Source organism: Atlanticothrix silvestris CENA357, from assembly GCF_016056295.1.
Classification (GTDB): domain Bacteria; phylum Cyanobacteriota; class Cyanobacteriia; order Cyanobacteriales; family Nostocaceae; genus Atlanticothrix; species Atlanticothrix silvestris.
This window is the reverse complement of the sequence record NZ_JAECZB010000007.1, coordinates 80718-127517: the sequence shown is the minus strand read 5'-3', so window position 1 is coordinate 127517 and position 46800 is coordinate 80718. Positions and strand designations below refer to the sequence as shown.

33 protein-coding genes and 2 pseudogenes are annotated in these 46800 nt (G+C 40.7%); 21 read left to right on the top strand and 14 right to left on the bottom strand.

The annotated features are described in order from the left end of the window. Window positions 1-139 precede the first annotated feature (139 nt). On the top strand, window positions 140-841 hold the full coding sequence (locus I8751_RS05670; RefSeq protein WP_214438204.1) for a hypothetical protein: 702 nt from the start codon (window positions 140-142) through the stop codon (window positions 839-841). Between the two features lie 322 nt (window positions 842-1163). Then, window positions 1164-4952 (top strand): CHAT domain-containing protein, encoded by a 3789-nt coding sequence (locus I8751_RS05665; RefSeq protein ID WP_214438189.1) that lies wholly within the window; start codon window positions 1164-1166, stop codon window positions 4950-4952. A 177-nt stretch (window positions 4953-5129) separates the two neighbouring features. Here the strand turns inward: I8751_RS05665 and I8751_RS30345 are convergent. Continuing rightward, window positions 5130-5418: pseudogene (locus tag I8751_RS30345) on the bottom strand (IS982 family transposase); the annotation flags it as partial. Window positions 5419-5506: 88 nt separating this feature from the next. After that, window positions 5507-8257, bottom strand: coding sequence for a cation-translocating P-type ATPase (locus I8751_RS05655; RefSeq protein ID WP_214438188.1), 2751 nt, complete (start codon window positions 8255-8257; stop codon window positions 5507-5509). A 129-nt stretch (window positions 8258-8386) separates the two neighbouring features. Here I8751_RS05655 and I8751_RS05650 point away from each other — a divergent pair, with 129 nt between their 5' ends. Continuing rightward, window positions 8387-9514, top strand: a complete 1128-nt coding sequence (locus tag I8751_RS05650) for an ATP-binding protein (RefSeq protein ID WP_214438187.1) — start codon at window positions 8387-8389, stop codon at window positions 9512-9514. Between the two features lie 158 nt (window positions 9515-9672). Here I8751_RS05650 and I8751_RS05645 read toward each other — a convergent pair whose 3' ends face one another. The 4 genes and pseudogenes from I8751_RS05645 to I8751_RS05630 form a co-directional block, all read right to left on the bottom strand. Further along, window positions 9673-10008: a hypothetical protein gene (locus tag I8751_RS05645; RefSeq protein ID WP_214438186.1), complete on the bottom strand. Its 336-nt coding sequence runs from the start codon at window positions 10006-10008 to the stop codon at window positions 9673-9675. A gap of 515 nt (window positions 10009-10523) precedes the next feature. Further along, a complete protein-coding gene (locus I8751_RS05640) occupies window positions 10524-10754 on the bottom strand; it encodes a DUF4089 domain-containing protein (RefSeq protein WP_214438185.1) in 231 nt (76 codons plus the stop codon). Window positions 10755-10783: 29 nt separating this feature from the next. Further along, window positions 10784-11130, bottom strand: a pseudogene (locus I8751_RS05635) (DUF952 domain-containing protein). Window positions 11131-11219: 89 nt separating this feature from the next. Further along, window positions 11220-11876 carry a DUF3386 domain-containing protein gene (locus I8751_RS05630; RefSeq protein ID WP_214438184.1) on the bottom strand — a complete coding sequence of 219 codons (657 nt, stop codon included), beginning with the start codon at window positions 11874-11876 and terminating at the stop codon, window positions 11220-11222. A 102-nt stretch (window positions 11877-11978) separates the two neighbouring features. Between I8751_RS05630 and I8751_RS05625 the strand changes: the two genes are divergently transcribed. Then, the gene (locus I8751_RS05625) at window positions 11979-12662 is read left to right on the top strand and encodes a LuxR C-terminal-related transcriptional regulator (RefSeq protein WP_214438183.1); all 684 of its coding nucleotides are present in this window, start codon (window positions 11979-11981) and stop codon (window positions 12660-12662) included. Here the strand turns inward: I8751_RS05625 and I8751_RS05620 are convergent. Further along, a complete protein-coding gene (locus I8751_RS05620; protein WP_214438182.1) occupies window positions 12659-13357 on the bottom strand; it encodes a DJ-1/PfpI family protein in 699 nt (232 codons plus the stop codon). The two genes, I8751_RS05625 and I8751_RS05620, sit on opposite strands and share 4 nt — an antisense overlap. Before the next feature lie 88 nt (window positions 13358-13445). On the opposite strand from I8751_RS05620, the gene I8751_RS05615 reads away from it, so the two are divergent. Continuing rightward, on the top strand, window positions 13446-14165 hold the full coding sequence (locus I8751_RS05615) for a LuxR C-terminal-related transcriptional regulator (protein WP_214438181.1): 720 nt from the start codon (window positions 13446-13448) through the stop codon (window positions 14163-14165). Window positions 14166-14212: 47 nt separating this feature from the next. On the opposite strand, the gene I8751_RS05610 is transcribed toward I8751_RS05615, so the two are convergent. After that, entirely contained in the window at window positions 14213-15028 is an 816-nt protein-coding gene (locus I8751_RS05610) for a DUF4351 domain-containing protein (protein ID WP_214438180.1), read from the bottom strand. Window positions 15029-15157: 129 nt separating this feature from the next. On the opposite strand from I8751_RS05610, the gene tilS reads away from it, so the two are divergent. Continuing rightward, a complete protein-coding gene (tilS, locus tag I8751_RS05605; protein WP_214438179.1) occupies window positions 15158-16141 on the top strand; it encodes a tRNA lysidine(34) synthetase TilS in 984 nt (327 codons plus the stop codon). A 142-nt stretch (window positions 16142-16283) separates the two neighbouring features. On the opposite strand, the gene hmpF is transcribed toward tilS, so the two are convergent. After that, window positions 16284-18044 (bottom strand): pilus motility taxis protein HmpF, encoded by a 1761-nt coding sequence (gene hmpF, locus I8751_RS05600; protein ID WP_214438178.1) that lies wholly within the window; start codon window positions 18042-18044, stop codon window positions 16284-16286. A 387-nt stretch (window positions 18045-18431) separates the two neighbouring features. Here hmpF and I8751_RS05595 point away from each other — a divergent pair, with 387 nt between their 5' ends. The 5 genes from I8751_RS05595 (at window position 18432) to I8751_RS05575 (ending at window position 28914) form a co-directional block, all read left to right on the top strand. Continuing rightward, window positions 18432-19655 carry a response regulator gene (locus I8751_RS05595; RefSeq protein ID WP_214438177.1) on the top strand — a complete coding sequence of 408 codons (1224 nt, stop codon included), beginning with the start codon at window positions 18432-18434 and terminating at the stop codon, window positions 19653-19655. A gap of 173 nt (window positions 19656-19828) precedes the next feature. Further along, the gene (locus I8751_RS05590) at window positions 19829-20194 is read left to right on the top strand and encodes a response regulator transcription factor (RefSeq protein ID WP_214438176.1); all 366 of its coding nucleotides are present in this window, start codon (window positions 19829-19831) and stop codon (window positions 20192-20194) included. Between the two features lie 13 nt (window positions 20195-20207). Beyond that, entirely contained in the window at window positions 20208-20738 is a 531-nt protein-coding gene (locus I8751_RS05585; RefSeq protein WP_214438175.1) for a chemotaxis protein CheW, read from the top strand. Window positions 20739-20754: 16 nt separating this feature from the next. Next, entirely contained in the window at window positions 20755-23721 is a 2967-nt protein-coding gene (locus I8751_RS05580; protein WP_214438174.1) for a methyl-accepting chemotaxis protein, read from the top strand. A 105-nt stretch (window positions 23722-23826) separates the two neighbouring features. Then, entirely contained in the window at window positions 23827-28914 is a 5088-nt protein-coding gene (locus tag I8751_RS05575; RefSeq protein ID WP_214438203.1) for a response regulator, read from the top strand. 22 nt (window positions 28915-28936) lie between these two features. Here I8751_RS05575 and I8751_RS05570 read toward each other — a convergent pair whose 3' ends face one another. Beyond that, on the bottom strand, window positions 28937-29746 hold the full coding sequence (locus I8751_RS05570; RefSeq protein WP_214438173.1) for a class I SAM-dependent methyltransferase: 810 nt from the start codon (window positions 29744-29746) through the stop codon (window positions 28937-28939). Between the two features lie 210 nt (window positions 29747-29956). Here I8751_RS05570 and I8751_RS05565 point away from each other — a divergent pair, with 210 nt between their 5' ends. The 6 genes from I8751_RS05565 to I8751_RS05540 all read left to right on the top strand — a co-directional run bounded on the left by I8751_RS05565 (window position 29957) and on the right by I8751_RS05540 (window position 39176). Beyond that, window positions 29957-32005: a prolyl oligopeptidase family serine peptidase gene (locus I8751_RS05565; protein ID WP_214438172.1), complete on the top strand. Its 2049-nt coding sequence runs from the start codon at window positions 29957-29959 to the stop codon at window positions 32003-32005. A gap of 119 nt (window positions 32006-32124) precedes the next feature. After that, entirely contained in the window at window positions 32125-32601 is a 477-nt protein-coding gene (locus tag I8751_RS05560; RefSeq protein ID WP_214438171.1) for a Uma2 family endonuclease, read from the top strand. A gap of 263 nt (window positions 32602-32864) precedes the next feature. Continuing rightward, entirely contained in the window at window positions 32865-35618 is a 2754-nt protein-coding gene (locus I8751_RS05555) for a M16 family metallopeptidase (RefSeq protein ID WP_225893974.1), read from the top strand. A 238-nt stretch (window positions 35619-35856) separates the two neighbouring features. Continuing rightward, window positions 35857-36456 (top strand): cytochrome b/b6 domain-containing protein, encoded by a 600-nt coding sequence (locus tag I8751_RS05550; protein WP_214438169.1) that lies wholly within the window; start codon window positions 35857-35859, stop codon window positions 36454-36456. Between the two features lie 54 nt (window positions 36457-36510). After that, window positions 36511-37944: a bifunctional orotidine-5'-phosphate decarboxylase/orotate phosphoribosyltransferase gene (locus tag I8751_RS05545; RefSeq protein WP_214438168.1), complete on the top strand. Its 1434-nt coding sequence runs from the start codon at window positions 36511-36513 to the stop codon at window positions 37942-37944. A 125-nt stretch (window positions 37945-38069) separates the two neighbouring features. Continuing rightward, window positions 38070-39176 carry an AI-2E family transporter gene (locus I8751_RS05540; RefSeq protein ID WP_214438167.1) on the top strand — a complete coding sequence of 369 codons (1107 nt, stop codon included), beginning with the start codon at window positions 38070-38072 and terminating at the stop codon, window positions 39174-39176. A gap of 16 nt (window positions 39177-39192) precedes the next feature. On the opposite strand, the gene I8751_RS05535 is transcribed toward I8751_RS05540, so the two are convergent. The 4 genes from I8751_RS05535 to I8751_RS05520 form a co-directional block, all read right to left on the bottom strand. Beyond that, the gene (locus tag I8751_RS05535; protein WP_214438166.1) at window positions 39193-39774 is read right to left on the bottom strand and encodes a DUF4174 domain-containing protein; all 582 of its coding nucleotides are present in this window, start codon (window positions 39772-39774) and stop codon (window positions 39193-39195) included. Between the two features lie 104 nt (window positions 39775-39878). Beyond that, on the bottom strand, window positions 39879-40937 hold the full coding sequence (locus I8751_RS05530) for a DMT family transporter (protein ID WP_214438165.1): 1059 nt from the start codon (window positions 40935-40937) through the stop codon (window positions 39879-39881). A gap of 251 nt (window positions 40938-41188) precedes the next feature. Further along, window positions 41189-41470, bottom strand: a complete 282-nt coding sequence (locus tag I8751_RS05525) for a peptidase (RefSeq protein WP_214438164.1) — start codon at window positions 41468-41470, stop codon at window positions 41189-41191. A gap of 279 nt (window positions 41471-41749) precedes the next feature. Next, entirely contained in the window at window positions 41750-42070 is a 321-nt protein-coding gene (locus tag I8751_RS05520; RefSeq protein ID WP_214438163.1) for a YkvA family protein, read from the bottom strand. A 302-nt stretch (window positions 42071-42372) separates the two neighbouring features. Here I8751_RS05520 and I8751_RS05515 point away from each other — a divergent pair, with 302 nt between their 5' ends. From I8751_RS05515 to I8751_RS05500, 4 genes are all read left to right on the top strand, one after another. Beyond that, window positions 42373-44574 (top strand): ATP-binding protein, encoded by a 2202-nt coding sequence (locus I8751_RS05515; RefSeq protein WP_214438162.1) that lies wholly within the window; start codon window positions 42373-42375, stop codon window positions 44572-44574. Window positions 44575-44702: 128 nt separating this feature from the next. After that, window positions 44703-45452, top strand: a complete 750-nt coding sequence (locus tag I8751_RS05510) for a MotA/TolQ/ExbB proton channel family protein (protein ID WP_214438161.1) — start codon at window positions 44703-44705, stop codon at window positions 45450-45452. A gap of 21 nt (window positions 45453-45473) precedes the next feature. Continuing rightward, a complete protein-coding gene (locus I8751_RS05505; protein ID WP_214438160.1) occupies window positions 45474-46118 on the top strand; it encodes an ExbD/TolR family protein in 645 nt (214 codons plus the stop codon). Window positions 46119-46322: 204 nt separating this feature from the next. Beyond that, the gene (locus tag I8751_RS05500) at window positions 46323-46688 is read left to right on the top strand and encodes a phage holin family protein (RefSeq protein WP_214438159.1); all 366 of its coding nucleotides are present in this window, start codon (window positions 46323-46325) and stop codon (window positions 46686-46688) included. Window positions 46689-46800: the final 112 nt, after the last annotated feature.

Below are 46800 nucleotides of genomic sequence, written 5' to 3'. Positions count from 1 at the left end.
GACAGCCTTTCCCCTTTCCCCTTCTTCCCAATGCCCCATGCCCAATAACTAGTAATGTACATTTTATTGACTAGAGTGAAATGATGGTACAGTGCGATCGCTACAATCTTAGGGTAAGCAATACTCAATGGTGCAGCAAATGCTCAGGCGGTTAGTTCAGTGGTTTAAGAGATTTTTCCAACGCTTGTTTGGTGGGCAACAGACTTCCTCCAAAATAGAGGATAATGTGCCAAAAGAACCAGCGCCACCTCTAACCGACACAGATCTGGAGTTTCTATTCACCGAACTTCTAGAGGGAGTACATCAGGCACGAGGGCAAGCTTGGGCGCAAAAGTGGCTGCATAACATTGAACATCGCGTCTCTACTGAACGCTGGATAGAATGGTTACGACGCTTTGGTGAAAGATTAATAGCATCACCTACACCCAATAATGAATTAGCTGCTCGATTAGTGCAGCTGGGTGAGTTGGGCATCGGAGAAGTTGGAAATGCGGCCTACGATATTGGGATGCAGGTATTGAGACGCAATCAAAGCGAACCAATATGGGAATATGAGGGGCCAGATGCTGTCAGTGAAACCTTCCTACCCCAAGACAACTACTTGTTACAAGATGAAGTAGACGAACAAGACAATATTCCGGCTATAGAAGAATCCCTCCCAACAGAAGGAGAATACCAAACAGTCAGCCTGGAACAATTGTTTGTAATGTTGCAGCAAGATGAAAACTTACGCCAGCAAGTTGCTCAACAGCTAGCAATAGAGACTGACGATCCACAAATTATTGTCCAGGAGTTGATTAATCAATATGCCGCCAATGAATCGACTACAGATCAAGGGTAAGCTATTGGGAATGGGGCATTGGGAAGAAGGGGAAAGGGGCATGGGGAATGGGAAAATTAAGAGGAATTGGGGCAGGGTGCAGGGTGCAGAGGAGAAAGTTTTGGGTTTGTGTGATAATCCTTCTCCCTTTCTCCCTGCTCCTTGTCTCCCTGCCTCTTTCTGCTCCCCTGCTCCCCTAGCCCCTAGCCCCTAGTCATAAAGTTTTGTATATTTTTTATAAACCTATGACCAAAAACACAGCTAAACTCAGTTGTTTTTACGTAATTACAGATTTTTTTAACACAACGATCGCTACAATCTAGGAGAAATAAAATCCAAGAGTATGGCAGATCTCACGCAGCTATTGCAGTGGCTTAAAACGTTTTTAAACAGCCCCGTTGGTAGTCAGCAGACTCGTGTTATCAAGACTGCGAGGGGACATAAAGTTGTAGAATCACCACCTCAACTCACGAATGCGGATCTGGAACTTTTGTTTAATGAACTGTTGGAAGGTGTATATCAAGGACGAGAACAACAGTGGGCAATAAAGTATCTAGAACGAATGGAAGAACGCATTAGCGTTGAGCGTTGGATAGATTGGCTGCTGATTTTTGGCGAAAAATTGCTCACATCACCCGCACCAAATCATCAGTTAGCAACGCGGATGGTGCAGTTAGGTGAACTTGGTGTCGGTACAATTGGAGAACTTTCCTATGACATTGGCATACAGCTATTGACACGTAATTTAAGCGAATGGTACGAGGACAATCAGGAGCCAGAAGCCGAAACTACAACTTCCGAAACGTCCGAAAGCCTAATAAACTCTCCAGGACAGGAGTTGATACGTAATTTAGGCGAACTGTTGTGGGAGTCTGATGAGCTAGAAACTGAAACCGCGCCAGCATCCCAAATTGCTGGTGATGAAGATGCGAATGAGCAATCAAGAAGGTTTCGCTTAGAGTATAAAAGTGAAGAAGTTGAAACCGCAGCAGCAGTAACACATGAGCAAATAGGCTCGCGGATTTGGGAATATCAACAGGAAGAAGTTGTTGAAGCCACAACCTTATTACCTCAGGAAAACTCAGAAAATCTGATTCCAAAATATACACCAAAAGAAGCCGAAACCCCAAAAGTACTACCCTTGCTTGTTCCTGCTGAAGAAGATGTGATTGCTAATTTAAGCGAACTTTCATTAGACTGTGTAGTCAAAACCCCAGCCCATATCGTTTCAGAAGAGAGAGTTTGGGATCAGTCTCTCACGAATTTAGAGCCAGAAGTAGCCGACACCCTGGATGAATTATTAGTAAGGTTGGATCAAAGTACTAATTTAGCCCAACAGCTAGCTTCCAATCTGGCAACTTTCACAAGCCAAAGTCCAGTTATTACAACCAATCAGTCAAATCCCTTAACCCAAGCACAAGCATGGTTTTACCAAGGTCTTCAGCAAGCCAAAACGGGTGATTTATTAGGGGCGATCGCTTCTTATAACCAAGCTATAGAATTGAAACCCGACTCTTGTAAATATTGGTTTAACAGAGGTTTAACTTTATTTCATTTAAAACATTTTGCTGAGGCGATCGCTTCTTATAACCAAGCTATAGAATTGAAACCCGACTACTACAAAGCTTGGCATAACCGCGGTGGAACCTTAGGCGAATTAGGACAATTTGAGGAAGCAATCGCTTCTTTTGAACAAGCCATAGAAATTCAGCCTAATTACCCAGATGCTTGGTCTAGCAAGGGTTTAGCACTACTGAAGTTAGGGCAACTGTGGGAAGCAATCGCATCTTATGATCAAGCTGTGCGTTTGGAACCCCAAGACCCAGAAAACTGGTATTTTCGAGGTATAGCACTAGCTGTCAGTGAACAACATGAAGAAGCGATCGCATCTTATGACGAAGCTTTAGAACTTGAACCGGGTTTTCATGAAGTCTGGATTGACCGGGGTGTAGTCCTGTTTAATTTAAAACGTTGGTCAGAAGCGATCGCTTCTTGGGACAAAGCCCTCTTAAGTCAACCTAACTTCTACTTAGCTTGGTACAACCGGGGTGTAGCGTTAGATAACCTAGTACGCCGCGAGGAAGCGATTGATTCTTATCGCCAAGCCATAGTGATTAAACCAGACTTTCACTTAGCTTGGTACAACCAAGCAGTAGCACTGTTTTATTTAGAACAATTTGCTGAAGCGATCGCCTCTTACGACAACGCCTTACAAATCAAACTCGACTATTGGGAAGCTTGGATTGGTCGAGGTACAGCAGTTGGTCATTTAGTCAATAGCGACACGCTATCAAGTTTGTCAACTAGCATAGTAACAGCAAACCCCACCCTCAAGTCTGGTGGCTATGAAGGTAAAATAGCCAGTTATGAGGAAGGGTTGAAACATGTCCCTCCGGATACTTACCCTGAAGGTTGGGGGAGATTACATTTAGCGATCGGTAATGCACATTACGATCTAGGCAAGAAATATCCTACAGCCCGTAATTATTGGCATAATGCTGTAACTGAATATAATCAGGCGCTATTAACCCTCACGAGTGAAGATTTTCCCCAATTACATCTGGAAGTTTTACAATCTCTAATCAAAGCACTTTTGGGTTTAGGAGAAACAGCACAAGCACAACAATTACAGCAACACAGCATAAATCTACTACAACAATTGCTCAATGAACCTACTCGCCCTGATGAAAGTAAAAAGCAGCTGGCTCTCAAATTTGCCGGACTTTGGCAATTAGCAGTTGATGTACATGTAGATTATGGTGATTTGGTGGAAGCCTGGGAAATGGCAGAAAAAATCAAAAATTCTTGCTTAACCTGGCTGTTGTTCGATTGGAATGAAGAAATTTATTCACCTAGTTATGAATCAGTTCAACAACTGCTTAATCCCACCACAGCAATTATTTACTGGCATATTAGCCCGGTAGCTCTACATACTTTCATTATTAAAGACGAAGCGCCATCACCTATCCTGGTCTTTACACCCATACAAGATGTAGGAAAAATATCTTTAGAAGAAACCACTGCATTCCACCATGAATTGCCTTTAACAGAAGCCGCAAGACGCTTAATTGAATTTGAAAATTGGCTAGAAGATTGGAATCAAACACACCGGGAATATAGTAGCCAAGTCCCATCTCAACAAAGCAAAAGCAATCATTCATGGCGTTCAGAAATGGAGTCGAGGCTGTTAAAACTGAAAAATATTCTCCAAATTTCCACAATTGAACAAGAACTTGAAGATATCACCCAACTAATTCTCATTCCCCACCGTGACTTGCACAGATTGCCTCTTCATGCACTGTTTTATCCCTATCAAGAAGATTTACTGAGTGTAGCATCTAATTTTACTATTAATTATTTGCCTAGTATTCAAGTAGGTCTGACTTTAAAAACTAAAAATGTACAGCAGTCAATATCTCAAAAATTGCTCAGTATTGAACATCCTAATAGTACAGGTTATGCCACATTAAAATTTGCCCAACTAGAATCTGAAATTGTCAGTCAGATGTTTAATAATCCTCAACGCATCCAGGGAGCAAAAGCTACTAAAAACATTGTTGAAAATGCCTTATTTAATAGTAATAATATATTGCATTTTACGGGACATGTTGTTAACAATAATAGTGAGCCTAAAAAATCAGAATTAGCTTTAGCAGGTGAAGATAAACTGACTCTAGAAGAGATCTGTCAAAGAACTTTATCTAGCTACAATTTGGTAACTCTCTCTGCTTGTGAAACTACAAATATTAACAAATACAATACTACTACCGAGTATATAAGTTTAGTCAATGGTTTTCTCTGTAGAAAAGTTCCCTATGTAGTAAGTACTCTTTGGACTGTAGAATCATCTGCGAGCGCCTTGGTGATGATAGAGTTTTATCGCAAGCTACAGGAAGATAAATCACCAACCGCTGCATTAGCTGAAGCAACGACATGGCTAAAAGAACTAACCGCAGTAGAATTAACAAAATGGTATGAAGACTTACTCAATAATTTGCAATCTGAAGAGTTAAGAGTTAGGGCTTATTTAGCAACACATCTATATAGAAGTAGTAAAATGACACCAGATAAAAAGCTTTATCATCATCCTTATTACTGGGCGGCATTCACTATTGCAGGTAAGATGAATTGAACTACCCCACTTTAACAGAGTCTAAGCGTGGAGCTTATGGACTTAATGGCGATACTTTAAAATCCCTAACTTCTTTAAAAAGGAATATGCAAATTATCCAGTTTTAAAATTTTAACAAAGCTTTCGCAGGTCTTTTTGGCAAGCATTACAGGCAGAAGTTTTAGGCTCAAAATCAATACAAGCGATCGCTTGCACAGATGGCATCCATTCAACGAATCGTTGGTAGCTTGGAAGACCTGGAAATGCACATTCCCATTGTTTCTCTACATGTTCTAAATAAAAACGCTTGAAATTTCGGTAATGCTTTTGGTGAAACGCAATTAAAATTGTCATAACGCTTAAAGCACAAGCTCTTTGCTCGAACTCGCTTGATTCCTCCATGTTTTAGTCGGCTTTTGTGCCATTTAGCTTCAAATTTCTCGCAGAAATCGTCTACGTGGCAGAATAATGCTTCTAAACTAAATATAGGGCAGGTGCTGAATTTAACGCTATTTTCAGCTTACTACCTGCCCTTTCCCTTATCCCGAACTCACGTTATCTTAGTTTTATAATCATTAATTTGGTGGGTCTAAACGGTTCACAACTGTAGCCCACAAAATCATCGGTGAACCTACGCCTAAACAGAACAACCACTGTTGCAAAGTCAACGGTGCTGTTTCAAATACTTCATTAATCAATGGCACATGAGCAAAGACAATTTGTAATAGAATTGCTCCGACAATTCCAAAACCGATGGCGGGAATATCAACATTCTCTTTCATTGTGCCGTCCATCTTGGCAATCAGATTTGGGATCAATTGGCTAATACTCAACAGATAAAATATCCGTCCGGCAATTAGAGCGTTAATCGACATTGTTCGAGCTAAATCTATATTGCCTGTTGTTTGGCGGATGTATTCAAACACCCCGAAGATTACAATCCAGTTAAATAGAGAAATTGCTAAAATTCGCTGTATCCGACTGCCTGATAATAAAGGTTCGTTGGGATGACGTGGTGGTTGTTGCATCACCTTTTGGCTTTTAGGTTCAAATGCCAAAGGTACTGTCATGGTGATAGAGTTCAACATATTGAGCCAGAGAACTTGTAGAGATAAAATCGGCAAATCTCTAGCCAATAATGTACTAATTAAAATCGTCATTGATTCTCCACCGTTTACAGGCAGAATAAAGCAAATCGCTTTGATGATATTTTTATAAACGGCTCGTCCTTCTTCTACAGCCGCTTCAATGGAGGCAAAATTATCATCGGTGAGTAGCATATCTGAAGCTTCTTTAGCTACTTCCGTACCTGCGCCACCCATTGCTATCCCAATGTCTGCTTGTTTTAAGGCTGGTGCATCGTTGACACCATCCCCAGTCATGGCGACAACTTCGCCTTTGGATTGTAAAGCTTCGACTAGACGCAGTTTTTGCTCTGGTGCGACACGGGCAAAGACTACGCCTTCTTCGGCAACTTGAGCGAGTTCTGTTTTATCCATTTGGGCGAGTTCTGCACCTGTAAAAGCTAGAACTGAGCCATTTTTGTTAATTCCCATTCTCTGGGCGATCGCCTGCGCTGTGACAGCGTGATCTCCTGTGATCATCTTTACCTGAATTCCGGCTGATTGACAGGCTTGCACCGCTTTAATTGCACTCTCACGCGGCGGATCAATCATTCCTTGCAATCCCAAAAAGATTAACCCATCAGCAATATGTGGATGATCTACTGTATTTTGCTCATCTGTTACAGGCTTTTCCGCTAGGGCTAAGACTCGCAAGCCCTGACGCGCCATGATATTGACTTCCCGTTCAATGTTGGCTCGTGATAAGGTTTCTACACAATCTAAGGGGTGCGGTTGTCCTTCGCTGTTCAGCATCAAGTTACAGCGTTGCAAAATTGCCTCTACTGAACCCTTGACATAAATAGTTTTACCTCTGGGTGTGTCATGCAAAGTCGCCATGTACTGATAATCAGACTCAAAAGGAATACTATCGATTCTGGGCATTTGCTTGTCGAAAGTAGGCTGACTAAAACCAGCTTTATTCGCTGACGCAATCAAAGCACCTTCTGTAGGATCTCCCATCACCACCCACCTGCTGTTTTTAGTTTCCAGGTGAGAATCATTGCAGAGTAATCCGGCAATTAAACATTCTTGTAAACCTCTGTCGCTCTTTATATCGACTGGGTGTTCATCTCTAAGAATTTCCCCATCAGGAGCATAACCTATACCTGTAACCGTATATTGATGTCCCCCGGCATAGATGGCTTGGACTGTCATTTGGTTTTCTGTCAAAGTCCCAGTTTTATCGGAACAAATGACGGTTGCACTACCTAATGTCTCGACAGCTGGCAATTTCCGAATGATGGCATTTCGTCGCGCCATCCGGGAAACACCTATAGCCAACGTCACAGTCACAACTGCTGGTAAACCTTCTGGGATAGCGCTGACTATGAGCGTCACGGCGGCTTCGAGAGCTTCGTTCACACTTCTAGAGTTCAATCCGACAACGAAGCACAAAACAGATAGCCCTAACACCATATACAGCCAATTCTGGCTAAATTTATTAAATTTGCGCGTTAATGGCGTAGTAATATCTGTATGCTGCTCCATTAATTGGGAAATTCGCCCTGTTTCGGTGGTGTTACCAGTGGCTACAACAATCCCAGTGCCTTGTCCGAAAGTCACAAAGCCCCCGGCATAGGCCATGTTTTTCCGTTCTGCTAAAGGTGTGTCAGGCTGGAGAATTCGTATATTTTTTTCTATCGCTACCGACTCACCCGTGAGAGCAGATTCATCAATTTGCAAGTTGCGGACTTGAATTAAGCGTAAGTCTGCGGGTACTTTGTCACCGGAAGTTAACAGTACTACATCTCCAGGTACTAATTCTCGTGAAGGTACACGTACTTTCTCCCCATCCCGCAAGACTGTGGCTTCGGTGGTAATGGCTTTAGCTAAGGCAGAAATCGCACTCTCGGCTTTTGACTCTTGAATAAATCCAATAATGGCATTAGTTGTAGTCACGCCCCAAATTACCCCGGCGTTCACAAAGCTACCAGTGACGGCTTTAACTAAACCTGCACATAACAAAATAATCAGTAGTGGTTGGTTAAATTGCAACAGAAACTTTAACCACCAAGGCTGGCTTTTCTTAGCAGTGAGTTCGTTTGCACCCACCTCAGTTAATAACTGTGTTGCTCTAGTGCTACTTAAACCTGTTTCTTGATCAGTTTTTAGCCGCGCGATCGCCTCCCCAATTTCCAAGGAATGCCAAACTTCCGGCTGTCTATCTCTTGGTGCAGCAACGGTAGATACAGCTTGAACCATAATTATTTAGTTTCCTTAAATAAGTGTTAAAACAACAATAGCACTAATCATTAGTGCTTAACTAATTAAAAAACTAATAAAAATCAATAATTACTATAATCACCCTCAATGGTTGCCCAAAAATCGAGTATGCTTGCGATTAGAGTGAGGATTAAACCCGAAGGCGAAAAAGTTGTGAGTCTGGATTTGTCTACTCCATTGCAATTGATTGGGCGATCGGCAGAGTTTCAGCGTATTGTCGAAGTCTTGTCAGAAGATGGTGATTTATTAATTACCGGTGTACCTGGTAGTGGCAGGCGTACCCTAGTTAAGGGAGGAGCGCAAGAAGTTGGAGCAGTTGTACTGGAGATAGATTGTATCCGCGCCACAGATGGGGAAAGGTTTCTACAACTGTTAACAGAAGCTATTAGCCAAAACTGGGAACTAGTCAAAATTCAAAATTGGGTAAATCAATATGCCAGTGATTTTTTTATCTTCGATGTAGAAAAAAAACTGAAGCTGTCACGTTCTCTCAGCCAAAAGCAGCTATGGCAGGCATTTGAATTGTTGTTAGCATTGCCACAAATCATTGCTGTAGATTTACACAAGCGGCTAGTGCTGATTTTGCATAGTTTCCCTCATATCCGTTCTTGGGATCGCAATAGTTTATGGGAAGCGACATTCAGGCGCAAAATCAATCAGGACACTCATGTTAACTATGTCTTGATTGCAACTATCGCTGAAACAAGCCACCACTCAGATGAAAATAATTATCCTTTAGAAACTGTGCAATTGCCCCCTTTAGCTAGAGACATCTTAGCCGTGTGGGCTAGGGAAATGCTACACGTACAGAGACTAACATTTGATTCTCGTTCCAAAGCACTAACATTTTTTCTAGATGCTGTACAAGGACATATTGGTGATGCAATGGCTCTCATCCGTCGTTTGCAAACTTCATGTCTGCCTGATAGTTTCATTAGTGAACAAGATGTCACAGAGGCAATTGAGGGATTACTCAAAGATTTGTCGATGACTTACGAATCCTTGCTGATGCTTCTACCAGCCAATCAAGTGCATCTTTTGGAATGTTTAGCGTTAGATCCGACAGAAAAACCACAAAGTAAAGACTATATTCAAAAACATGGTCTTTCTAGAGGTGGTAGTTTACAAGGTGCGCTGACTGGTTTACAGCATAAAGGTTTAATTTACGGTGCAGAACAAGCTTATAAGTTGGCGATGCCACTACTAGCTTTGTGGTTGCGGCAGAGATTGAATTAAATTTTATGGAAAGGCGTGCGATCGCAGTTTTATATCTGACTAAGCTGATATTACTGTAAGATGCAGCGGCGATCGCAGCTTTTAAGCCGGATGAGTTATGATTTTCCTAGAACTTTCTTCCAGCAATAAAGCTAAATATTTTTAACATGTTAGCGTGTTCAAGCGTTATTAGAAAGACGCAAACTACTCAATTGGCGTTTTCGCCAAATAACTGCTACCAAATTAGTTAGCGAACAACTTATTGCGAGACACAACAAAATATAAGTGGGAGCCATCACTACACCAATCGCAAACCAAGTATATACGTGTAGTACCATCGCAAAAGCAAAAATGCTGGCAATCCCTGCCGCCTGCCATATTTGATGTGTCGGGCGATTTAGTGCTGTGAGGATGATTGTCAATGATGTAGTAATCAAGTTTGCCGGCACGAGAAATGCACAAATACTTAAGCAGTTGCCACGGGAGAACTCAGCTAAAGTGTTTAAATCAAGCATTAATTTGTTGGGATAATAACGGCATATAAAAGTAACAAAATATATTTTTATTTATCTAAACTGAGCTTAGCATACCTCTGAAGTAATCACTTGATTAATGTAACATAATTTAAAGTGGATCACTAATTTCTAAGCTTACTAATAGTTAATCCTAATCAACAGTATCAAACTTTTATTTAATCTAAATCTCTGTCAAAAATTTTAAATTATAGTGAAGCAGATTTAATTTTTATTACAAAACATCTATGTATTAACGGGTATAAATTAATAACTTCATTACATATAAGTGTATGATTATGATAAAAAAATTTGGGCTTTGCTTAATCAAAGTAGGAATAACGCGATCGCCTCAAGCCTGTGAGGGCAAAACCCTCGCAGTGCTACGGAACCGTACCTGAGATAATATATAACTAATCGAATAGATAGTTTTAGTGTGTTTAGGCAAATAACAAACTATAACTCTCTCATCAATGACTAAACTACTCTGAAGAAACTGCACTAATAATTGATACTTGTCAAATATTAGTGCAGTTCTCAGCAGGGGTCGCCTTGTTGCTACATAAAGCTTTATTTGGCGTTGCATCAATATTTTCTGGTAGAGGAAAAGAATTTACCAGATTGGCGATCGCTTTTATTCTCTCAAAATTTGCCACCACACTATCTCGATACTCATCTTTTAACTGCAAATCCAACAACAACGCCATTTGATCAACATACTCACCCACATTAAATTCTTGATTTTCCATCTCTACTCCTCTGCGCCTTCGGCGGTTAATTATCTTAAACCTATAACTTCTGGCGGCAACTTAAATAAACCATCTTCCCCAGCTTCAAAGTCAATAACTTTATACACAGAATCAATATTCAACTCACCATAAATGTGAGGAAATAGTTCATTTTCCTCGATACCTTCATAACGAATTTCAGGTTTAACTTTATCAGAATCAATGCAAAGTAGTACCAATCCTTTTTGATTAAAAAAAATGTAATTTGCAACTTTGATTATTTGTGTTGCTTTTGAACAGTGGATAAAGCCTTCACTATCCAGCGTATCACCGCGATAGCTACCGATGATGTTGGCTTCCATTGTTGGCGTTGGGTGATGTGGAAGATAGTATTCATGAATTGAAAGATAGATTTCATCAAAAATAAAAGCGATCGCCTCCTGAGTTTCAAGAGCGATCGCTTTTATTTATATTCCAGAATGGAGCTTAAGCAGCAACAGGTTCCAATAATTTAATATTCGAGAAAACAAACTCCTGAGTTGAGAGTTGTCCTGCTGTTTCAGTCCGAATTTCCCGGCGATTCAAAATGAAATAATCGCCAATCTTTTCGTACTCATCGGTAAATTCGCTTCTACCACCTTTTTGTTCCCCAGTTTTGGGGTCATGATATACAGAGTCATAAGTGTGGGACAAATAGCCTTCGCCAGTGTCATGACTGCTGAAAGTGTTGATTGTCACAAAAGTACCATGAATTAGACGGTGAACATGGCAAACTTCGTTATTACGAACTTTGTATTTATCACCCTCAGACTTACCACCAACTAAAATTTCGACTGCACCAGTCTCGTCAGTATCCCCATAGCTAAATGTATTTGTGCTGTGAGTGTCTTCAAAAGAGCGACGGACGCGGTGAATAGCAATTTCCCACGCTTGACCATGAATTGCTTTCTTCGCTTCCTCGTCATCTACATCCAACACTTCTGCTTTGAGATTAGCGTTGACGACAACTTTACCTGTAACTACTTGATCGTCATGCTTAAAAGTAATATCTGCGGCATAACCGGGGAAATTCTGATCCCAAGTGTAGCGGTTTTCATAAGCAGCTCGGAAAAGTTCCTGAGCAGAGAGTTTTGTAACTGTCATGTGCTTCTCCTAGCGTTACCAGTTAGATTAGCGTTTTATCTTTGCTGGTATTAGCATAGAAGTAATTGCTGAGTCTCGCATAGACCCCAACTGGGTACACTTATGCCTAATTCTCTCCACGCCGTATTTCAAGCGATCGCCAACGTCCGCAATGAGCAAGAACTACAACTAGCTTTAGCAGATAAAATTGGTGAACATTTTGGCGTGCAACATTGGGGCATCTATCTCATAGATGAACAGCCAACAGCTGAAATTAATAATCAAGCTATTCCAGCAGTATGCATGGAAAGCAATCCCATCGGGCGCTACGTAGTCGAACGTCACGCCCCCGCCCATGAACAATCGATTTTATCCCCAGGAGATTGGAAACATTTTTGCTCACGCCATGACCACGAACATGTGATGACTGGCCCTATTGTTTGTGATGGTCGGCTTGTCGGGACGCTAAACTTAGCTCGCGATCGCGGGACTGCGGCTTTTGATGGCGATGACCTCGCTGACTTGAGCGCCTTATGCATTCACCTGTCAGCCAGAATGGCAACATTACGAGCCAAACCACCAAAAATATCCAATTCTCTGTTACCAAGCCCTCTAACACCCCGTGAGTTAGAAATTGCCGAATTGGTGGCGCAGGGTTTAACAAATGCGGAAGTTGGTGAACAACTTTGGATTACCCAAAATTCTGTCAAGCAAGCCCTCAAAAGAATGTTTCGCAAACTGGGAGTTTCAGCTCGCACCGAGATGGTAGCAAAGCTGCATTTGATATCTTCTGAACAGATCAATTAAATACCTAGCAACTTAGCTGTTTGCTGGGTCTGAACAAAAGATGCTGCAATCAGCTGTTCGCCCAATTTCCTTACCTGTGCCACTAAAACTTCTCCAGCATTTTCTGGAGAACCAACGTTAAAAGGTGGTGCAGGATTATACTCTAACAATAACTGAATCAACTTAGCTGTTTCTTGCCCGCACAGATGAGCAGCAACTACCAATCCAAAATCAATACCGGCAGTTACACCACCGCCTGTAATGCGATCGCGGTCAACTACTACTCTTTCAGTTCCGACCTCAACCCCCAGCATGGCTAACTGGTCACGAAATGCCCAATGGCAGGCAGCGCGGTAGCCTTGTAGTAAGCCAGCCGCTGCCAAAATCAAAGAGCCAGTACAAACAGAAGTAATATATTTTGCAGTTTTACCCTGTTGCTGGAGAAATTTCAGCACCTCAGCATCCCGCATCATCTCTACCTGTCCCACAGCACCACCAGAAACGCACAAAACATCAAGTGATGGACAATCATCAAAAGTGGTTGTAGGCAATATTGTCATGCCTTCATTACTAGTAACTGGCTGCAAAGACTTCCACAACAAGTGGACACAAGTATTAGGCATCAAGGCAAATACCTGATGAGGCCCAGTGATATCAAGTTGAGTCATGCCAGGGAAAATAACTAGGCCGATGTGATATTTAGCTGGATTTGTCATTGCTAACTTCTTTTAATAATAGTTATGAAATATGGTAGAAGTGAGTATTAAAACTGCCTAGTCCTCAATCGAGTACATTTTCAATTCAATGGCTAATTCTCTTCATGAGCTATTCCAAGCTTTAGCCTCTGCTCGCGATCAACGCGAACTCAGACTGCGCTTTATGGATAGGGTGGGTGAGCATTTTAGTGTCCAACGTTGGGGAATCTATCTTTTCAATGAGCGATCGCGTTACGTAGCAATCGATATTCACGGTGTACCCAATGCTGATACTTTTGTAGAACTTTATGAAAAAGTCGGTCGAACTGTTGATCCAGTTCTGCGCTACGTAGTTGAGCATCATGCTCCAGCACATGAGGAAATGGTGCTACCTCCAGGAGGGTGGAAGCAATGCGAACTTTATCAGAATTGTTGTGCATACTATGACCACGAACACATTATGACTGGGCCAATAGTTGGCGGTGGTAGCCTCGTCGGCGCAGTTTATTTTGCTCGTGTGGGTGAAACTCCAGCATTCCATCATCAGGATATTGCTAATCTCAGCGCTGTTTGTACTCATCTATCAGCTTGTTTAGCTACATTGGGCATACAACAAATCAAAATAAATTCCTCTGTAAATAATCACCTCACAGCAAGGGAAATTCAAATTGCTGAATTAGTAGCACAGGGATTAACTAATGCTAAAATCGGTGCGACTTTATGGATTACAGAAAATTCGGTCAAGCAAGCTTTGAAACGGATATTTCGCAAGCTGGAAGTTACAAATCGTGCTGAAATGGTGGCACATATAAGAGATCTTTTAGATTGACAAATACATTACTAAAATCCTCATATTCTAGGCATTGCTGGGAATAATTAATGTTGGTTTAACCAAGCTTCGAGTTCAGCCACTTCTGAAAAATCTAACAAAGCTTCTGCCAAAGTTTCTAGCTGTTCAATCGATAATCCTTTTACTCTTTCAATTAACAATGGATTAATTTCACGAAAACGTCGATTTAGCTGACGTATAATTAGGCGTTGTTCTCCTTGTTTATTTCCCTGTTCCAGAATATCTTGGTAAATTACCGACTCTTTCATGATATCCTCCCTTAAAAATTGGCGTATCAAACCCTTGTCAAATTTTAAGCCTGCTAATATCTCGGTACACCCTGCAATATTTTGTCGTATATTTATATCTGAAATTCTAGCTATTCTGTTACCAACTTGCGACAGTAAAGTTGCTGGAGAGTTAGTTTGAGTAAGTGGTGCTAATGGTAACAGTGCTGGATTATGGAGAAATAAGCTAGAATCCTCTTCCCATAAGCGCACAACTCGGTAACGGTGAGTTGTGATTTCATCAATATACTCTTGAATAAAAGCAATTTCGTCACTTGTTTCCTGCAAAAATATTACTACCTGTGTAATCGGGAATTTATCCTTGCGCCTCAATCTGACGGAGTAATCCAGCATTCGGAAGGGTAGGGGAGGTTTTGAGATGGTACGAGTCTGAAACTCAATGTGTAAAATCCTCTCTTGAGTTTGCAAAAAGGTGACAGAATCTGCACGGATTGGTTCTAAAGAAAGCTCAGTTTTCAGTATTTTCGCTTCTGTGGTTTCAGATGTTAATAACCAACGAGCAAATTCTAGTGGATATTCTTCTGCTAACAGTTTACAAATATTGTCCGTGTTCAATTTTTACACCCTGACATGATGCTATTTTTGTAACTGAGCAAATACTTTATCATCATTGGCAACTGCGATCGCTCGTTAGTTTAGGATAGCAATTAACTAATAACTAAGAATCTCCCCCTATCCCCCGCAATGGTATGGACTCCCCTACATGCACAGATACATCGCACCATCCGATCGCGCCGCTTATTTGAGCGTGATCAGCACCTATTAGTTGCTGTTTCCGGTGGGCAAGATTCTCTATGTTTAATCAAATTACTGTTAGATTTACAACCAAAATGGGGATGGCATTTAGGTATTGCTCACTGCGATCATCGCTGGCGTACAGACTCTGAAGCTAATGCTCATCATGTAAAAAATTTAGCTCTAAGTTTGGGTATACCTTTTTATTTACAAACCGCGAATGAACCTTTAAACAGTGAAGCAAAGGCACGTAATTGGCGATATCAAGCTTTAAGTGCGATCACCTTAGCAAATAATTATCAATATATAGTTACAGGACACACAGCCAGCGATCGCGCCGAAACTCTGCTTTACAATTTAATGCGTGGTACTGGTGCTGATGGTTTGCAGGCTTTAACTTGGCAACGTCCATTAAAAGCGGACATGATGCTAGTGCGTCCACTTTTAGAAGTCACTCGCCAACAAACACAGCAGTTTTGCCAAGATTTTCATTTACCAATTTGGGAAGATTCCACCAATCAAGATGTGAAATACGCTCGTAATCGCATTCGTCAAGAGTTAATACCTTATTTGCAAGCCAATTTTAACCCTAATGTCGAATCAGCCTTAGCCCAAACAGCAGAACTCCTGCAAGCAGAAGTGGAATATTTAGAACAAGCTGCACAGCAGTTACGCGAAGCCGCGACGGAACAAGGGGAAAATGATCTTATTAGGTTAAATCGGCGGATATTACAGATAGCACCATTAGCATTGCAACGTCGCGTTATGCGTCAGGTATTACTACAAATACTTACTGATGCACCTAATTTTGAACATATTGAAAAATTAACAGCTTTAATTAACGCGCCTAACCGTTCACAAACTGATCCATTTCCTGGCGGTGCGATCGCTCAAGTACAAGAAAACTGGATTTACATCAACCATAAAAGCTGAAGTAGAAAGCGTTTTTCATCCTTCATACCTCATATAGCGGTTTTTATATGGATGAAATGCACCACTTTAGCCCCTAATCCCTAGCTCCTAGTCCCTTTTTCCACCAGACTGTACTGCACACAACCGAGAAGCGTTATCTTTTCTAAGATGCTAACAACTCTGGTTGAGACATCAAATTCTGGAGATTTTGACGCATCTCGTTAATAGTGTGGAGTTGATAATCGCCCGTTTCTTGAACTTGAGCTAAAGCTTCCCCAATATTTTGCAACTTTTGCCGCAACCCATCTAAGCAATCTTGAATAGGTTGTAGCGCTTCTTGATAAAGATTCACCTTACCCCAGCTTTCAGCCGTTGCAGTTCGCAAAGACAGCAAGTTTTCTTCCATCGTTTTTAATTCTTGCTGCTTTTCCTGTTGTTCATGGGTTTGATTATCAATCATGCCTTGGTCTAACTCAATAGCAGAACGCATTTGCTCAATTTCACGTTCTAGCTTTTGTAGTTCTTGGGACTGTTGTTGCCTTTGGGTATCAACTTGCAGAAGAATCGGCCCAAAATCAATATTGTTATCTTCTTGTGTATCAGGAACAGCCTGTCCTTGACGTTTTAATAAGATATTTTGGTGTTGCTTGACAAGTTTCTGCCGCTGTAGCAAATTACGACGTTGACCCACCAAAGTTTCGTTGAGCATTTGGTAGAGGTCTTTTTCATCTGTCAGTTCCATCTCTAAATTAATTTGATCTTTGTCAGGAGCTTGACGGATTTTATTTTGCAATTCTTCTATAGTTTCTTGCTTATATTTCAGTTCTTGCTCTTGGTCATGAACAAAACTAGAGTCTATTTCCAACTTATTAATTAAATCTTGTATGGTCTTTTGTAGTTCTTCTATGGGCATTCTCTCCAAAGCTTCCACATCTATTTTCTGATTCAAAACCATACCACCAGAACTTGCAGCGAAAGAGCGAATTTGTTGATATAAATCTTCCTGATATTGCAAATGTGTTTTCACTATTTGAGCATAATCTTGCTTGGTGGCAAGAGCTGCCGTATTCACTTTTAATTGGACTGTTTGCTGTTCTAAAAAATTGTGTGCCTGTTGCCATGCATTTTGGCGATCGCTCAAAGTTTGTAAAAGGCGGTCAACTTCTTCTTGCTGCTGATTTGCTAAAGTTTTTTGTTGCTCCAATTGTTGCCAATGTGGGTTGAGAGTAGCTTGCTGGTTTTCGACTAATTCAAATGCTAAACGCAGGTGTTCTCTGACTATTTCTGTGGGAGCAACGCGATTAGATAAGCGATCAAGTAACTCACTCATCACCCGACTTTGCTCTTCATCCAAAACTGTTCCTTGTTGGCAATCAGCTTGATGTTCTTCAAGACGGCGCTGCTCTCCCCGTAAATGTTCCCAAGCTCCTTCTAGTTCCTGACGATTACGTTCAATTTCTGCTTGTAACTGTTCAATTTGTTCACGAGATGTCTCAACTTCCTGCTTTTGCGACTCTAGCTGTTGAAACTCGTCCTCCATTTGTTGCAACTGTTCCAACCGTGCTTCCATGTCCATTTCACGGCGATTCATCTCTTGGGCCTGAAATGTCAGCGACTCCTTCCACTGGTCAATCTCATCTTCTTTGAGCTTAAATTTTTCTAATTGGCGAGAAAAATTTTGCAAAATGTTAACTAATGGTCGTCCTGCCTCTTGAATCCGCTGTACTTGACGATTCGGATTTAGTTCAACCAGTACCAATGCACCATCATTTAATTTACTAGCTTCCTCAGCGGCAATTACTTCTTCCGACACAGTACTCCAATTCTGGTCGGTTCGCTGACAAGCTAGCAGTTTTAGTTCGGTTTTGGAACTACCACCCAGTAAGCCGCCTTTCTGCTTTTGTACTTCTGCTAAATACAGCACACCGTTCGTCCTCTTGTGTACTCAATGTCTGTGATTTTAGATATACCTTAGATAATTCTGCTAACCTGTCTTAATTTCACCTGAATTTAGGAAAACAAGACAGACAAAACTATTTATAGACGCTAGTTGTCACGCCTTGATATTTATAGAAGCGATTGAATCGCGTCTTTATATTTTCTACTGATGACAGTAATGATGACTTCCGTGGTATCACTAGCTTTGTCAAAAGCTATTACGAAAATTTACAGATTATATCTGAATGTATCCCCTGATGAGAATTAGTTGTAAAGGAAATAAGATTTTGGGTACCCCATACCTCATTACCCTGCTAAGAACATGAAAAAATTGACGGTCAAAATTAACTTACGAGGAGTGTTTTAGAGCTAAATGCAGGGAAATTTAAATGAAATTGATATTCGCAGTATCCTGCAACTGATTGAATTGGGGCAGCGAACTGGACAACTTTTGGTGGAAGCCTGCTTTCACAACAGTGACCAACCGACAAAAGACAAGGCAATTAGACATCGCCATCACAGGAACTGTCAACAACATTCTTGGTTTGTTTTTTTCCTCAATGGTCAAATTATCTATTGCCAAGAAGGTAATAGTAATTTGTTGCGGATTAGCGATTACTTACGAAATAACCGAGTTGAAATGCAACTTGATGAAAAGCGATTTGCTTCCTTGGGTTTAGATAATGCCACAGAATATGGCTATCTTTGGGCACTTCTAGAACGGAATATGATTACTCCTCAAGTAGCTCATAATATCATCCACCAATTAGTGCATGAGACCCTATTTGATCTACTGAGTTTACACCAGGGTAATTTTATTTTCCTTCAGGATGTGGCACTTGCTCCCCAACTAACCAGCTTAGAAATTGCTCCTTTAGTAGCTAAAATTACCCAACAACGCCAAGAATGGAAGCAACTATATCCCCATATTCAGTCGCCTGAACAATTACCAATGCTAGCTAACATAGTTCAGCTGAGTTCCTCACTTCCAGCAGCAACTGTGAGTAAGCTACAACAATGGGCAGATGGTAAAACATCCCTACGTCAACTAGCTCGTTATCTCAACCGAGACATTTTGACAGTCGCTAAGGTGATATATCCATACATACAGCAAGGTTGGCTGCAATTAGTATATTCAGGTACAACTAACTCGAAGAGACGAATAGAAGACAAGGAGGTAGAGAAAAATCATCAGGTGCGGATAGTATGTATTGACGATACAACTACTATCTGTGAAACTGTAGAGTCTATCTTGCAGCAACAAGGGTACGATGCGATCGCTCTAAGTAATCCTTTGGAAGCGCTTAGTCTGATTTTTCGGCTCAAACCAGATCTAATTTTATGTGACATTGCCATGCCGGAATTAGATGGTTACGAGATTTGTGCCATGCTGCGACAATCCACAGCTTTTCGGCTCATACCGATTATCATGCTAACTGGTAAAGATGGATTTACTGATCGAGTCAGAGCTAGTATGGTCGGGGCAACAGATTATTTAACCAAGCCGTTTAGCGATACTGAGTTACTCATGCTTGTAGAGAAATATGTAGACCTACAAACTTGTGTAGGAACCGAAACAAGATCTAAGACTTGTTGATTCTACAAAAGATAGAGTAAAAAATGTTATCACAGAGTCAGCCAACTCCAGGACAATGTGACTATCTGATAAATTAGTGAATCAATAGACTTAATTTATACACTAAATATTTACAGGGAGAGCAGGGAATGTTCCAAACAGGAACGTCTACATCAGGAGGTAGATAGCCATTTATGAGTACAGTTCTGATTGTGGAAGACAGTATCGCCCAAAGGGAGATGATTACAGACCTCCTAAAAGCAAGTGGCTTAACAGTCACCCATGCCAGTGACGGAGTAGAGGCATTGGAGGCAATTCAAACCACCCCTCCTGACTTAGTGGTCTTGGATATTGTCATGCCCCGCATGAACGGTTATGAAGTGTGCCGTCGATTAAAGTCTGATCCAAAAACCCAAAATGTCCCTGTAGTGATGTGTTCTTCTAAAGGTGAAGAATTTGATCGCTATTGGGGCATGAAGCAAGGTGCGGATGCCTATATAGCCAAGCCGTTTCAACCAACTGAGTTGGTAGGAACAGTCAAACAACTGCTGCGAGGATAAGGATGAAAATAATATGGGCAAGTTACCGGACTTTTTAAGTGGTAGTGGTCAAGACCACTTCCGTCCTGAATTACAAGTAGAAAGTCCTGAGGGTGAGTTACATTTGCGGTTTTATATTCCCTCGCATCAGGAGTTTGCACTACCAGCAACTGGCATCCGAGAGGTTATGGAATTAATTCCTGATAGAATCACCCCGATTCCTAATGCTTCTCCTTTACTTTTGGGTACTCTAAATTTACGAGGTCGAGTAATTTGGGTAGCTGATTTGGGTCAATTTCTTGGGGAAGCAACTCCGTTAAACACAGATCGAGCAGAAATTCCGGTGATTGCTATTGAAGAACAAGACACAATCGTGGGTTTAGCAGTGGAAGAAGTCGGTGGCATGGACTGGCTGGATGTACAGCATCTGATGCCACCAACTAATTTACCAGATACTATGGCTCCCTTTTTACGTGGAGAGTGGTTGCTGAGTGCTAAAAATAACCAGTACTTAAGACTGCTCGATCAAATGGCAATTTTACGGAGTGCAAGATGGGCAGGATGAAATTGGGAGAGAGGACATGGCAGCAAGTATAGATGATTACCTCGAAACATATAAACAGGCTTGTACAGCCTACGCGCAACAGAACTATGAAGTTGCAGCTAATTTAGTTGATCAGGTGGTGCAAAATGTCCCAGATGACCCCAATTGTCATTTGTTGCGAGGTCATGTTTACTACGTTTTGCAACAATATGATGTGGCACAAGGAGAATATCAAAAAGTGTTGCAGTTGACTGATGATCAAGAAATTATTGGTTTTGCCAATAATGGTCTCGAAAATATCAGTCACTGCCAACAACCATTTGAGGGACAGTCTCCTATTGAGGAGAATAGCGAGCAAAAGTCAACAAATTCTATAGAAATGGCCGATAATCTGGAATCTGACGACCCAGAATTACAAGAATTGAGGATATTTGCGGACTTAGATAGCAATAGCAGTTTTGATTTAAATTCCTTTGATCGGGAACAAGAAACTGTAGATTTAGAAGAACTATCTTCAAGTAGTCCATTCGATATTCCTACAGACAGTATTTCATTTAATACAACCTTAGATTCCTCAGTACCTTTGAGCGATGATCCTTTTGCCTTAAAACAAAATCTAGATGAGCAAGAGTCAAACGCCAACATTTGGGAGAAGAAATCAGAGTTAGAATTACCAGTTTTCTGGCAGGAAGATAATTCAGAAAAAAGTCTTGACGAGCCAAAAACTAATAATAATTTCTTCGACAGTGATGCAAATTCTGCTAGTGAAAATTACCCAAATTATAACGATAGTAATAATTCACCTTTTGTAGAATTTAATTTACCCACAAGCGAGAGCTTGGAAAATACTTTTGAAGTCTTGGCGGAAGAAGAAAAGCATCAAGATTCAAGTATTCCAGGTTTGGAATTGCCAATGGATAGCCTGGAGGGTGAAACCTTACTTATGGGCAAAGCAGAACCAGATGATGGTTCTACACAAACAAATAAGTTAAAACATAGTAGCCAAGATAATTTATCGAAATCAAAATCAGATAACTGGCTACAACAAGTAGAAGTCCAAGAAAATTTTCCAGAAATACCTTCATCTTTGAACAGAAATTTCGCTTCGTCAGAGCAGCGGCAACTTAAAAAAGATGTAGCAATAGAACCAAATAACTTTGATGGTGACGAAGGTTTTGATTTTGAGGCATTTGAATCTGCTTTCGGTTCAGAAGAATTTACCTTAGATGAAAACACAAACAGTAACAGTATATTAAATGGAGAAAATTCTAAAAGTAATATAGAGTTTTTAGATGACTTTGACGAATTTGATGATCTAGGAAGTATTCCTGGGTTCGACTTAGCAGAAGCAGATTCTAGCTTCCGTGATGCGGTAATGCTTTCGAGTGCGATGGAAACAGGTAGTAGTCCACGCGCTCAAACCAAAGATGCTACCCCAGATCATGAAACTAGCGATCGCGACGACGAACTGTTTTCGATTACTGGTTCTCATACTGGCGCACAAGAGGCAGTCCCAGTTTTTACCCAAACGGATGTCTCTAAGCTAGAACCTACCGTCAGCGTCGAGCAAGGTTGGTTAGCACCATTAGAGAACGCTCCCCTGGATATGAAGCCTTGGTTTGTTGCTGGCACTGTGGGTGTTTTCTCTGCCCTTGTTGTAGCTACCGTCAGTTTCGCAGCCACCAACTTTTCTCCACCGCAACAGCGGGAATCAATTAGAAATACGGGTTGGGCGATGTCCCTAGCAGCTGGCATTGCTGGATTTTCCACCGCCGCTTTTATGGGAAATCTTACACTCAGACAAATTCGCCGTACAACCAAGGATCTGCAAGCTCAGTTTGATGCAGTTCGCCAAGGCAATCTCAATGTTCAAGCTACAGTATATTCCGAAGATGAATTAGGGCTGTTGGCTACTGGCTTTAACGAAATGGCACGGGTAATTTTTACGACTACCCATGAAGCCCAACGCAAAGCCGATGAACAAGAAGAAGCCAAAGAAAACCTCCAACGTCAAGTAATTCGTTTATTGGATGACGTAGAAGGCGCTGCTAGAGGAGATTTAACAGTCCAAGCTGAAGTGACAGCCGACGTACTTGGAGCCGTTGCTGATGCCTTTAACCTGACAATTCAAAACCTGCGGGATATTGTACAACAGGTAAAAGTAGCAGCCAAAGAAGTAACAAAAGGTGCAACCAACTCTGAAACTTTTGCTAGAGCTTTATCTAGTGATGCTTTGCGGCAAGCAGAAGAGTTAGCAGTCACCCTAAATTCTGTTCAGGTAATGACCGATTCTATTCAACGGGTAGCCGAAGCAGCGCGAGAAGCAGAAGCAGTTGCCCGCGATGCTAGCACCATTGCTCTCAAAGGTGGCGAAGCCGTGGAAAATACTGTGGCAGGTATTTTAGAAATCCGCGAAACTGTTGCTGAAACTACTCGAAAGGTAAAGCGGTTAGCAGAATCTTCCCAAGAAATTTCTAAAATTGTGGCGTTAATTTCCCAAATTGCCTCCCGTACAAACTTGCTGGCGCTCAATGCTAGTATTGAGGCGGCACGGGCGGGAGAAGCTGGGCGTGGGTTTGCCATTGTGGCAGATGAAGTGCGCCAGTTAGCAGATAAATCTGCGAAATCTCTGAAGGAAATTGAACAAATTGTGATGCAAATCCAAAGCGAAACAGGCTCTGTGATGACCGCAATGGAAGAAGGCACACAACAGGTAATTAAAGGCACAAAGTTGGCAGAAGAAGCCAAGCGATCGCTAGAAAATATTATTCAAGTAGCAAATCGTATTGACACTCTTGTACGCTCGATTACCAGTGACACAGTAGAACAAACGGAAACTTCCCGCGCCGTCGCTCACGTCATGCAATCAGTAGAATTAACAGCACAAGAAACTTCCCAGGAAGCGCAACGAGTTTCCGGGGCCCTACAAAATCTAGTAGGTGTATCCCGCGACTTGATCGCCTCCGTTGAGCGTTTCCGCGTGGAAACCCTCGAATCCAGATAAATCAAAGTTAGGAGTTAGGGGTTAAGAGTGAAGAATAAAAATCACAAATAAAAACTCATGACTCATAACTAATAACTCATAACTAACAACTCATAACTTGTGACTATGCTGCCGGAACAACAACAGCGGATTTTAGGCTACTTTATCGAAGAAGCAAGAGACCACCTGAACACAATCGAACAGGGGTTGCTGAATCTCGAAAGTACCTTGAACGACCCGGAAATGGTTAACGAAGTTTTCCGGGCGGCTCATTCCATCAAAGGAGGGGCGGCAATGCTTGGTCTAAGTAGCATTCAGCATACCTCCCACCGTCTGGAAGATTGTTTCAAAGTTCTCAAAGAGCATCCAGTTCAAGTTGACCAAAAGTTAGAGTCTCTATTTCTTGGTGTATCTGATACCCTCAAGGCACTGCTAGAACATTTAAGTGGGCCGTTTGGTTTGTCGGAAGAAGCTGCTAATACTTTAATGTCAGAAGCCGAACCAGTCTTTAAATGGCTAAATGAGCATCTGGAATTACTAGTACAACAAGGTAACAATGGAGTTGTAAACGATACTGTTAAAACAGTATTGCAACCAACATCTGATGATAGCGTCAGCACACTCACAGAAATTTTACTTCGCCAAGATGTTCCCCTTTTTGGAGAAGACACCCAAAATACTGCAACAGAAATTTCCTTTTCTGTACCATCTCAACAAAGGCGTTCACCAGTTAATACCAGAGAAAATGATCATTGGGGTGAGTTTCAAAGCCAGGTGCTACAGGTACTACGGGAAATGTTGCAGCTATTTAAGCAAAAAACCACACCCCAATCCCGGCAAAATCTTCAGCAATGCTGTCACCAGTTGGTTAGCCTGGGTGAGAAATGGAATTTACCTAACTGGTGTGGTTTATGTCGAGCAGCAGCTGGTGCGATCGCTAATACCGAAAATACATATCTAACTCTAGCAAAAATTGTCATTACTGAAATTAAGCAAGCTCAAGAATTAGTTCTCCAAAGTAGGGAAGCCGAAATTGCGATTAGTCAACAATTAGAAGCACTTTTGAGTTTTCCAGAAATCGATTTGTTAGAAATAACCACAGATTTGCTTGAGGAACGGCTTGCTACCGTCACAGAACCATTAATTACATCAACACCAAACTTATCTGAGCAAATATCACCGCCTCAAACAGGTAATTTGGTTAATGATGATACGGTTTTACAGCCAACAGATAGTGTAACTAGCTTCACAGAACTATCCGAGCAACTGAACTTAAAACCTGGTGATGAAGTAGCAGCAGAAAACGCTATTTCTGAGGCTGCCGTTAGTGCCAATCTCTTCTTTGCAAATGAAGACGATCTAGCTGTTACCAATAGACGCAATGATCATCATGGGCCAGAAGTAGGTTTAGCCGAGTTAAATACTCTGGCTGATTTGTTTGAAGGCGAAACCCCTGAACTGGATGAAACTTGGCAACAAGAAGAAATTTTAGATATTAACAATGTTAGCGAATTAGGAATTGAACTAAATGAAAGCGATAGCGATCAAGCTGATAGCGATTTAGCTGATTTTCTGTCACTTGATGAAGATACAAGCAGCCACGAACCTCAAAAAAATATAACTAAAACAGAAGACTTAAATCTATTATTTGGCGAGAATTTTTTAGAAAAAGAAAATTTGGAATCATACAATGTACCAATATATTATAATCTTTTAGAAAATGACTTACCAGGAAATTCCAGCGAATTGCAGCAATCTTCTAAAGGAATAGAGCAAGAGGACGAAACAGATAATTTATTGGCAATAGGACTGGATGAAAATCTAGAACTACTTGTTGGAGAAGTTACCCAAGCAGAAAATGAAATTATTACTAGTATTGAAGTATCTACCAATCAACAAAACAGTTTTGATGGGTTATTTGCAAACATTGAAAATACAGAAAAATTTGAGGAAATTAACGCTAATAATTCCATAGAATTAAAATCTATTATTCCTCAATCAGATGTTTTGTCTTTTGAGAATTTATTTGCTGGTACGGAAGAAAATACGGTTTTGCCTACGGACGAGTCAGAAATTAGTAATTTATTTGATGCACCACCTACCGCAGAAATACAATTTTCTCAAGCAGATGATGATTTAAGCAACTTCTGGAATCAGGAAACCGATGCAGAACAACAGTCGGAATTTGATCTCGTACTTGAGCAGGATATAGCAAAAGCATTAGAGGAGAGTTTATTTGCTGCTGCGTCTTCTGGTGAAATATTTGGCGATAAGCAGTCTGCATCCTCGCCAACAACAAATTTTGACCTAGAAGAGTTTAATCTTTCTTTTGAGCAGCCAGAGCAGCCGCTAGATTTGATATTATCTTCAGATACCACAGATGATTTTTTTGGCGATTTAACTGCAAGTTCTCCTACCATCGGCGATGAAGATATTTCTTTGCAGGAGATTTGCAGTTTTTCACAAGAGCCAGAAGCTTTAGATTTCATCCCTGAATTTACCAACCAGTCTACAGAGGAATCTTTTGTAGATTCTCCTCAAACATTGGTTGAGCCAGAAAAAAATTTGTTCGATGCTCTGGGTGAAAATAGTGATGAAAATCTTGAGGACAAAACCACCACAGTTCATTCAACTTATATTCAGCCGTTTGATGATTTATTTGCATCGGAAACTGAAAAATCAGAACTAACTCTAGAAAACACTAGTGATTCTGTTGAAACTGTAGAAGACACCAACACAAGCCTAGAAGCGATCGCTGATTTACGAGAGACTTATGATTTATTTGCGTCGGAAACTCAACAACAGGAAACTTTGAAGGAGTTAGGTGCAGAAACTCATGAAGATGATGCATTAGCAGACTTAGATTTTGGTGAATTTGGTTTAAACCTGGAAACTGATGAAAATTTAGCGGAAGTTACTCAACAACATGAAACTGATATCCAGGATGAATTTGCAGATTTAGAAGCATTACTAGGAGAAGAAGTAACACCAAACACTAATGCTAGCTTCATCGCAGAAGAAGATTTTGCTGCTCTAGAAGCATTATTGGGTGCAGACGAAGATCAGGAAGTGACTGCAAAATCTCACAATCAGCCTTCCCAGACGCAACAATTGAGACCAGGAACTGCTTCTGCATTATCAGTAACAGATGAATTTAGCGACTTGGAGAAACTGCTAGCAGAAGCAGACCAAACTATATCCCACTCATCAGCAGCAAAACAAAACATCGGCAAAATTCCCCGTCCCTCTGCTCGTCGTACCGCCAAATTTGAAGAAACGATGAAAGTGCCAGTCAAGCAGCTGGATGACATGAGCAATTTAGTTGGGGAATTGGTCGTTAACCGCAACACTTTAGAGCAGGATCATGAACGTCTGCGCCAGTCATTAGATAATTTGCTGGCTCAGGTGCAACAGCTCTCAGATGTAGGAGCAAGGATGCAAGAGTTGTACGAGCGATCGCTATTAGAAGCCTCTCTTTTAGCCAGTCGTAAAAGTAGAGAATCTCCTAAAGAAATTAGCTTCCATTCTGATGAGACCGATACAGATAGGGGTTTTAGCGAATTAGAAATGGATCGGTTTACGCCTTTCCATACCTTATCTCAAGAAATGATTGAACTGATTGTGCGGGTGCGGGAGTCAGCGAGCGACATTGATTTTGTAACAGAAGAAACTGAACGAGTAGCAAGGCAATTCCGCCAAGTAACTACCCAGTTACAAGAAGGCCTAACAAGAGCGCGAATGGTGCCTTTTTCCCAAACTATTGATCGCTTGCGGCGGGGCGTGCGGGACAATGCTATTAAATGTGGCAAACAAGTAGAGTTAATTATTGAAGGCGGAGACACCTTAATTGACAAGATGATTTTGGATCATCTTACTGATCCGCTGACTCACATGCTCAACAATGCGATCGCTCATGGTATTGAAACGCCAGAAGTCCGGCAAGCAGCAGGTAAACCACCCGTAGGAGAAATTACCATCCGTGCTTTCCACCAAGGAAACCAAACTGTTATTTCTGTAGGTGATGATGGTGCAGGCATCGATACAGAAAAAATCAAGTCTAAGGCAATAAAGCTGGGCATGATTACAGCAGAACAAGCAAAAACCATTTCGCGCATGGAAGTTTATGATCTGCTGTTCCAATCTGGTTTTAGTATCAAAGATAAAGCAGATGAAATTTCTGGCCGTGGTGTGGGGATGGATGTAGTTCGCTCTGAGATTAGTGAAATTCGGGGCACAGTCAACACAGATTCCACCATTAGTAAGGGAACTACATTCACAATTCGTCTGCCATTGACCTTGAGTATTTGCAAAGCTTTGTGCTGCGTTTCAGATAAAGCTAGGGTTGCATTCCCAATGGATGGGGTGGAAGATACCCTTGATATACCAGTCAAAAATATCCAGCATAGTGCTGATGGTCAATCATTTATTTCTTGGCGCGATACAGTGCTGCCATTCCGTCCTCTCAAAGAACTGTTAACCTTTAATCGTCAAATCATTCGCGGTAGTGTCTATGGCGGTACTAGAGATGATGACATGGTTTCTGTTGTCGTTGTGCGATCGGGAAACACTTTGATTGCCTTACAAATTGACCTAGTATTGAGCGAGCAAGAAATTGTAATTAAGCAATTTGAAGGGCCAGCACCGAAACCCATTGGTGTAGCTGGTGCTACAGTCTTGGGTGATGGTCGAATTATGCCGATCGCTGATGTGTTAGAAATCATTGATATCTTCCAAGGACGGATTTCTAAACATACTGGCGGTACTCTTTGGCAGCAAAAAGGTACTCCTGATGTCATAGACATCCCGGCTGTGAAAATTGATCCGACAGTGCTGATTGTTGATGACTCAATTACAGTAAGAGAATTGCTCTCTTTGACGTTTAACAAGGCAGGTTATCGCGTTGAACAGGCGCGTGATGGCCAGGAAGCTTGGGATAAACTGCGTTCTGGTTTACCTTGCGATATCGTATTTTGTGACATTGAGATGCCCCGTTGCGATGGTCTAGAATTGCTCTCTCGCATCCAGAAAGACTCCAGTCTCAATCACTTACCCATTGCTATGCTCACTTCACGGGGTGCAGATAAACACAGACAAATGGCAATTCAATTAGGTGCTAGCGGTTACTTTACTAAACCATACCTTGAAGAAGCTTTACTTGAAGCCGCAGTGCGAATGCTGAAAGGGGAGAAATTGGTGAATAGTAGTAATGGTTAAATAATATAATGCATTGGGGTTGTCATACTACTTCATTGGATTTATGTCCAGTTACGAAGAACATGGTGACATTATTCCAGAAGCCTTGCTGATCTGAAGCTGCATTTAATTCTGTAAAATATTCCTGTTTACACTGCTCCCACTGCTGTGCTGACCATTGTACCCCCTGAAGCCCAAATGCGCTTTTGGCATTACCAGTCCAAGCGACTTCCGCATCTTGCAAATAAAAGCCGAATTGCTCGGTTGTAATTTCAATGTCTGCAAAACCGATTGATTGAAGCATTTGATAACATTTCTCAGGAGTTCCGAGTAACTCATTGGGATTCAGAATAGTAACACCGTATCGTTGCACTACCATCCGAAACAATACAGATGCGCTTGGGGAAGTTGCTGCAAGACAAGAAAATGCTATAGTTCCCCCTGGTTTTAAAGCATTGTGCCAGCGATGCAATACTCTGGGAATATTTGTTAAATAAGCAATTGCAGATGAACAGAGGATAGCGTCAAACTGATTATCCTGAAACTCTTGCTCGTCTGCGTCAGCTTCGTGAAACGTGATATTCATCAGTGCTAAAGCTGCAACTTTTTTCTGAGCTTGCTGCAACATTCCTGAAGCAAAGTCAATTCCCAAAACATGACCTGTAGAACCAACAACCTGAGCCGCTGCAATAGCTGCTAAACCTGTTCCGGTAGCAACATCTAGAACTTGCTGGCTTGGTTGTAATTTTGCTAACTCTACTAATCGAGTTGATGCCCGTTTATGAAATTCATTCTCGTAGTTTTGACGATTGTTAAAATCATTGAGAATCTGCTGTTTGTAGTCGCTGAACATAGAAAATTGGGGATATTCTGCTATAAAGTACACTAATTGCGATCGCTTTCATACAATCTTCCTATAAAATTATCTTTCTACAAATTTTAGGTGATTGTAGACCAAAAGATAGAAATTTACTTTTTTAGGATGTAAAAATAATTTTTCAATTGATAATTAAGCTATTAGTCTATTTCTTAAAAACTTATTCATTTGTAATTTGGCATTATTATGATCTACCCACTCAGCCGCCAGAGCGAACAAGTTGATAATTACCACGGTAGCGTAGTTAAAGATCCTTACCGTTGGTTAGAAGATCCTGACTCGGAAGAAACAAAAAACTGGATTGAGGCAGAAAATAAAGTTACTTTTGCCTACCTGAATGAAATTCCTGCCAGAGGAAAAATTAAACAGCGCCTTACCAAACTTTGGGATTATGAAAAATATGGCATCCCATTTAAAGAGGGCGATAACTATTTTTACTTCAAAAATGATGGACTGCAAAACCAAAGTGTTCTCTATACCTTGAAAACTCTTGACTCTCAACCTCAAATATTACTCGACCCTAATAAACTTTCAGTAGATGGCACTATTGCACTTTCAGGCTTGTCTATCAGCGATAACGGAAAACTTTTAGCATACGGTTTATCTAGTTCTGGTTCTGACTGGCAAGAATGGAAAGTACGCGATGTTGAAACAGGAAAAGACCTGGAAGATCACCTGAAGTGGATTAAGTTTTCTGGTGCATCATGGACTCATGATCATGAAGGTTTTTTCTACAGTCGTTATGATGAGCCGAATGAAAAAACAAAATTAGAAGATCTTAATTATTATCAAAAACTTTACTATCACCGATTAGGTACACTCCAAACCGATGATGTACTAATTTACCAGCGTCATGACAAAAAAGAATGGGGTTTTAATGGCGGCGTAACAGAAGATGGACGCTATCTCATTATTTCAGTTTGGCTGGGAACTGACCCGAAAAATTTAGTTTTTTACAAAGACTTATCTAAACCCAATTCTGAAATTATAGAACTAATTAACCAGTTTGAAGCAGATTATAGTTTTATTGACTACGACGATAGTGTTTTTTATTTCCGCACAGATTTAGACGCACCACGTGGCAGAGTTATTGCAATTGATACCAAAAACTCTGCCAAGGAGATGTGGAGAGAAATTATCCCTCAAACTGCGGCAACTCTAGAAAGTGTTAACATTCTCAATAACCAATTTGTTGCTGATTATCTCCAAGATGCTCGTACCCAAATTAAAATTTTTGATCTCACGGGCGCGTCTGTACGTGAGGTAGAATTGCCAGGACTTGGCTCAGCTGATGGCTTTGGTGGCAAGCGTCATGATACTGAAACCTTTTATAGTTTCACTAGTTTTACGACACCAAGTACAATTTATCGCTACGACATGGTAACGGGGAAAAGTGAACTTTTTTGCCAACCAAAGGTAGATTTTAATCCTGATGATTATGAGACAAATCAAATATTTTATCGCAGTAAAGATGGAACTGAAGTACCCATGTTTATTACTCATAAAAAGGGTATTAAATTAGATGGAAATAATGCTACTTATCTTTATGCTTATGGCGGTTTTAATATCTCACTTACTCCCAGTTTTTCTGTAAGTATGTTGGTATGGTTGGAAATGGGTGGTGTTTATGCCCTAGCTAATATACGTGGTGGTGGAGAGTATGGCGAAGAATGGCATCAAGCAGGGATGAAGCAGAAAAAACAAAATGTCTTTGATGACTTTATTGCCGCTGCTGAGTGGCTCATTGCCCATAATTATACAAAACCTGAAAAACTAGCGATCGCAGGTGGTAGTAACGGCGGCTTATTAGTGGGTGCTTGTATGACACAGCGTCCTGATTTATTTGGTGCAGCTTTACCAGCAGTAGGTGTCATGGATATGTTGCGGTTCCACAAGTTTACTATTGGCTGGGCTTGGATTTCCGAATATGGTTCAGCAGAGCATCCAGAGGAGTTTCCAACATTGTATGCATATTCACCATTGCACAATCTCAAATCTGGTACAGCTTATCCAGCCACATTAATTACGACAGCTGATCATGATGATCGCGTTGTTCCTGCTCATAGTTTCAAATTTGCCGCTGCATTGCAAGCTGCTCATGCAGGTGATGCGCCAGTGTTAATTAGAATTGAGACAAAGGCAGGACATGGTGCGGGTAAACCCACCGCTAAGATGATTGAGGAAGCCGCAGACAAGTGGGCTTTTTTAGTGCGTACTTTAGATGTGAAAATTTAAACAAATATGATTGATTGTCTCACGCAGAGACGCAAAGTTTTTTCTTAGTGCCTTTGCGCGAGACTCAGTATTGATAGATCAGTTAAAATTCAATCAATAACTTTCAGCAAGTATTAACTATGAAATGGGAAGAAGTTTGTGAATATAAAGAGTTACAAGATTTACCCTTCAAAATTGAATTAAATAAATGGGGTCAAATTGTAATGAGTCCCGTAAAAATTAAACATTCTTTTTATCAAGGAAGAATTCAACGTTTATTAGAATCTTTATTGCATACTGGAGAAGTGATGCCTGAATGCGCTATCAACACATCAGACGGGGTGAAAGTTGCTGATGTTGTCTGGTGTTCTGAGGAACGATTTACTCAAATTGAAGATGAGGTATCAGCCTCTATTGCACCAGAAATATGTGTAGAAGTTAAATCTAGTGGTAACACTTTGGAGGAAATAGAGTTTAAAAAAAATTTGTATTTAGCAGCTCAAGCTTTGGAAGTATGGTTATGTAACGAACAAGGTAAAATGAAATTTTATAATGAACAAGGCGAATTAGAGCAATCTTTGTTAGTGCCTAACTTTCCTAAGCAAATTCAACGGTAATTAATAGCAGTTTGTAAAGTAATACACTAAGAATTTATTTTATAAATCGGGATTTTTTGACCCTTAGCTATCAGCAATTGAATCATATTTGGTTTATAGAAGCGATCGCTCATTAAACTGATAAATGGGCAAGATATTTTGTGGTGCGATCGCATTATGGCGCTAATATTTCCTTCTTATAGTAAATTTAAATTTTGCATCACACTTGGGAATTATATTTGATAAATTTGAGTTTTAAATTGTTTATGAAGCTACGCTCATACATGCTTATAGGACTTTTTCTCAGCTTACTACTCAGTATCGTGCCATTTTCGGGCGATTTGATCAATGCAGCCACACCAACAGCCGTTGCACCTGTATCTGGCCTCTCACTCACCAGAGGAGTGCAAAAAACCGTATTGGACAACGGTTTAACTGTGTTAACCAAAGAAGTTCATACTGCACCAGTAGTCAGTGTGCAGGTTTGGTATAAAGTTGGTTCACGCAATGAGATTAAGGGAGAGAATGGTATTTCCCACCAGCTAGAACATTTGATGTTCAAAGGCACAACTGACCGTCCAGTACAGTTTGGGCGGCTTTTTAGTGCCTTGGGTAGTCAATTCAATGCCTTTACCAGCTATGACGAAACAGCTTACTTTGGCACAGTACAGCAAGACAAACTGGTAGCATTGTTGACTCTAGAAGCCGATCGCATGAAAAATGCTTTAATTAACCCTGAGCAACTGACAAGTGAAAAGCGGGTGGTAATTTCCGAGTTGCAAGGGTATGAAAATTCACCAAGTTATCGTCTGAGTCGGGCGGTGATGCGAGCTGCTTTTCCTAACCGAGCTTATGGTTTACCTGTAGGAGGAACGAAAGCAGATGTCGAACAGTTCACTGTAGAGCAGGTACGAAATTATTACCAAACTTACTACAGTCCAGAAAATGCCACTTTGGTGATTACGGGAGATTTTGCTACGGAACCTGTACTGAAAGCTGTGCAGGAAATTTACGGTAAACTGCCACAACGCCCTAAGACGGCTGCTACTAGAAATACTACTCCCGTAGCTACTGCTGAACCTAAAAAAGCTCCTATTGTTCTCAAAGAACCTGGAAGTGCAGCATTACTGCAAGCTGTGTATCCCTTACCAGACATTAAACATCCTGATGTCCCAGCAATTGATGTCATGGATGCAATATTGACAGGTGGACGCAGTTCTAGGCTATATCAGGATTTAGTAGAATCTGGACTCGCCAGTTCAGTTGAGGGCGGTGCAGCCGAACTGATTGAGCCGGGTTGGTATGAAATTAATGCCACAGCGGCTCCAGGTCAAGAATTAGCTAAAATTTCTCAAGTACTCCAGCAATCTTTGACAAAACTGCAACAGCAGCCAGTCAGCCCAGAAGAATTAAACAGAGCTAAGACACAACTACAAGCTTCCTTTGTACTGAGTAATCAAGATATTACTAGTCAAGCTAGCCAGTTAGGATATAACCAAACTGTAACAGGAGATTATCGTTTTATTGAACGATATTTAACAGCGATCGCCAAAGTGACTCCTGAACAAGTGCAACGAGTAGCGAAAACTTATCTCAATCCTGCCAAACAAACCATTGGCTTTTTTGAACCGACCCAACCAGATGGTCAACCCGGAACTTCCAGTGATAGTTCTGGGCGGACTGTGGAGAATTTCAGCCCTGGTAAACCTGTAGACCCAGCAGAACTTGCTAAATATCTCCCACCAACGACATCAGCTACAGATTCTACCAAGCGATCGCTACCAGAACAATTCACTCTAGCCAATGGCTTGCGAGTTCTCCTGCTACCTGACCACAGTGTTCCCACCATCAACCTCAGCGGACAAGTTGACGCAGGAAGTGAATTTGACGGTAATCAAAAAGCAGGATTAGCAAGTCTGACTGCGACCAACTTAATTAATGGAACGCAGACTAAAGATGCTTTAACTTTAGCGAAAACCTTAGAAGACCAGGGATCTAGTCTAGACTTCAGCGCCAGTCGTGAGGGAGTTAATATTAGTGGTAACGGTCTGTCAGCAAACTTACCAACATTAGTGCAAACTTTGGCAGATGTGCTGCAAAATGCGACTTTTCCCAAAGAACAGTTAGAACTGAGCCGTCAGCGATCGTTGACAAGTCTACAAGTTCAGTTAGATGATCCAAGGGGACTAGGAAGGCAAGTATTCCAGCAAGCAATCTATCCTGAAAATCATCCTTTCCATAGCTTTCCTAATGTTGAAAGCTTAAAGAGCATTACTCGTGACGATTTGCTTGGCTTCTACAAAGAACATTACCGACCAGACACAACAACGATCGCTTTAGTTGGTGATTTTAATCCAGTTCAGGTGAAAACCTTACTCAATCAGTCTTTTAGCAAGTGGCAAGCTACGGGTAAGCCGCCTGTGCTTAACTTGCCAACTGTTTCACTACCAAAAACCTCAACCCGCCTTAATAAAGAAATTCCTGGCAAAGCAGAGGCTGTTACTTACATCGGTTACAACGGTATCTCTAGAACAGACCCACGTTTTTATGCTGCACTGGTACTGAATCAGATTTTGGGTGGTGATACCTTGTCTAGTCGCTTAGGTACGGAGGTACGCGATCGCTTGGGTCTAACCTACGGTATTTACAGTGCCTTTGCAGCCGGAATCAATCCCGGCCCCTTCTTGATCCAAATGCAGACTGCTCCAGAAGATGCCCAAAAAGCGATCGCTAGCACCATTGCTTTACTTAAACAGTTGCGAGAGCAAGGAGTAACTGAGGCGGAGTTAAACACAGCTAAACGCTCAATTACTAGTAGTTATCCTGTAGATTTAGCCAATCCCAGCGATGTATCTAGCATCATCTTGAGTAATGCTGTTTTTGGGCTACCACGAACAGAAATCCGCGAGTTTCTCCAACGTGTTCAGGCAGTTACTATGGCTCAAATACAGCAAGCAATCAAAGAATTAATTCAACCAGATAACTTAGTAATTGTTACCGCCGGGTCTGAAACTACAACTCCCAAGTCTGGATCTTAAAAAACGTAGGTTTGGTTGAACAAAGTGAAACCCAATAATGACACGATTTTTAACTGTTGAGTTTCGTTCCTTAATCTCTTGCAGATGTATTAGGTGCGCTTATCCGTCCCCATAAAAATGATCTTGCTGCTTGGATTCTAAGTTGCAACTGAATCAGAGAATGGGAAAATAAGGGTAAGCGATGCCTAATTTCAACATTGCTGGACTATTTCCTCAAGATAAACAGCCAAACTGAATCATGACTTCAACCGCTTCCTCAAAAACTCGGAAGTTACCAACTCAAGCAATAGGAGCAAAAATTTTCCATTTTGTTAATATTGTAAGCCTGTTTTTGATGCTCACCAGTGGGCTGCAAATTTATAATGCCAACCCTGTTTTTGGTGGACGTGCAGGTTTACATATTCCTCCTATATTTACACTAGGAGGTTGGTTGGCGGGAGGCAGACATTGGCATTTTGCAGCAATGTGGATTTTCTCGCTGAATCTTTTATGGTATGGAATTTACGTTTTAATTACTCGACGTTGGCGACATCGGTTTGTAGGTGTCAATGACATCAAAGCATTACAAAAAAGTCAAAATTCCCAGCGCCTAATCTATGCCTGGCATCGGATTGTCTATACAGCTATTATTCCTATTTTATTGCTAGCTTTACTTACAGGTATAGGCATGTATAAGCCTGCTCAATTTCCCTGGATTGTAGATATGTTTGGTAGTTGGCAAGCCTTGCGAATTGTACATTTTGCCTCAGTCCCAATGATTATTTTATTTGTAATCATTCACTCTTTATTAGGGCGTAAAGCTGGAGGTGAGCAACTTACAGAATCGATGTTCTGGTAAATAAATAACGGTGGTAATAGTTAATTAATTAAAAATTGTAGAATATATAAAAATATGAGCTTCTTTGATAAATTATACGACAATATTCTCCAAAATCAAAGCCTACTTTTTGTAGGACTTGATCCAAATCCAGAGATGATGTCTACCGATTACGAATCTCCAGATGTCATCTCTAGCTTAGAAAATTGGTTACAATTCATTATTACCGAAACTGCTGATTTTGTTTGTGCCTATAAACCAACACTTGGTTTTTACGAAGCATTAGGTATTCCAGGATTAGAACTACTACAAAAAACTTTAGCAGCTGTTCCAAGTCATATTCCGGTTATTTTAGACGCGAAACACAGTGATTTAAATACTAGTACTATCTTCGCCCGGACTATATTTACCGAATGGCAAGTAGATGCAATTACTCTTAGTCCTTATACAGGACAGGATCATGTCGCACCGTTTTTAGTGTATCCCGACAAAGCAGTATTTATTTTATGTTGTACTTCTAATCCAGGAGCAGAAGCTTTACAACAATGTCCTACAAATGAATCTCCTCTTTATTTGCAAGTAGTTAAAGAATCAAAAAATTGGGGAACTCCAGAACAAGTAGGTTTGGAAGTTGGGACTACAAATCCTGATATTTTAGCGTTGATTCGGGCGGTTGCGCCTGAACGCATGATTTTAGCGCGTAGTATTTGGGCTGAAGGTGGTAACTTAAACCAAATTTTAGAAGCAGGCTTGAATAATAACGGTGATGGCTTGTTAATTCCTGTTCCTCAAGATATGTTGGCAAACCCTCAATTGTCTAAAGAAATTCAATCTTTACGTGCAGAAATTAATCAAGTAAGAAACAAAATTATTCATGATGCTTCTACCTGTTCTGTGTGGTTGCCTGATGTTTGTTTGTTGAATCAGCACCCCCAACATGATTTGATTTTGCAACTTTATGACCTTGGTTGCATTATGTTTGGTGAGTTTGTGCAAGCATCAGGAGCCATATTTCCCTATTATATTGACCTACGCAAAATAATTTCTAATCCCCAAATTTTTAATCAAGTTCTCAGTGCTTATGAAAAAATTTTACAAAACCTGAATTTTGACCGATTAGCAGGCATTCCTTATGGTTCTTTACCAACTGCTACTGGTTTAGCTTTGCGTCTTCATTGCCCAATGATTTTTCCCCGAAAAGAAGTAAAAGCACATGGAACTCGGAGAGTAATTGAGGGGGATTTTCATCCTGGTGAAACAGTGGTTGTAGTTGATGATATTCTCATCAGTGGTAAAAGTGTCATAGAAGGTGCAGAAAAGTTACAATCAGCAGGATTAAATATTCGCGATATTGTAGTGTTTATTGATCATGAACAGGGAGTGAATAATAAATTATTAGAAAAAGGTTATCACGGTCATGCAGTTTTGACTATTTCGGAAATTATGAATACATTGTATGAAGCAGGAAGGATTAATGAGGAACAGTTTTCAGTTTTTGCAGAGGTTTAATACTTATTCATCGTTCCCAAATCAAATTTAATTTGAGTTTCCGTCTTTGAAATTAGTTGGCTTATTTTTGATAATTGTTATACCAAATAAGATTATTAATTTAATAAATACTTCTTTAATTAATTATGAATTTATCTCTCAGTCAATTACTTAAATGGTTAATTTTGACGCTGCTATTTCCTCTCATCTTTCTCAATGGTTGGCTAGCATTTCGTTTTTTTGCTTATTTTCAACCAATAGTAACAATCTTTGTGTTAGCAACTTTGCTAGCATTCATTTTAAATTACCCTGTTAAAATTCTCCAACACCGTGGAATTAAACGGGGCTATGCAGTAGCATTAGTTTTTATCTCAGCTTTAATGATTTTAGTAGCTTTGGGTATTATTTTACTGCCTATTGTGTTAGAGCAACTTAATGAGATGGCTAACATACTTCCTCAGTGGATTGATTCTAGCAATCAAAAAATTCAAATTCTTGATGATTGGGCTGTTAACCACGGATTAAAAGTTAATTTTAGCCATATAATCAATCAAATTACAGAGCGATTACCTGATGAATTGCAAAATTCAGCTGATAATCTTGTGAGCATTATTATAGAAGCTATTGATAGTATCTCTGATGCATTAATCACAATAGTGTTCACTTTTTATCTTTTATTAGATGGCCCTAGGCTTTGGGAAGGGATATTTAAAAAGTTACCCTGGAGTTTTGCCAAACAGATAGGCCAATCTATTCAAGAAAACTTCCAAAATTACTTGATTGGTCAGGTAACTTTAGCTTCACTAATGGGATTTTCATTAACGCTGATTTTTTTACTTTTTAAGATTCAGTTTGCTTTAATATTTGGTTTAGGAATTGGGATTTTTAGTTTAATTCCCTTCGGTGATATAGTTAGTATTATTGTAATAACTTTAATAATAGCTTCACATAATTTCTGGTTAGCATTAAAAATCTTAATTGTAGCTGCGATTATTGATCAGTTAATTGACCAGGCGATCGCACCTCGTCTTTTGGGAAGTTTAACAGGACTTAGACCTATATGGGTGTTAATTGCTTTATTGGTAGGAACCTATCTCGGCGGATTGTTGGGGTTAGTAATTGCTGTACCTATGGCTGGTTTTATTAAAGATGTCGCCGATGGTTTAGATAATTTTTCTCCATCTGGTTATTCTGAAAATAATGTTAAAGGTAAAGAAGAACCAGAGATGTTAACAAAGGAATCAACATCTTAGATTCGGTTACTGAAGACTATCTGCGATCTGCGTTTCCCAGCAGCGCTTCGCGATCGCGTATTTCTTGTTGACGCATTGGCATTGCATCAATTTCTTGAAAGATCACTTCTGGCTTGACAGGGTAACTATCACTTCGCTTCGATTTACCATCCTTACCGATCAGAATTGTCCTAAACTCTTGGGGAGCAATGTTGAACTGTTTTTGCATTTGAGCAACATCTGCTTCATCAAGTGTTTTTTCCCCTGCACGACCTGCACCTTCTGTAAACATCTCAACCACAACTAAATCGCGCTCTGGAAAACCAGCTTTTTGCTCCTCAAATAATTGCATCTGCCGCTGGTAAAAATCACTAGTTTCTGAAGGGGCAAACACTAGTAAGAGACGGTTTTTCCATTGATAAGAATTGAGATTAAAAGCCATATTGTTATCTTCTACATCGACAGCAAAATTAGCAGTGGGTTTAGTTTCTGGAGAATTGACAAATGCAGCACTGGAAATTTTGACTCTACCTGACCCGCGATCAAAGAATTGAGTAAAAGTTGAGCAGCCAGTAGAATAAATCAGTAATAGTGCCAGAATTGAACTACGAATTAGCATTGTATGTACCCAGTGGCTAAAAGACAATCAGTCTCAAAGCCCAGGCTACATTACCATTCCCAAACTTAGTTCAGCCTAAAGGATGAATGTGTCTACCAAAATATTTAAATTCCCTTAAATCCCACCTCAGTTTCTACTTCTTGCTGTGCTTGCATAGAATTTACCTGATCTAAGGCAACTCTGCGACGAATCTGATACCAAGTACCTAATTGGCTAAGAAATATACCCATAAAAATTAAACTACCTCCCATATATTGAGCGAGTGTTGGAGCTTCATTTAGTATCAAATAAGCTGCTAGGATACCTATAATTGGGGTAAAAGAGCCAATTAAAGAAGCCACAGACACAGTGGAATCTCTCAAACCCTTAAGCCAAAACGATTGACCTAAAACGACAATTACGACACCATATACCAACATCCACTGCCATAAAAAAGGTGAGAATACATCCATAAAATGATCACTGCCATAAAGCACTAAAGCCAGAAAGAAAAAGATCATAGTTCCCAAGGCAGTACGAAAAATAGTGTAGATTCCTAAAGGAATAACAGAGAGATGTTTTTTGCTAATAACTGTGGCTACTGCTACAGCCACCGATCCAGATGCTGCCAAAAACTCTCCTAAACCTAAATGCAAACCCCCCATATTCATCATGGTTGCCTGTGGCGTTTGCAAAAAGATAGTGAGAGTCACTCCAATGAATGCCGCGATCGCCCCGACAATTTCCCACAAATTCACCCGTTCCCGCAACAACCAAATAGATAAAGCCAAAGTCAAAGGCGGTTCCAATCTACCGACTAAAATCACGTTATTGACGTTGCTGAGTGCCAGCGCTTGAAAAATTAAACCAGGAGCCAGCGCTCCTGATAGAATAGCTACTAGGGTCAGAATGCACCAATTTTGGCGGGAAATTTGCTTTAAAACTGCTTTGTTCCACTGTCGTCCATAGATGATTACAAGAACCATCAAAGCGCACAAATTTCCCACAAACAAAACATTGCACAAAGAAATTGGATTCCGTCCATCCATGAAATGTTGAGCGCCGATTTCCGTCAGTTTACGGGTAACTGCACCAGACGCTCCAAAGATTAGAACTGCTAGCCAAAGATAAATTTGACCAGGAATTTTAGAGGTGAGGCGATACCATCTTCTCAGACTGGTCACTATAACATCACTGCAATGAAAACGCTGTCAATCATACTAGGCTTTCCTGCTTAAGTCCAGATAAAAGGGATATGAGAAAATACTGAGATTTGACAATGCAATATGTCAAGACTAATTTCTAAAAGTCTCCCTAAATAGTAAATAGTTAAAACCTAAGCGATCGCTGGCAGTAGCAGTAATATCAGTCTCTAACAGAAATGTTGAATGTCAATAAAAAACCTATAAAAATAGCCCAAAATCTGTTGTAAGTTTCAACCTTGATTATTTTGATTTGAACGTTGACGAAATAAGCCTGTCATACTTAAGCCGGTAATCAACAAGCCGACTAATCCCAAACCATTCAAAATAGGGTAAATTCCTTCTAGATGCAAAATTTCCAATGTGTGTAGCTTGAGGATAAATGCGCCTAACTCATTTTGGTCTAACCATTCGTGAGCAATAGTAAAGCTCATACCAGTTAATACTGTCAAAAACAAAGGCAGACATAACACGATCGCAATCTGGCGATGGTATCGCCGAAACATTCGGCTCATAAACGCTCCCTAATTAACGTGAGTTTCAAAGTATCAGTTTTGCAGTATTTTAGAGCAAAATCTGAAATAACAAACTCTTAAACCTCTGTTTATAGAGCATTTACTTCATTTTGCCGAAATCGCAGGAAGTAGGAAACACAATTTTTGGAGTGGCAATACCCAAAAGTAAATTGCTTAGTGTTTACACATCATATAAAAAAATATCCCCTACCTCAGTATTAAAGTTGTTAGCAGACAACAAAGGCAAGGGTTTTATTAAATTTAATTTTGTGGAGAAAACTATTTAACAGAAACGGCATCAACATCAATGGTGCTAGCGGTAGAAGTAGAAGTAGAACCTTCTGAAGTATAAGAAACTTCAGTATCTACGTTACCCTTACGAGCTTTCCAGCCTTCAATTACTAACCCAGACACTTCAGAAACTAGCAGTGTCAAAAGAAAAACATCATCAATTTGCCCAACAATAGGCAGAAAATCTGGGGCAATATCAATGGGACTGACCAAATAAACTAGTGTTCCTAAAATTACCCACCAACGGTACTTTGGATTACGAAGCGTGTTGCGATACCAACTATAAAGCGATTGGATTGAGAATTTCATGTTTTTAACCTCCAGCTATCTTTAATTTTGACAGCTTATCCTATAAACTTCCGGTGGGAATAACCGCCCCATTTAGTCTGGAAGATGCTACTTATCATCTGTCACTGCAATTTTGCCCAAAAGTATAGTAATTACCCAAATACGAATAAACTATCCAGCAAATAACCAGTCAATATGGATGTTGATTGTATGTTTGATGTGGGAATACTACATGGGTAAATACAAACTTTCGCCTATCCACCGTTATTTGACTGGTAGTTGGCCAGGTGAAGCAATTAGCAGAATCAAAATTGAACCTACCGATGAAAAGGCATTATTCCAACCAAATTAAAGCTTTACCATTACAGATGGTGCTGATTATTCCGTTTGTTTTACAAATTTTTGGAGCAGTGGGTTTGGTCGGCTACTTGTCATTTAAGAATGGGCAAAAAGCCGTAAATGATTTGGCAGACCAGTTGATGCAGCGAACCAATAGTATGGTGCATCAACATTTAGAATCTTATTTATCTATTCCCCACAAGGTGAATCAGATTAATGCTGATGCAATTGAGATGGGACTATTGAATGTAAGCGATCGCAAAACTATAGGCAAGTATTTTTGGAAACAAATGCAGGCTTATGACCTAACTTATATCGGCTTTGGACTAACAACGGGTGAAGGAGGAGGAGCCGCCCGTTATGATGGTAAAACTATCACGATTGATGATTGGGGTTCCAAGCCACCTAAAAACTGGTACAACTATGCCACAGATAATCAGGGCGATCGCACCCGTGTCAATGAGAATGGTGATTGGGACAACTTCAAAGAAACTTGGTACACCGAACCTGTAAAAGCTCGTAAACCCTTATGGTCAAGGATTTACTCCATAAATTATCCCAATCATCCATACATCGTTGCTTCCGCGGGTCGCCCCATCTATGACGCACAAAAGCGATTGTTGGGGATGGTCGGTGTAGATATTCATCTATTAAAATTGAGCGAGTTTTTGCGGCGTTTGGATGTCAGCCGTTCTGGACAAGTTTTCATTCTAGAACGCAATGGGATGCTAATTGCCAATTCTAGTCCTCAGCAACCCTTTACTCTAGTAAATAACGATATTCAGCGATTAAAAGCCACCGACAGCACAGACTTGGCAGTTCAAGGCATTGCTAAACAAATTCAGCAAAAATTCAATGGATTTAAGTCAATTACCGAAGCTACAAAACTTAAGCTGGATTGGCAAGGAGAAACAAATTTTGTCGATGTCACTCCTTGGCGTGACCAATATGGATTGGATTGGCTAGTAGTGGTGAGTGTGCCGGAAGATGCTTTTATGGCACAAATCAACGCCAATACTCAAACTACTATTTGGTTTTGCCTAGGAGCATTAGGCGTGGCAACCCTCATGGGTTATCTTACCTCCCACTGGATTACACAGCCGATTCTACAAATGAGCTGGGCAAGTGAGGCAATGGCTTCTGGTAATTTAGACCAAACTTTAGAACTCAAAAACATCCGAGAACTGAATATACTTGCCCAATCCTTTAATCACATGGCACAGCGATTGCGCGAATTTTTTACGGCGTTAGAACACAGTAAGGTAGAGTTGGAAGACAGGGTAGAAGAACGCACCGCCGAACTCAAAACCGCCTTAAGCGAATTGCAGCGTACCCAAGCACAAGTGGTTCAAAGTGAAAAGATGTCTAGTTTGGGTCAACTGGTGGCAGGTGTTGCACATGAAATCAATAACCCAGTCAACTTTATCCACGGCAATATTACTCACCTGAACGACTACACTCAAGATTTGCTGCGGATGATTGACCTCTACCAACAACGTCATTCCAGCAACGACCCAGAAGTACAAGCGCTAGCCGATGAAATCGATTTAGAGTTCTTAATTGAGGATTTACAAAAGGTGCTGTCTTCTATGAAGATGGGTACTGACAGAATTCGTAACATTGTGCTATCACTACGCAACTTTTCTCGTATGGATGAAGCAGAATTCAAAACTGTTGATATTCATGAAGGAATTGAAAGTACATTGTTGATTCTGCAATATCGTCTCAAAGACAAGCCAGAACGTCCGGCAATTCAACTGATTCGAGACTATGGCAACTTGCCTCAAGTAGAATGCTATCCCGGACAACTTAATCAAGTGTTGATGAATATTTTAGTGAATGCCATTGATGCTCTAGAAGAAGTAAACGCTAATCGCACCTATCAGGAAATAGAGGCAAATCCCAGCCAAATTACCATCCGTACCTCAGTTAGTGATTCGCAGTCAGTGGAAATTGCGATCGCGGATAATGCAGAGGGAATGCCAGAACACGTTATAAACCGCATCTTCAATCCCTTTTTTACTACCAAAGCTGTAGGCAAGGGAACAGGTATGGGTATGGCAATCAGCTATCAAATCATCACCGAAAAACATGCTGGTAAATTGGAATGTATTTCTAAACTGGGTAAAGGAAGTGAGTTTATAATTCAAGTCCCAATCCGCCAGCAAATTTGTGTAGCTGTCTAATAATCCACATTGGCTTTTGAATTTATCAGCAAATTTATTTTTTGGAAGTCCCTCATTTTGCATTAATCTCTAGAATTAAAATGCTTTAGCGCATTTGTTTTAGGATATGGAGGGAGGAAACTTAAACAGTGGATATTTTAGATCTTTTTCAAAAGGGCGGGCCAGCGATGTGGCCTCTGCTCGTACTATCAATTTTGTCTATAAGCGTAATCTTTGAGCGTTTGTGGTTCTGGTTGCGAATTTTGACTCAGGAAAAGGAAATAGTTAATCGTGTTCTGGATGCTGCCCATGATAATTGGGAAGTAGCTGCGGAAATTGCTAGACAGGCAACAGATCAGCCCGTTGGGCGATTTCTCTTTGCTCCGTTACGCTTGCCAAAAAGTAATGCGGAAACTTTTCGACTGGCGTTAGAGTCCACAGCAGAGGATGAACTGGCTGGGATGCGGCGGGGCGAAAAACTTTTAGAAGCGGTGATTGCACTTGCGCCACTCTTAGGATTGTTGGGTACAGTTCTGGGTTTGATCCAGTCTTTGCGTTCAATTCGGATTGGCGATTTGGGAACTGAATCTACAGCTGGGGTAACTACTGGTATTGGTGAATCCTTAATTAGTACGGCAGCGGGGCTAATAGTTGCCATCATCAGTTTGGTATTTTACCGCCTATTTCAAAGTTTTGTAGTCAACCAAGTCAAAGTTTTCCGCAAGGCAGGAAATGAAATGGAATTGCTCTATCACCAGTCCCCGCCTAATTTGAGCAGTACCTCAATAATCGTCCAAGAAGCTTCACGCGACAGCTTTAATCCGCCCCGTAAGCGAGGCAGGAATCAGTTTCCTGAGCCACCTGCACCCCCAAATGCTCCTGATTCATTAGACTCCTGACCCAAGCGTAAGAGTAAGACGATGAAAGTTAATTTACATAGTCCAATTGAAGAAGCCCAAATTCAAATCATCCCTTTAATTGATGTCGTTTTTTGTATTCTGACGTTTTTTCTGTTGGCTGCTTTGCAATTTACTCGCCAACAGGCAATTAATGTTGATTTACCTAAAGCTAGTACCAGTACAGCCGCTGGCATAACTTCACAGAGTAGTAGTCAAATTGTGACTATTGATGCTGTCGGCAATACTTACATAGAAAAACAGCCTGTAAAACGAGAAGAGTTGGCACAGAGGTTAAAGCAATATCTTCAAGAAAATCCTAATGGTGTCGTGATTTTAAATGCATCACGCACAGCCACTTACAACGATGTCATTGAAACGTTGGATATATTGCGACAAGTAGGAGGCGATCGCGTATCCTTGGGAATTATACCTGGGCCGTCTCAATTACCCACATCTTTACCTAACCCGCTTACAGATCCTTATTTCCCGATTAATCCTGGAGTCGCGCCTGCACCTAATACTGCACCGGTTCCGGGGATAAATCCACAAGGCGAAATTCCTTTACCTCCTAGTGAGCAAGGTATTAGTCCTGCCACTCCTGGCATTCCTAGTATACCAGTGCCTCAAACACCTGTAGCACCCGAAAACACTAATCCTACTCCTTAGAATAGGAGATAGGAAAATCAGGGAAGTAGGGGGAGACAAATTAATTTTCTGATCTCCCTTATCTCCCTACATCCTTCAAGCTTCTTTCTAAACCTAAAGATATACGAAATAAATTCTGAATAGAGAAAAATACCTGCTAATTTACAAATAATTGGTTGAGCTTCAAATGCCAATCGCCAATTCACGTTTCAGGGATTGTGGCTAATGAGTGCAATTGTAACGCTTTTAATTGTTTGGATAGTAACGTCTATCAGCTTACTAATTATCAGTAAGTTACCTTTGGGAGTAGAAGTTGATACTCCCCAGAAGGCCTTTTTCTCGGCAGCAGTTCTAGGTATTATAACGACCGTAGTTAGACCGATTTTACGCTTAGTATTTGCCGTACCAAATTTACTTACCTTCAACTTGCTATCCGGCATTTTCACATTTATGATTGCCGTTGTTTGTTTTAGTCTTGCGGCTTGGTTAGTAGATGGTTTTCGCCTGCGCTTTGGCATTTGGAGTGCTATGCTAGGGGCTTTTGCACTCACTATCATCAACAGCTTGATTTACAGACTATTAGGTGTATAGACATAAAAGTCCATAGCCCATAGCCCATAGTCGATAGTATAAGATTTTGCACTACTGACTACTGACTACTGACTACTGACTACTGACTACTGACTACTGACTACTGACTACT

Excerpts from the sequence above, each read along its gene's own strand:
- I8751_RS05535 (WP_214438166.1), bottom strand. The coding sequence starts at position 39,774 with ATGCTAATTCGTAGTTCAATTCTGGCACTATTACTGATTTATTCTACT.
- I8751_RS05520 (WP_214438163.1), bottom strand. The coding sequence starts at position 42,070 with ATGAAATTCTCAATCCAATCGCTTTATAGTTGGTATCGCAACACGCTT.
- I8751_RS05570 (WP_214438173.1), bottom strand. The coding sequence starts at position 29,746 with ATGTTCAGCGACTACAAACAGCAGATTCTCAATGATTTTAACAATCGT.
- I8751_RS05645 (WP_214438186.1), bottom strand. The coding sequence starts at position 10,008 with ATGCTTGATTTAAACACTTTAGCTGAGTTCTCCCGTGGCAACTGCTTA.
- I8751_RS05575 (WP_214438203.1), top strand. The coding sequence starts at position 23,827 with ATGCTGCCGGAACAACAACAGCGGATTTTAGGCTACTTTATCGAAGAA.
- I8751_RS05585 (WP_214438175.1), top strand. The coding sequence starts at position 20,208 with ATGGGCAAGTTACCGGACTTTTTAAGTGGTAGTGGTCAAGACCACTTC.
- I8751_RS05560 (WP_214438171.1), top strand. The coding sequence starts at position 32,125 with ATGAAATGGGAAGAAGTTTGTGAATATAAAGAGTTACAAGATTTACCC.
- I8751_RS05555 (WP_225893974.1), top strand. The coding sequence starts at position 32,865 with ATGCTTATAGGACTTTTTCTCAGCTTACTACTCAGTATCGTGCCATTT.
- I8751_RS05595 (WP_214438177.1), top strand. The coding sequence starts at position 18,432 with ATGCAGGGAAATTTAAATGAAATTGATATTCGCAGTATCCTGCAACTG.
- I8751_RS05620 (WP_214438182.1), bottom strand. The coding sequence starts at position 13,357 with ATGACAAATCCAGCTAAATATCACATCGGCCTAGTTATTTTCCCTGGC.
- I8751_RS05615 (WP_214438181.1), top strand. The coding sequence starts at position 13,446 with ATGGCTAATTCTCTTCATGAGCTATTCCAAGCTTTAGCCTCTGCTCGC.
- I8751_RS05505 (WP_214438160.1), top strand. The coding sequence starts at position 45,474 with ATGAAAGTTAATTTACATAGTCCAATTGAAGAAGCCCAAATTCAAATC.
- I8751_RS05565 (WP_214438172.1), top strand. The coding sequence starts at position 29,957 with ATGATCTACCCACTCAGCCGCCAGAGCGAACAAGTTGATAATTACCAC.
- I8751_RS05515 (WP_214438162.1), top strand. The coding sequence starts at position 42,373 with ATGAAAAGGCATTATTCCAACCAAATTAAAGCTTTACCATTACAGATG.
- I8751_RS05640 (WP_214438185.1), bottom strand. The coding sequence starts at position 10,754 with ATGGAAAATCAAGAATTTAATGTGGGTGAGTATGTTGATCAAATGGCG.
- I8751_RS05670 (WP_214438204.1), top strand. The coding sequence starts at position 140 with ATGCTCAGGCGGTTAGTTCAGTGGTTTAAGAGATTTTTCCAACGCTTG.
- I8751_RS05525 (WP_214438164.1), bottom strand. The coding sequence starts at position 41,470 with ATGAGCCGAATGTTTCGGCGATACCATCGCCAGATTGCGATCGTGTTA.
- I8751_RS05540 (WP_214438167.1), top strand. The coding sequence starts at position 38,070 with ATGAATTTATCTCTCAGTCAATTACTTAAATGGTTAATTTTGACGCTG.
- I8751_RS05625 (WP_214438183.1), top strand. The coding sequence starts at position 11,979 with ATGCCTAATTCTCTCCACGCCGTATTTCAAGCGATCGCCAACGTCCGC.
- I8751_RS05655 (WP_214438188.1), bottom strand. The coding sequence starts at position 8,257 with ATGGTTCAAGCTGTATCTACCGTTGCTGCACCAAGAGATAGACAGCCG.
- tilS (WP_214438179.1), top strand. The coding sequence starts at position 15,158 with ATGGTATGGACTCCCCTACATGCACAGATACATCGCACCATCCGATCG.
- I8751_RS05650 (WP_214438187.1), top strand. The coding sequence starts at position 8,387 with ATGCTTGCGATTAGAGTGAGGATTAAACCCGAAGGCGAAAAAGTTGTG.
- I8751_RS05590 (WP_214438176.1), top strand. The coding sequence starts at position 19,829 with ATGAGTACAGTTCTGATTGTGGAAGACAGTATCGCCCAAAGGGAGATG.
- I8751_RS05500 (WP_214438159.1), top strand. The coding sequence starts at position 46,323 with ATGAGTGCAATTGTAACGCTTTTAATTGTTTGGATAGTAACGTCTATC.
- I8751_RS05580 (WP_214438174.1), top strand. The coding sequence starts at position 20,755 with ATGGCAGCAAGTATAGATGATTACCTCGAAACATATAAACAGGCTTGT.
- I8751_RS05550 (WP_214438169.1), top strand. The coding sequence starts at position 35,857 with ATGACTTCAACCGCTTCCTCAAAAACTCGGAAGTTACCAACTCAAGCA.
- I8751_RS05630 (WP_214438184.1), bottom strand. The coding sequence starts at position 11,876 with ATGACAGTTACAAAACTCTCTGCTCAGGAACTTTTCCGAGCTGCTTAT.
- I8751_RS05545 (WP_214438168.1), top strand. The coding sequence starts at position 36,511 with ATGAGCTTCTTTGATAAATTATACGACAATATTCTCCAAAATCAAAGC.
- I8751_RS05665 (WP_214438189.1), top strand. The coding sequence starts at position 1,164 with ATGGCAGATCTCACGCAGCTATTGCAGTGGCTTAAAACGTTTTTAAAC.